Genomic DNA, 57,671 nt, shown 5'->3' with positions numbered 1-57,671 from the left:
CAAACACGACAGTGAACTATGCAATTTCCTGAATCCTGGCTGCGCGAGTTCTGCAACCCGCCGCTTTCAACACAGCAACTGGCCGACACGCTCACCATGGGCGGGCTCGAAGTGGAAGACCTGCGACCTGTCGCGCCGCCTTTCACCAAGGTCTTCGTGGGTGAAATCAAGGAAGCAGTCAAGCATCCCGACGCCGACAAGCTCAGGGTGTGCCAGGTGGATGTGGGGCAGGGCGCGCTGCTGAACATTGTTTGCGGCGCACCCAATGCACGTGTCGGCATCAAAGTGCCGACGGCGCTTGTCGGTGCCGAACTGCCTCCGGGCGACGATGGCAAGCCGTTTCACATCAAGCTTGGCAAACTCCGTGGCGTTGAGAGCCAGGGCATGCTGTGCTCGGCGCGCGAACTGCAGTTGAGCGATGATCATGGCGGCTTGCTTGAGCTGCCCGCCGATGCGGCGGTCGGCGCTGATGTGCGCGAAACGCTGGCACTGGACGACACCTTGTTCACGCTCAAATTGACGCCGAATCTTGCGCATGCGCTCAGCGTTTACGGCGTTGCCCGTGAAATCTCCGCATTGACAGGATCGCCGCTGATGCAGCCCCGGTTTGAAGCAGTCCAACCCGCTCACGATGCGAAACTGAAAGTCACGGTCTCCGCGCCCGACCTGTGCGGGCGTTTCTCGGGCCGCATCGTCCGCAACGTCAATCCAAAGGCGAAATCACCGCAGTGGTTGGTGGACCGGCTGGCCCGTTGCGGTCAGCGCAGCGTGACCGCTCTGGTGGATATTTCGAACTACGTGATGTTCGAATTCGGGCGCCCGTCGCACATCTTCGACTACGACAAGATTCACGGCGCGCTCGACGTGCGCTGGGGCAGGCCGGGGGAATCGTTGAAGCTGCTCAACGGCAATACCGTCACAGTCGATGGCAACGTCGGTGTCATTGCGGATGATGCGCAGGTCGAGTCGCTCGCCGGCATCATGGGTGGCGACGCCACGGCTGTGTCCGACGACACGAAGAACGTCTATGTTGAGGCAGCCTTCTGGTGGCCAAAAGCCATCCAGGGCCGGTCACGCCGCTACAACTTTTCAACGGACGCGGGCCACCGCTTCGAGCGTGGCGTTGATCCGAGCCTGACACTCGAACACATCGAGCACATCACACGCCTGATCATCGACATCTGCGGTGGCGAAGCCGGGCCGATGGACGACCAGGTCACCAGCCTGCCTGAGCGCACGCCAGTCACGCTGCGAGTTTCCCGCGCAGCAAAAGTGATCGGTATGCACGTGACAGAAGCTCAATGCAAAGATGCGCTGGATCGCCTCGACCTGCCTTCGACCAGCAAAGATGGCGTGCTCACCGTGACGCCGCCGCCGTACCGATTTGACATCACGATCGAAGAAGACCTGATCGAGGAAGTGGCGCGAGTCATCGGCTACGAGAAGCTTCCCACGACAGCTCCGTTGGCACCCATCACAGCTCGCATGCAGCCCGAGGCGCGGCGCAGCCGCTTTGCAGTGCGCAGGCTGCTCGCAGCGCTGGGATTCCAGGAGACGATCAACTTCAGCTTCGTCGAAGCGCATTGGGAGAGCGAGCTTGCGGGCAACAGCGACCCGATCAAGTTGCTCAACCCGATCGCAAGCCAGATGAGCGTGATGCGCTCTTCCTTGCTCGGCTCGCTGCTGCAGGTGCTGAAATTCAACCTCGACCGCAAGGCGGATCGCGTGCGCGTGTTTGAAGTCGGCCGCGTCTTTCACCGCGACGCATCTGTCATCACGACCGATATCACCGTCAAAGGTATCCGCCAGCCGATACGCGTAGCGGGTCTGGCCTACGGCGACCCTGATGGACTGCAATGGGCCAGCAGGCGGCCCGGCGTTGATTTCTACGACATCAAGGGCGACGTCGAAGCACTCCTCTCGCCGTTGAAGGCGCAGTTCAAGGCATCGGCGCATCCCGCCATGCATCCGGGCCGCTGCGCGAGTGTGTGGGTCGACGGCACCGAAGTGGGCGTGGTGGGTGAACTCCATCCGCGCTGGCGCCAGAAGTGGGAATTGCCGCACGCGCCGGTACTGTTCGAGCTCGACCTCGACGCCGTCACAGCTCGCCAGGTCGCGTCATTCGAGCCCGTGCCGAAGTTCCAGCCGGCACAGCGCGACATCGCGCTGATCGTCAAGGACCACGTCACGCACGACGCAATCCTGGCCGCCGTGCACCGCGCATCGACGGGCGGCCTGCTGCAGGACGCATTCCTGTTCGACGTGTACAAGCCGAAGCAGGCATCAGCTGGCTTGGGCCTTGACGAAAAAAGCGTGGCGGTCCGCTTGACGCTTTCCAGGGCGGACGCGACACTGACTGATGAGCAGATCGACGCTGCGGTTAAGTCGGTTGTCGACAACGTTGCCGGCCACGTCGGCGCGCGCATGAGGGGATGACGATGGGAGCGTTCAACACATTGCCGCAGGACGACCTCATGGACTTCGCCGTCGAAAGCCTGGAGACGCCCGCACTCACCAAGGCACAACTCGCGGAGTTGCTGTTCGAGCAGATCGGCCTGAACAAGCGCGAGTCGAAGGACATGATCGACGCGTTCTTCGACCTGATCTCCGACAGCCTGGTCGACGGCAAGGACGTCAAGATTTCAGGCTTTGGCAATTTCCAGATCCGCACCAAGGCGCCACGCCCTGGCCGCAATCCGCGCACGGGTGAAGCGATTCCTATTGAGGCGCGGCGCGTCGTGACGTTCCACGCCAGCCACAAGCTCAAAGAGCAGATCCAGGGCTTGGGAGAGGTTGAGCGTTGAGCGTGGAGCGTTGAGCGGGAAAACCAGACTCCACGCCAAACGCCCAACGTTGAACGCTCAACGGCCGTTACCGCTTATCCGTTAAGCAACGCCGTTGCCGCGTGCGCTTTGCGCGCGGGCTTGACTTAGAGTAACCTAGCAGCTTTCTCTCCTACAACATTGATTTCAATGGAGAAAGGCCTCCCCGCCATCCCCGCCAAGCGCTACTTCACCATCGGTGAGGTCAGCGACCTGTGTGGCGTCAAGCCTCACGTGCTACGGTATTGGGAGCAGGAGTTCACACAGCTGCGTCCGATGAAGCGCCGGGGCAACCGGCGCTACTACCAGCACCATGAAGTGCTCATGATCCGGCGCATCCGCGATCTGCTCTACGACCAGGGCTTCACGATCAGCGGCGCACGCAACAAGCTCCAGGAAATCGTTCAGGTCGAGCGCGACAAACGCAAGGCCGGCGAAGTCATGCTCGACGGCGTCGAGGTGATCGAAGTCGATGATTCATCCTTTGAAGACTTCGAGGACAGCGCACCGCCCGACGAGCAGGAACGCGTATCGCAAAAGCTGTTGCTCGTGCGGCGCGAGCTCTTTGAAATCCGCGACTTGCTAAGCGCCACCCACTGATGTCGCACGCTTGAGGCGCAAGTGCCGAAAGCACGTCAGCGGTGGGCTATACTCTTTGGCTTGTCGGCGTGTAGCGCAGCCTGGTAGCGCACTTGCATGGGGTGCAAGGGGTCGCGAGTTCGAATCCCGCCACGCCGACCAATACAGATCGAGGGCCAGCAACCACAAGTTGCTGGCCCTTTTGCTTTTTCCTTTGCACTTGTTTGTCGCTTGTCATGTGCACCGTCGCGCATAAAATCGCGGGCGATGCTGCACGCTCCAAGAACAGAACCAGGGACCACCCACACGTGACTACCGTCGTATTCGCAGACCTGGTTGGCAGCACCGGCATCTTCGAGCGCCTGGGTGACGAAACCGCGGGCCGCTTCGTGACCCAGCTCACCGGCGCGCTCAGCAAGACTTTCGAGCAGCACAGCGGCCGCGTCGTCAAGCTGCTTGGCGACGGCCTCTTCGTTGTCTTTGTGAACGAGGGCGATGCCATCGAGGCATGCGTCTCCATCCAGAAGCGTCTGCAGGAAAAGCCCATTCATCCCGGCGGAACAGGCAACGCAGTGCAGATGCAGATGGGCGTCGAGACCGGAGAGGTCGTGGAGATCGACGGCGACTGTTACGGCGATGCAGTCAACAGCGCAGCGCGCCTTGCCGATCTCGCCGGTGCCGACCAGATATTGACGTCGCAGCGTGTTCGCGATCTCCTGCCCCCCTTGCAGAAAGCGCAGCTGCGCAGCCTGGGCCCGATGTATCTGCGCGGCAAGCAGGAGGTCACCGAGGTCTTTCGCGTCGAATGGGACATTGATCGTGATGCCGATGCCACCGTGATGGGCGTGTCGATGTTGAAGCCCGCGAAAGACGCGTCGCTTGAGATTTCTGCGCTTGGCCAGACGCTGCGCCTGGACACGCGCGGCGACAAGCTCACGCTGGGCCGCGCCACCACTGCATCACTGTCGGTCAACGACTCGCGCGTTTCGCGCGTGCACGCCACCATCGAGTGGCGGGGCGGCCACTTTGTGCTGGGTGATGGCTCGAGCTTTGGCACGTGGGTGTACTTCGGCAACCAGACCGAGCCCGTCGTCTTGCGGCGAACCGAGTGCTACCTGGTGGGTCAGGGACAGATCTCGCTTGGCTGCGAGCGCGAGGCGGAAGAAGCCCCCATGGTGACGTTCTGCGTCAAGGCCTGAGAGCGCAGAACAGGCCGCCATGTCGCTGGAACTGCGCATCGTCGGCCCCAGTCTTGACCTGGTTCGCACGCTCAGTGCAGGCGCTACCTTGCTGCTGGGCCGCGATGCCGAATGCGACGTCTGCCTGCCGGACCCCGAGCGAACCGTCTCACGCAGGCACCTGGCGTTGCGCTGCGAGAGCGGCCAGCTTCACTTTCATGTGGTGTCGGTCGTCAACGGCATCGAGATGTCCTTCGGTGAAGCGCCGCCCGGCGCACGCGGCGTGCTCGCCTTTGGCGATGCGCTGAAGGTGGGCGACTATGTGGTCACGGTGGCGAGCGTGGGGCCCGCCTTCTCGCAGGCGCCGCTTGAATCTGCAGGCGATGCGGCAGACGACTCGGCCGATCCATGGTCCGTGTTCGACCAGCAGGCCGACGGCTCTGGCGCGACCATCCCCCTCAGCGCGGCCCACGCACCGGATGACGACGTGTTCGGCGAATGGGGCTTCGAATCGACCGCTGGGCCGGGGGCCGCTGGCGGCGGCGGCCTGGACGCTTCCAAGCTCGGCGAAGGAAACATCACGTCGTTCTTTCGCGGCCTCGGCATGGACCCGGTCAGCGTCGGCACCCTGACCGAGGGTGAAATCGAAGCGATGGGCCGTCTCGTGCGCACGATGGTCGCCGGCGTACTCGAGCTGCATTCGAGCGCCACGGGCGTCAAGCAGGAGCTGCGTGCAGAAGACCGCACGCGGGTCGCCTCGAAAGACAACAACCCGCTCAAGACCAACTGGTCCACCGAGGTCAAGCTGCGTTACCTGTTTGGCGGGCACGCATCAGCCATCGGTTTTGCGTCTCCCGAGCGGTCGCTGCGCGAACTGCTGGTTGAGCTGATTGCGCACAACGGGGCGAGCGGCGCAGCAGCACGCGCCGCGCTGGAGGCAACGATCAAGGAATTCGATCCCGCTGCGCTCAAGGCAAAGCTGCTGGGCGAGGGCGCCAAGCTCTTCGAAAGCACGCGCGCATGGGAAGCCTATGCACGGCACTTCGAGAAGGAGTCGAAGGACATGGCCAAGTGGACGCAGCGCATGCTCGACAAGTACTTTGCCGACGCTTACCTGCGGGAAAGCCTGCGTATCCGCCGCGAGACACCGCCCCGCGAGCGCTGACGCTGGCGCTGGGGTGCAGGCTAGAATCGCGCCGTGAGTCTCAAGAAGCTTGGCCGCTATGACCTGATTCGAGTGCTCGGCAAGGGCGCGATGGGAATCGTGTACGAGGGAAGGGATCCGAACCTCGACCGCCGCGTGGCCATCAAGACCGTCAAGGTCGAGAACCTCTCCGAAGAAGCAGCAGCGGAATACGAACATCGCTTCCGCACCGAGGCGCGCTCCGCAGCGCGGCTGCAGCACCCCAACATCGTCAGCGTCTACGACTCCGACCGCGACGGCGACATCGCCTTCCTCGTCATGGAGTACATCCAGGGCGACGACCTCAAGCACCACATCGACAAGGGCGTTCGCTACTCGCTCGACCAGTCGCTCAAGATGATCCGCGACCTGCTGTCGGCGCTCGACTACGCGCACAAGCAGGGCATCGTCCACCGCGACATCAAACCCGCAAATTTGCTGATCGAACCCGTGGGCGGGCGGGTCAAGCTCACCGATTTCGGTGTCGCACGCATCCAGGATTCCGGCGAGGCCACGCGCACGCAGGGCAGCATGGTCGGCACGCTGAAGTACATGTCGCCCGAGCAGGTGCAGGGGCAGAAGATCGACTCGCGCGCCGACCTGTTCTCCGTCGGCGTCGTGCTGTATCAGCTGTTGACCGACAAGCGCCCGTTCGACGGCGACAACGACTTTTCGATCATCCACCAGATCATCGGCCACACGCCACCAGCGCCCACGTCGTTCAATCCGCGGCTGCCGGCAGCGATCGATGCGGTGGTCGCCCGCGCACTGGCGAAGAATCGCAACGATCGCTTTGCCACCGCGCGTGATTTCGCTGCGGCGCTGCAATCGGCGATCCGCCGCGCCGAAGACTCAACGGTCGTGCCCCCGGCCGACCCGACGCGGCGCAGCGAAGGCGCGTCCAACATCAATCCGTCCATCGCCAACTCGATGATGACGAGCCCATCGACCGTGACGCAGGAAGTCGAGCTCGTTTACTGGAAAGATATCAAGGACTCGGTTGAACCCGAGGAGTTCGAGAGCTTCCTGGCGAAGTTTCCTGCAGGCATCTACGCTGATCTTGCGCGTCGCCGCCTGCGCAAGCTGACGGGCGCCGCCACGGGCGCAGACAGCACGGTGCTCGGCGGCACACCGGGCGCACTGGCACAGGATCTGGATGCGACACGGCTGCGCACATCGCCCTCGGCGCCGCTCGTGGTGCCAGCCGCGAGCCCGGTCCCGGCAGTTGCCCCGCCCGCCGCTGAGATGCAAGCGGGCCGCGAAGGTCCGCCGTCGGAATCGTCCACTGATTTCACCCGCACGATCGTTGAAGAACGGCAAGAAGCCCCCGCCACCGCGTCCAGCGCCGACTCGACGGGCAGCGTGACGCAGGTGATTGCGCCACCCCCACCGGCTCAGACGCCGCCGCCGGCACCCCCTCCAGTCGCCGTGCCACCGCCACCGCCACCGCCACCGTCCGCTCCGGCGCCTGCGCCTGCGCGCGAGAAGCCGCCCCTTGCCGTGAAGCAGGAGCGCGACAAGCGAATTGCCGAGGTCGCCCCCACGAAGCGGGCGCCCGTCGGCGTGATTGCAGGCGTCGGCGCCGTCGCAGTTGCGGCGGTCGTGGCGTTCATGATGATGGGCAAGGGCGCGCCGCCATCGCCAGAGGTGGCTGCCGCAGCCAGCGCAGCGAGTGCAGCGCCGGCAAGCGCTGCAGCATCGGCCGCCACGCCTGCGGCGTCGACCCCCGCGGTCGCGCTCGTGTCATCGGCTGCGGCATCGGCAGCGACTGCCCAGGCGTCTGGCGCTTCTGCGCCCACAAGCGCCCCTGTTACTGCTGCCTCTGCTGCCAAGGCCGGCGCGTCGGCCGGCAAGGCGAGCGCCGCGCGCAAGGCCGCCAGTGCGCAAAAGGGCGCTTCCGCTGCTTCTGCACCCGACACACAGCGCGCACCCCTTCCGGCGCAGCCGCCCAAAGAGGAAGTAAAGCCGGCACCTGCCCCCGCTCCAGCGACTGTCAGCCCGGTTGACCAATGCGCCGACAAAGTCTTCATGTCGCGCGAGTTCTGCCTGGTCGAGCAATGCGCCAAGCCGGGCACCAGCCGCCATCCGCTGTGCATCAAGCACCGCGAAGACGTGCGCATGCGCGAAGAAAGCAAGATCCGCTAGGGTCTGCGCGAGCCGCTACACCAGGTCGATGTTGTGGACATCGAAGGTGCCGCGCCGGCGGTCCTCGAAGAAGCAGCGCAGTGTTTCAGCCACTGTCTTGAAGGCGATCTCCTCCCACGGGATTTCGCTTTCGGTGTACAGCCGAGTCTCGATGGTTTCCGGCCCCGGGTTGAACTGGTCGCTCAGCAGCCGCGCACGGTAGTACAGGTGGACTTGCCCCACACGCGGCACGCTCAGCACCGACTGCAGGCCTTCCATCTCAAATTGCGCGCCAGCTTCTTCATCAGTTTCGCGCGCTGCGCCTTCGGCGGTGGTTTCGTTCAGCTCCATGAAGCCCGCAGGCAGCGTCCATTTACCCCAGCGCGGCTCGATGTTGCGCTTGCACAGCAACACCTGTTCGCCCCAATACGGAATCGTGCCGACGACGTTCAGCGGATTCTCGTAGTGGATGGTGTCGCAGGCCTGGCAGACCGCGCGCGGATGCGTGTCGCCGTCGTCAGGCACACGGTAGACGACGGCGGCGCCGCAATTGCGGCAATGCTTGATGGGGGCACGGAGCATGCGTCGAGTGTACCGATGCGCCCCGGGCTCAGCGGCGCGTCAGGCCTTTGTTGTCTTCGTGTGCTTTTCGATCAGGCTGCGGGCGGTGTCGAGCAGCTTGCGGCCGTCAAAGCCGCGCTTGTTCATGTCCTCGACCCACTCGACCTCGATCTGGCGCGAGCCGCGGCGGAAGTTCTGCGCCTCTGCTGCGCTCACCGTGAAGATCGTGTTGCCGCGATCAGAAGCAGACTTGCGGCCTGCCGCATCGCCAGCTTGCTGCGTCTTGCCCAGCCAGCCCGATGTCGCCATGCCCGAGTTCGCGTCGATCACCTTCTTCAAGTCCGGCGGCAGCGAGTTGTACTTCGCCTTGTTCATCGCCATCACGAAAGTCGTTGTGTAGAGCGAGCCGCCTGCCGGATCGAATTCGGCGTGGAACTTGGTCAGCTCGTTCACCTTCACCGAAGGCACCACTTCCCACGGAATCACGCAGCCCTGGATCGTGCCCTTGGACAGCGCATCCGGAATCTGCGGCAGCGGCATGCCCACGGGTGTTGCGCCAAGCGCGGCGATCATCTTGTTGACCTGGCGTGTGGGTGCGCGCAGTTTCAGGCCCTTCATGTCTGCCACTGAGCGAACGGCTTTTTCTGCCGTGTGAATCACGCCCGGGCCGTGCACCTGCAGCGCGATGACCTGCGTCTCCTTGAATTCATCGGGTGCCATCGTCTGCACGTATTCCCAATACGCCTTGGACGTTGCCTCGGCATTGGTCATGATGAAAGGCAGCTCGAACACTTCCACGCGCGGGAAGCGGCCGGCGGTGTTGCCGGGCAGCGTCCAGACGATGTCGACGACGCCGTCGCGCGCCTGGTCATACAACTGCACGGGCGTGCCGCCTAGCTGCATGGCGGGATAGCCTTCGAACTTGATGCGGCCGCCCGAGTCTTTCTCGACCTTATCCATCCATGCCTTGTGCATGTTCAGCCAGACGTTGGACGTCGGTGCCATGAACGTGTGGAACTTCAGGGTGACGCTTTGCTGCGCCATGCCCGAGAGCGACGATGCGCCGAGCGCTGCTGCGGCGCCGGACTTCAAAAGGGTTCTGCGTTGGATCATGGTGTAAGCCCTCAGTGGCTGTGTGGAAAGGTGACGATAGCGGCAAATCCGCTGTCCCGGCACCGAGTGAATCCCTTAGGGGCGACAGCCCGTGTGCCTGCCTGCGCAGGCCCGCTATTTGGGCCCGGTCGCCATGAACTGCACCAGCCACAGCGCAATGCCGGGGAAGGCCAGCAGCAGGCCGATGCGGATGAAGTCGCTGACCAGGAACGGCAGCACGCCGCGGAACGTTTCGCCCAGCGGCACGCCGCGTGCCATGCCATTGACGACGTACACGTTCAGCCCCATCGGCGGCACCAGCATGCCGAACGACACGACCATCAGGATCAGGATGCCGAACCACAGCGCCAGCGGCTCCTTGGCCATGCCGAAATCCAGGCTCATCACCAGCGGGAAGAAGATGGGAATGGTGAGCAGGATGATCGACAGCTCTTCCGTCACGCACCCCAGCAGCAGGTGCAGCACGATAATGCCGACCATCACCCAGATGGGCGACACATTCCAGCTGTTCACGAGCTGCACCAGGTGCGTCTGGATCTGCGTGAGCGCCAGTGCTGAATTGAGCACGTCGGCGCCAATGAAGATCAAAAAGATCATGGCCGACGCTTCTGCCGTGGCATAGAAGCAGCTGATGAACTTCTTCCACGTCAGCTCGCGCTTGACCAGTGCTGCCAACAGCGCAGCTCCTGCGCCGACACCTGCGCCTTCAGTCGGCGAGAAGTAGCCGCCATAGATGCCGCCAAAGACCAGCAGGAACACGAACGCGATAGGGAGCAGCCCTATCAGGCTCGACCACTCGAAAGCCGGCGGATTCGGATCGACCTCGGGGGCGTGCCCGGGCACGAGCCGCACATAGACAGCAATCACGATCATGTAACCGACCATCGCGAGGATGCCGGGGATGGTGGCTGCGAGGAACAGCTTGGCGATGTTCTGCTCCGTGAGAATCGCGTAGATCACCAGCGGCACAGAAGGCGGAATCAGGATGCCCAGAGTGCCCGCCGTGGCAAGCGTGCCGGTGGCCAGCCGGCCCGAATAGCCGTGGCGCTTCATCTCGGGCAGCGCGACGCCGGTGATGGTGGCAGCAGTCGCAATCGACGAGCCGCAGATCGCGCCGAACGCGGCACTCGCCATCACCGCCGCCATCGCCAAGCCGCCACGCAGCCGCCCGACGACTGCGGCCGTGAATGCGAACAGCGATTTGCTGATGCCGCCCTGCGTCGCGAACTGCCCCATCAGGATGAACAGCGGAATCACGGACAAGTCGTAACTCGCAAAGCGCGCGAACGCCATGCTGTTCATGAAGCTCGCGTAAGGCGCCCAGCCGGTCTGCACGATGTAGGCCACGGAGCCCGCCAGAAACATCGCGATCGCGATGGGCGTGCGCAAGGCCATGAAGAGGAACATCACGACAATGCTCAGTACCGCCAGCGTGATGCCGCTCATTCGTCGTCTCCAGGGTGGTGCGTGCGACGGCGGAAACCAAACGCCGCCTGCCAGATGGCGATGATGGCAGTAAGCGCAAAGCCCGGCACCATTGGCGCATACGCCAGCCACTCGGGCACACCGAGCAGCATCGTGCTGGAATTGCTGTTGTAAGAACTCAGCCCGCCGAGCGCCGCACGCCAGGCGAGCAGGGCGCAGCACAAGCCGAGCAGCAGCGCGCCGATGCGCTCAAGCACCGCATTCACTGCCTCGGGCGCGCGCGACGTGAACACGTCAACGACGATGTTGCTGCGATGCAGTTGGCACAGCGGCATGAACAGGCCGACAGCTGCGCCCGTGGCGAGGCCAACAAGTTCGAAGTCGCCGGTGATCGTCTTGCCTATCGTCTCGCGACCGATGATGCTGCCGCAGCTGAGGATCACCATGGCCGCCACCAGCGCGCCGGCTGCCAGCGCGCAAGCCTTGGCGAGAATTTCCAACACACGCATGCGGTGCCCTTTGCTGCTTAGCGCGGTTGCGTGATCTTCACGGCAAGCGGTGTGAGCCCCGTCACGCCGCCTTCGAGTGTGTCGCCTGCCACCACAGCGGCCACACCTTCAGGCGTGCCGGTATAGATCAAGTCGCCGGGCGCGAGCTCCCAGGCGGCTGAGATGTGCTCGATGATTTCGCCCAGGTTCCAGATCAGCTTGGTGACGTTGCTGCGCTGGCGGTCCTTGCCGTTCACCTTCAGCCAGATCTCGGCGTTGACGATGTCGCCGGCTTGCGCCACGGGCGTGATCGGGCCGATGGGCGCCGACTGATCGAACCCCTTGCCGATGCACCACGGCCGGCCCAGTTTCTTCATCTCGCCCTGGAGATCGCGGCGCGTCATGTCCAGGCCCACGGCGTAGCCCCAGATGTGCTTCATCGCGTCGGCGGCCTTGATGTTGCGCCCACCCGTGCCAATGCACGCCACCAGCTCGATCTCATGGTGCAGGTCGCTGGTCAGGCTGGGATATTCCATCGTGCCAATCTCTCCCGCACTCACGGGCACCACGGCGTCGGCCGGCTTCATGAAGAAGAAGGGCGGTTCGCGGCCGGTGAAACCCATCTCCTTTGCATGCTCGACATAGTTGCGGCCGACGCAGTAAATGCGGTGGACCGGAAAGCGGTCAGTGCTGCCGACAACGGGAACCGATGCGGCGGGCGCGGGAGTGAAAACAAAGCTCATGACAACCTTTCTTCCTGGTGAATGCCCAGCGCCTGATGCACGGGCCGGTCTGAATAACTGAACAGCACACAACCTTGCTTCGACGAGAAGCGGGCAGTGTGCCATGACGGAACCACGAAATGATCGCGCGGTGCGAAAGCGAAGCGGGTGGCGACACCCTGGCGTTCGATCACCACTTCACCTTCGCCCTCGACAACGCTGTACACCGCGCCATCAGTCTGCCGCCACGGCTTGCCGCTGAACCCTGCGGGCAGCCGCTGCATGAAGGTGGCCATCGTCGGCATCGGCGAGCCGCCCGTCAGCGGGTTGAGGTAGCGCAGCTTCACGCCGTCCCAGTCGTCGACGGGCGCATCGCGCTCGAGCCGCTCCAGTGCTTCGCGGCTGCGCTCGTACGGGTAGCTGAAGATGGGCGACGTGGCACCGAACGGCGCGTCGTGCCGCACCGGCGCCATGTTGTGGCCATAGCGGGCCATGCTCGTGCCTTCGGCGCGCGTGACCTGCTGCGACTTCGACACATCGTTTTGCGCAAAGCCCGCATCGAAGAACCGGATGATCGGGATGTCGAGGCCATCGAGCCACACCACCGGCACATCGGCGTCGTTGCCGTGGTCATGCCACGTCCAGCTCGGGGTGATGATGAAGTCGCCCGGATGCATCGTCGCGCGCTCGCCATCGACAGCCGTGTAGGCGCCCGATCCTTCGACGATGAAGCGCAGCGCGCTTTGCGTGTGGCGATGGCTGGGCGCCACTTCACCCGGCAGGATCAACTGCAAGCCCGCATACAGCGACTGCGTGACGGCGGACTGCCCGCGCAGCGCCGGGTTCTCCAGGATCAACACGCGCCGCACGGCTTCCTCGGCTGTGATCGCTTCGCCGGCGCGCATGAGGAACGGCCGCACCTCGTCGTACTTCCACAGCGCGGGCACGCAGGGCGTGGCGGGTTGCGGCGGCACGAGTGAATGCAGCACCTCCCACAGGGGCGTGAGATTCAGTGGCGACATCTCGTCGTACAGCCTTTGCCTGGCAGCAAGGTGGGGGTGGGGTGCGTTCATGCGTGTCTCCTTGTGTGCGCTACCAGGTGCGGCCGAGGTAAGCGCCTTCGGATTCGAGGCTGGCTTGCAATGCGGGCACATCCACATCCACAGCGGCGCAGTCTGCGCTGAGTGCCAGATGCGCCGCCGTGCCTGCTGCCTGGCCCATCACGAAGCAGGCGCCCGTGACGCGCGCAGCCGATTGCGCTTCATGTGTCATCGATGCGCATCGGCCTGCGATCCACAAGTTGTCGACGGTCTCAGGCACCGTCATGCGATAGGGCAGGTGATTGAAGCCGCGACTCTCCGGAATCTTCGGCCAGCGAAACTCCACGTCGCCCTTCAGGTGCAATTCAAGCGGCCAGCCGTTCACGCCAATCGTGTCGTCGAAGCTCGCGCAATCGAGCACATCGGATTCGGTCAGTGTGTAGCGGCCCCGTACGCGCCGCGTCTCGCGAATGCCCACCTGCGGGGCGATATCGACGATGTACGAATTCTCAAAGCCCGGCACCTCCTTCATGAAGCCCGCCACCTCGGCAATCTGCCTGCGGCCGATCATCTCCGCTTCACTCAACTCGTCGGCATCGGTGCCGTCCATCGCGTTGCCTTCGGCATTGGCGATCTGCGTGAGATTGACTCGCCATTCAATGCCGCTCTTTTGCGGCCGCACGATGGGCGTCTTGCGTGGAAAGACGTAGCGGCCTTCCGCCTGCGCCTTGAGCATCAGCTGCGGGATCACTTCCCAGGCTTTGCCTGCGCGCACCGGGTCAATGCCGTTCAGGCGGAACATGGTGGAGGGGTACAGGAAGCTGTCGCGGCCATCACCTTTGTCGAATCGCACGCCTGCCCAGGCGGCCAGGTCGCCATCGCCGGAGCAGTCGATGAACGCTTCGCCGAGCACCGCGCGGCGGCCCGACTTGGTTTCGATGAACAGCGCGCTGATGCGGTCGGGCTCATCCATCGCAACACCCGCAGCGAGCGCGTGGAACAGCACGCGCACGCCAGCCGCGAGCATCAGGTCGTCGGCCGCGATCTTGTAGGCCGCTGTGTCGTAGGCCTGCGCCACTGTCTTGCCGAAGAGCGCGTGCGGCTCGTTCAGCCCGCCGAGATGCGCGATGCGCGAGAGCAGGTCGTCGGCCACGCCGTGCACCACCTGCCGGATGTCGCCATGCACATTGGCATGCAGGCCGCAGAAATTGGTCACGCCCGCTGCCGTGCCCATGCCGCCCAGAAAGCCGTAGCGCTCGATGAGCAGCGTCGAGCGGCCTGCGCGTGCAGCTGCAACCGCTGCAGCGATGCCCGCTGGCCCACCGCCGAGCACGACCACTTCGTACTCGCCGTACACGGGCGTTTCGCGGCTGGGTTCGTTCATGAACAGGTGCATGGCTGGGTGGCGCGTTCAGCGGAACATCTTCGCAGGATCGATGCCGTCGTACATCCACTTCAGGCCCGCGAAGCCTGCCGACTCTTTGCCGCCCTGGAACATCTGGTTGCGCAGCTCGCGCTGCACGCCGCTCGCATGGTAGATGTCGCCGTAAAAACGCGCCGTGAGTTGCACGCGGCCTGTTCGCAGGTAGCGGGCCTTCTGGTAGTTGTGGAAGGCTTCGCTCACGTTGCCATTGCATGTGGCAATCGCCTCGCCCAGCACGACTGCATCCTCGATCGCCTGGCCGGCGCCTTGCGCCAGGTACTGCAGCATCGGGTGCGCCGCATCCCCCAGTAACGTGACGCGGCCATCGCTCCAGTTCTTCACCGGCTCGCGGTCGCACAGCACCCACATCTTCCACGTCTCGATCTTGCCCAGCAGCTCGCGCACCTGCGGCACGGCGTCGGCAAATCGCTCGGTGAGCTCGGCGGTGTCGCCAAAGGTGTTCCAGCCTTCGTCGTATTTGTTGCTGTGAAAGACGGCGACGAGGTTGAACAGTTCGCCGCGCCGCAGCGGGTAATGCACCAGGTGCGTCTTCTCGCCGCCCCAGAGCAGCACGTCATCACTCCACAGATGCGCGGGCACGTCTTCACGCTTGAGCACGGCGCGATAGGCGATGTGCCCGCTGACGCGCGGCTTGCCATCACCCACCACTTGCTCGCGGATGCGGCTCCACAGGCCGTCAGCGCCAATGAGCGCATCGCCGCGCAAAGTTTGCGCTGCTGTGCCTTCGCTGGCGGCGAGCTTGAGCGTCACGCCCTGCGAATCCTGCGAGAAGGACTCGACCTTGGTGGACGTGCGCAGCGTGACGTTCGGCAGCGCCTTGCATGCATCCAGGAAAACCGTGTGCAGGTCGGCCCGATAGATCACGCCATACGGAAATCCGTAAGCCGCCAGCGCCGTGTCGCCCAGCGGCACACGAATGACTTTCTCGCCCGTGCGCACGTCGTTCATGCCCAGCCCCGGCGGAAAGAACGCGACGTTGCTCACTGCCTGGGTAATGCCCAGGTAGTCGAACATGCGGAAGATGTTTGGCCCGAGCTGGATGCCAGCGCCGATCTCGCCAAAGGCTGCCGACTGCTCCAGCACCGTGACCCGGTGGCCCGCGCGGCCCAGCACGAAAGCTGCGGCCAGCCCGCCAATGCCGCCACCGGCAACAAGAAGGTCAAGAGGGTGTGCTGTGGCCATGGCAGTCTGAGAAAATTGATAAGCATACATATTAAATCGGCCGCATTCAATCGGTGCTTGCCGCTACACTTTGCGCCATGGCGAAGAGCTTCGATTTCCAGCATGCACCGGGGCACCTGATCCGGCGCGCTCACCAGCAGGCGGTGGCGATCTTCATGGAAGAGACACTCGCGTTCGACGTGACGCCAGTGCAGTTCGCCATCCTCAACGCGCTGATTGCCGACCCCGGTGAAGACCAGGTCACGCTCGCTGCGAAGGTCGCGTTTGACGCGGCCACATTCGGCTCAGTGATCGCACGCCTGGAATCCAAGGGCTGGGTCCGACGCAAGGCCGACGCCGCGGACAGGCGCCGCAAACTGTTGTGGATCACGCCCGCAGGGCAGAAGGCGGCACTCGCCATGAAGCGCGCCGTCACACGCGCTCAGTCACGCATCGTCGCGCCGCTGGATGCAGACGAGCGGGCGCAGTTCATCGCGTTGCTCGCCAAGATGGTGAGCGGGCACACCGAAGGCTAAACGCGCCCTGCCTTCCTCCCTCCCCTCCCGGGGGAGGGCCGGGGTGGGGGCAAGCGGCGGCAAAACCTGCCCCGGTCGCGTCAGCCCTTCACCAGCACCTCAAAGTGCTCGACCAGCGGCGGCCCCGCAAAGAACGGCCCGATGATCGCGCGCCACTCTGCGAACAGCGGGCTCTCGCGAAAGCCAATCGTGTGGTCTTCCAGCGTGTCCCACATGATCTGCAGCACATACCGCTCGGGGTTCTCGATGCACTTGTTGACGCTGTAGTCGTGCGCACCTTTCACGCGGCCCATCACGGTGGTCAACGCTCGCTGGATGGCTTCGTCGAAGGCGGCTTGCTGGCCGGGTTTGATGCGGATGTCGGCGATCTCGAGAATCATGGGAGTCCTTGGGTTGTGTGAGTCAGATGCGGCTGAAGTATTCACGCCGCTGGAAGTCGTCTTTGTCTTTGGCGTCGTCCAGGCGCGTGGCTTCCGCCTGCTTGATATGCGTGAAGTAGCGGATGAAGCGCTCGCCGAAAGCGTCGGCCATGACGTCATCGCCGCGCAGCGCGTCGAGCGCTTCGGCCAGGCTCGTCGGCAGCTTGTCGTTCGTCGCGGCGTAGGGCGCCTGTGTAGCCGGCGGCGCTTTCAACTGCCGCCGGATACCGTCCAGCCCTGAATGGATTTGCGACGCCATGTACAGGTACGGATTGGCCGCCGGCTCGCCCACACGGTTTTCGATGCGAGTTGCAGCGTCGGCACATTCACCAATCACCCGCAACATCGCGCCCCGGTTGTCGCGCCCCCACAGCACCGACTGCGGCGCGAGCGCGTTGGGCCGGTAGCGGCCATAGCCGTTGGCCGTCGGCGTGCAGAACACCGCAGCCGCGCGAGCGTGCTGGAGCAACCCGGCCAAATACTGTTCGCCCACCGTTGTGAGCGAGTGCGCTGCATCTTCTCGACCCGCGCCATGCGACGGTGACTCGCGCATGAACGCGTTCACGCCCGTCTTCGCATCCACCAGCGATTGATGCAGGTGCCAGCCGCTCGACATGATGTTCGGAAACGGCGGGCGGCACATGAACGTTGCGTGGTAGCCCGCGCGCCGCAGTGCCTGCTTCACGCCATTGCGAAACAGCACCATGTTGTCGGCCGCAGTGAGTGCGTCGGTCGCGTCGAATACTGCCTCGACCTGGCTCGGCCCAAGTTCGATCTCCAGTGACATGAGCGGCAGGCCCAGCGCCTGCGCCGTGTCCTTCACGATGCGCAGCGCCGCCTCGGCCATGTCGAACCACGATTCAGTCAGCAGGTTGTAGCCGGGGTGAATCATTGCCACGTTCGGCGGCTGGCCGGGCCAGTCTGCCTGCGCGGGGTCAAGCTGCGCGTGCGTGTCGACGATCTTGTAAATGTGGAATTCGATTTCGAGCCCGCACTTCATCGCGAAGCCCGCGTCGCCAAGTTGCCGCAACGCCGCTTGCAGCACACGGCGTGTGTCGTACTCAACCGGTGTGCCGTCCTGAAACCACGGCTGGCACTGCAGCCATGCGGTGGCAGGTGACCATGGCAGCTGCCGGAACGTGGACAGGTCGGGCAACAAGATCAGGTTGCTCGCGAATTCAAACCCCGGCAACTGCGCTGCGCCACCCGGCTCGAATACCTTGTAGGCCGTGCGGTCCGATGTGTCCTTGAGCATGAGCGTGCTCACCATGCCGACGCCTTCGCGTAACGCGCGCAGCGCAGCCGGTGCAGCGAGCGTCTTGCCGCGCGTCACGCCGTGCAGGTCGCACCAGACAAAGCGAACGAGCTCAATGCCCGATTCGCCGATCAAGCGCGAGAGCTGCTGTGCGCGCGCCTCGCGCCGCTCATCGTGGATGCCGCAGCGCGCGGCAAATGAACTCATTGAGTTTCCGCAGCGACCGGTTTCGCCGTCCACGGCGCGTGGTCGCGCTTGGCCCGCGCCTGCTCTTTCCACCAGGTGCCCCACTCACCGGCAGGCGCGATGCCATCCACAGTGTCCGGCCCCGTCATCGCAGCAGCCTGCGACGCGTCGGCGAGATACGGCGCGGGCCGGCCCGCCTTCACATCGTCAATGGCCTTGAGCAGCGCACGCCGGTTGGCAATGATGATGCGGTCGCTCGTGCCCAGGTGCTCACGCGTGCGGTCCGCGATCGCTCCCATGCTCTCGACCGCCCACTGGTCATGCACGTTGATGTCGTCTTCGCCCATGCCGAGATACGTCGTTGTGCGCTGCTCGGCACCGTTGAAGCCCCAGTTGTTGTGGCGCCCCGAGTTCGGCAGGTAGTCGGGCAGCGAGATGTATTTGAGCCGCTGGTTGCGCATCGCCTCTTTGTCCACCGGCCCGGCAAAGCTCGTGAACACCGTGAACCAGTAGGTGTGCTCATCGTCCACAGGCAAATGCATCTGCGTGATGGTCAGCGTTTCCGAGAGCGGAATCACGAACGTGTGCGGGAACACGGATTGCGTGACGCGCACGTGCGTGAGATCTTCAGTCATGGGCCGCAGCGCTGTCACGCGCATGCCCCACGGTGCGGGCTCCCAGCTGATGTCGGGCTGGTGAAACTCACGCATGATCCGCGTCATCGGCCAGTGCTCGCCACCAACCGTGCCGGCGCTGGCGCTGCGGAACTGCTTGCCCGCCGCGTTCTCGCCGATGCCTTCCAGCGGCTCGTCGAAAAGAAAGCGATGCAGGAACGACGGATGCGCCGGGTCGATGCCCACTTCAACGCACTGCAGCCAGTTCGCATTCCACATACCCTTGAAGGCAAACGTGTGCGTCGACGGCGCGGTGAAGCAATCGAACGCAGGGAAGGGCGGTGGCGTCGAGCCTTCTGCGCCCAGCCACGCGAAGACGATGCCGCTTTTTTCAATGACCGGATAGCTTCGTGCACGAACGCGGTCGCACATGCGCAGTGAGTCGGGCTCGGCGGGCGTGTCCAGGCACTTGCCGTTCACGTCGAACTTCCAGCCATGGAAGGGGCAGCGCAGGCCATCGCCTTCATCACGGCCAAAACTCAGGTCCGCACCGCGATGCGGGCAGTCTTTGTCGAGCAGGCCCCACGTGCCAGCCGCATCGCGAAACAGCACGAAGTCTTGCCCCAGTGCACGCACAGCCTTGACGGCGCGCGACTGCATCCGCGGATCGAGCCGTGCGTCGAATTCATCGACCAGCGCGACAGGTTGCCAATAGCTGCGATGCACGGCGCCGCACGGTGTGCCCGGCCCGATGCGGGTGATCAATTCGTTCTGCTCGGCTCTCATGGCTGAAGTATCCTTCGGCGCATGAAGCTGTACAACTACTTCCGCTCCTCGGCCTCGTTTCGCGTGCGCATCGCGCTCGAACTCAAGGGCTTGCCCTACGACTACAAGCCGGTGCACCTCGTCAAAGGCGAGCACAAGCTGCCTGAGTTCGCAGCCGTCTCACCCACCATGCTCGTGCCCGCACTCGTGACTGACGACGGCGATGTGCTCGGCCAGTCGATGGCAATCATTGAGTACCTCGATGAGACGCACCCCGAGCCTGCGCTGCTGCCCAAAGACCCGGTGAGCCGCGCGCGTGTCCGCTCGCTGGCGCAGCTCATCGCCTGCGAGATCCATCCGCTGAACAACCTGCGTGTACTGAAGTACCTCGTGCGTGAACTGAAGGTTTCAGAAGAGACCAAGAACGAGTGGTATCGCCACTGGGTGCGCGAGGGCCTGGAGTCGTTCGAGCGTGAGCTCGCGCAGCTGCCTGCATCGACCTATTGCTTCGGCGAGACGCCCACGCTGGCCGACTGCTGCCTCGTGCCGCAGATCTTCAATGGCCGGCGCGTCAACACCAGCTTCGACGGCCTGCCGCGCACGATGGCTGCGTTCGATGCATGCATGGCACTGCCTGCATTCCAGAAGGCACAGCCGACCAGCTGCCCGGACAACGAGGCCTGATTTGTTGTCAGGCTGGATCACGCCCGAGTGGCCAGCGCCTGCGAACGTTCGCGCTGTCTGCTCGACGCGTGAAGGCGGCGTCTCCACTGCGCCCTACGACTTGCTCAACCTCGGTGACCATGTCGGCGACGCCCCCGCACTGGTCGCCACCAATCGCAAGCGATTCGAAGCCGCACTGGGCGCGCGGCCCGTGTTCATGAAGCAGGTTCATGGCAGCAGCGTGATCGAGCTCGATGCCGGAACGCAAGACGGCATTGAAGCCGATGGCGCCATCACTGCCGCGCGTGCAGTCGCCTGCACGATCATGGTTGCGGACTGCCTGCCCGTGCTCTTCACCACCACCTCAGGGCAAGCAGTCGCCGCCGCACATGCCGGCTGGCGTGGCCTGGCGGGCGGCATTCTTGAAGCAACAGTTGCTGCACTCGTGAAACAAACGCAAGCGCAAGCTGGCGATGTGATCGCCTGGCTGGGGCCGTGCATCGGCCCTGATGCTTTCGAAGTCGGCAGTGAAGTGAAGGCGGCTTTCGAGTCGGTCGATTCACGAGCTGGTGCGATGTTCAAGCCCTACCGTGAAGGCAAGTGGCTCGCCGATTTGCCAGCCCTCGCGCGGCTTCGTCTCGCGAGCCATGGCATCACCAGCATCCACGGCAACGACAGCAGCGCTGCGTGGTGCACGGTCACCAACTCTTCAAGGTTTTTCTCGCACCGGCGCGACCGCGTCAGCGGCCGTTTCGCCAGCGCCATCTGGCTCGCCTGAAGCATCCACTGCCTGCGCTTGCGTTTGCCTGTACGCCGCGAGCTCAGCGGCCTCCCTCGCCTTGATGGCCCGTTTGCGCGCAGGCGTTCCCATCAGGTAAAGCACTAGCGATACAGGAGCCACGCCATAGAGTAAAAAGGTAAACACGGCGCCAAGCACGGTGCCTGTGGTGTTGGTCGCCTCCGCCACTGACATCATCAGTGCAACGTAGATCCATCCGATCAGAACGATGTACATGGGGGTGACTTGAGATTTTTGTTGCGGTGCAACATTGATGATGGGATACTTCGGGTTAACCCGAGACTTATACGGGATTGGAGACAAGCTTGAATTCACAACCTGACTGGGCTGCGGCCGCACAGCAATTCCAGAAGACCGCCACCGAGCAGTGGGCCAACGCTTTCAAGTCCTTCCAGGGCTTTGGCGCAATGCCTCAAATGCCGTCGCTGGATTCCATGCCGATGATGCCTTCATTGCCGCCTCTGAGCTTTGCCCCCGAGAAATTGCAGGAACTGCAGCAGGCCTATATGCGCGAGGCCACCGAGCTGTGGAACCAGGGGCTCACCGCCAACCCGTCTTCCACCGACAAGCGATTCGCCTCCGACGCGTGGTCGCATAACCCGGTGTCCGCTTTCTCCGCCGCTGTTTATCTGCTCAACGCGCGCGCCTTGCTCGGCATGGTCGAAGCCGCTGAGACCGACGAGAAGACGAAGAGCAAACTGCGCTTTGCTGTCGAACAGTGGATGGCGGCGTCGGCACCCAGCAACTTCCTCGCGCTCAATGCAGAAGCGCAGAAAAAAGCCATCGAGACCAAGGGCGAGAGCATTGCCAAGGGCATGCAGAATTTGCTGCACGACCTGCAGCAGGGCCATGTGTCGATGACGGACGAGAGCCAGTTCGAAGTCGGCCGCAACGTGGCCACCACCGAAGGCGCTGTGGTGTTCGAAAACGAGCTGATCCAGCTCATTGAATACAAGCCGCTGACCAAGACCGTTCACGAGAGGCCCTTCCTCGTCGTGCCGCCCTGCATCAACAAGTTCTACATCCTCGACCTGCAGCCTGAAAATTCGCTGGTCCGCTTTTTGGTGGAGCAGGGCCACCGCACCTTCGTCGTGAGCTGGCGCAATCCCGACGACTCGATGAAGAACGTCACGTGGGATGACTACGTGGGCAAAGGCGCTATCGAGGCCATCGAGAAAGTGCGCGAAATCAGCGGCGCCAGGCAGATCAACGCATTGGGCTTTTGCGTGGGCGGCACGATCCTGGGCACGGCACTGTCCGTGCTGGCGGCACGCGGCGAAAAGCCGCTGGCCAGCGCAACCTTCCTCACGTCGCTGCTCGACTTCAGCGAGACGGGCATTCTCGATGTGTTCATCGACGAGCCCTTCGTCAAGTTCCGCGAGCAGCAGATGGGCAAGGGCGGCCTGATGAAGGGGCAGGACCTAGCGTCCACCTTCAGCTTCCTGCGCCCGAACGACCTGGTGTGGAACTACGTCGTCGGCAACTACCTCAAGGGTGAAACGCCGCCGCCATTCGACCTGCTGTACTGGAACAGCGATTCAACGAATCTGCCTGGCCCTATGTACGCCTGGTACCTGCGCAATACCTATCTTGAAAACAACCTCATCAAGCCGGGCAAGTGCACCGTGTGCGGCGAGAAAGTTGATTTCGGCAAGGTCGACCTGCCGGTGTACATCTATGGCTCGCGTGAAGATCACATCGTGCCGATTGGCGGTGCCTACGCATCGACGCAGCACCTGCCCGGCAAGAAGCGCTTCGTGATGGGTGCATCCGGCCACATTGCCGGCGTGATCAACCCGCCCGCGAAAAAGAAGCGCTCTTACTGGACGAACGACAAGCTGCCCAAGACGCACGATGAATGGCTCAAGGGCGCCAAGGAACACCCGGGCAGCTGGTGGACGGACTGGGCCGCATGGCTCAAGCCGCATGCAGGCAAGCAGGTTGCAGCGCCCAAGGCCTATGGCAAGGGCAAGATCAAGGCGATAGAGCCGGCACCCGGCCGCTACGTCAAAGCCAAAGCGTAAAAAAAGACATCAACCGGAGAGACAAATGCAAGACAACGACATCGTCATCGTTTCAGCCGTTCGCACGGCAGTTGGCAAATTCGGCGGCTCGCTCGCCAAAATTCCCGCGACCGAACTCGGCGCGATCGTGATCAAGGAAGCCATCGAGCGTGCCAGGCTCAAGCCCGAGCAAGTCAGCGAAGTAATCATGGGCCAGGTGCTCGCCGCCGGCGCCGGCCAGAACCCCGCGCGCCAGGCCCTGCTCAAGGCAGGCCTGCCCAAGGAAGTGCCGGGCCTGACGATCAATGCCGTGTGCGGCTCCGGCCTGAAGTCGGTGATGCTCGCCGCGCAAGCCATCGCCTATGGCGACGCAGAAATCGTTGTCGCCGGCGGCCAGGAGAACATGAGCGCAGCGCCGCACGTGCTGCAAGGCTCGCGCGATGGCCAGCGCATGGGCGACTGGAAGATGCAGGACACGATGATCGTGGACGGCCTGTGGGACGTGTACAACCAGTACCACATGGGCGTGACGGCAGAGAACGTCGCCAAGGAATTCAGCGTCGACCGCGCGGCGCAAGACGCACTGGCACTTGGCAGCCAGCAAAAAGCTGCAGCCGCACAGGAAGCAGGCAAGTTCAAGGACGAAATCGTCGCGGTGAACATTCCGCAGCGCAAAGGCGATCCTGTTGTTTTCAACACCGACGAATTCATCAACAAGAAGACCAACGCCGAAGCACTCGCCGGCCTGCGCCCCGCGTTCGACAAGGCTGGCAGCGTGACGGCTGGCAATGCTTCGGGCCTGAACGATGGCGCCGCTGCCCTCGTGATGATGACCGCGAAGAAGGCGAAAGAGCTGGGCTTGACGCCGCTGGCGCGCATCGCCTCGTTCGCCACGACCGGCCTGGACCCGAAGACGATGGGCATGGGCCCCGTGTCGGCCACGCGCAAGGCGCTGGATCGTGCCGGCTGGAAGGCCGATGAAGTCAACCTGTTCGAGCTGAACGAGGCCTTTGCCGCGCAAGCCTGCGCCGTGAACAAGGAACTCGGGCTCGACCCGGCCAAGGTCAACGTCAATGGCGGCGCGATTGCCATTGGCCACCCGATCGGCGCGTCAGGTGCGCGCATCCTGGTGACGCTGCTGCACGAGATGCAGCGCCGCGACGCGAAGAAGGGCGTGGCAGCGCTGTGTATCGGCGGCGGCATGGGGGTTTCCCTCGCGGTCGAGCGCGCGTAAACGATTAAAAACAAGAGTGAACAACTGGAGAAAAGAATGAGTCAGAAAGTGGCGTACATCACGGGCGGCATGGGTGGCATCGGCACCGCCATCTGCCAGCGCATGCACAAGGAAGGCTTCAAAGTCATCGCCGGCTGCGGGCCGACGCGCGACTACAGCAAGTGGCTCAATGAGCAAAAGGCACTGGGCTACACCTTCTATGCATCGGTTGGCAACGTCGGTGCCTGGGAGTCCACCGTTGAGGCATTTGGCAAGGCCAAGTCTGAGCACGGCACGATCGACGTGCTGGTGAACAACGCCGGCATCACGCGTGACCGCATGTTCCTGAAGATGACCCGCGAAGACTGGGACGCGGTAATCGAAACCAACCTGAACTCCATGTTCAACGTGACCAAGCAAGTCGTGGGCGACATGGTCGAAAAGGGCTGGGGCCGCATCATCAACATCAGCTCGGTCAACGGTGAAAAGGGCCAGGCCGGCCAGACGAACTACTCGGCTGCCAAGGCTGGCATGCACGGCTTCACGATGGCGCTGGCCCAGGAGCTGGCGAACAAGGGCGTGACGGTCAACACCGTGAGCCCGGGCTACATCGGCACCGACATGGTCAAGGCCATCCGCCCCGACGTGCTCGACAAGATCGTCGCGACTATTCCCGTCAAGCGCCTGGGTCAGCCGGAAGAAATCGCGTCCATCATTGCGTGGCTGGCGTCTGAAGAAGGCGGCTATTCGACGGGTGCGGACTTCTCGGTGAACGGCGGTTTGCACATGGGCTGATGCCGGTTCGCGGCAAGCCAAAAAAAGGGGCCCGTTCGCGGGCCCTTTTTCATGGAGCGGCGAGTGTCAAACCAGGTCTTCGATCACCAGCATGCGGTACTTCTGGCCGTACGAGAGGCCAGAGCCTTGCAGCAGCTTCATCGCCAGATCGGATTGGTCGGCATCAGGCGCGTGGACCAGCAGGGCGTAGTGGCCCTGGCTGGCAAGCTGCGCGAATTGCCGCACGGTGTCGGATTCGGTCCCTGCCGAAGGCAGCGCCCCCGAATCGGCCGCGGTGCGAACGATTTTTTCGAGGACGTCTTCGGGCGTCAGCAGCGTCAGCGAGTCTTCGGTGAAGCCGCCGTCCTGTAACTTCTTGCCAGCATCGCGCGCCTCCTGCTCGCTTGGAAACATGAGGAACATGTGGCCGGTGGGATAGAACGCCCCTGCGAGGCTCAGCATGCTGGAATCCAGCTCGAATGATTTCATGGTCGGCTCCTTTGGTCTTGTTGAGCCATTGCAAAGGAGTCGATGCGTCTGCGCTGTCGGCAGAGCCACGCAGAGGCTGTAGGACGGGAGGATCGATACGAATGTCTCGGTCGATCCGCAACGAATCGCTCGGGGCGCACTGTAAATTCGCGAGCTCATCAATCAGAGGAAACTTATGAAAAAGCTCGCATGCAGCATGTTGGTCTTGGCGCTGTTTACCGGATGTGCTTCGGTCAATATGGAAAGCAAAGAAGCGTCGGCAAAAGCCAAACAGTTCGCGCAGCCGCAGGCTGGCAAGGCCGGGCTATATGTCTATCGAGACAGCTTTGTCGGCAAGGCGCTCAAGAAGGATTTGTGGCTCGACGGGAAGTGCATTGGCGAATCCGCTCCTGATGTTTTCTTCTACACCGAAGCTGCACCTGGCACGCACACCCTGTCGACGGAGTCCGAGTTTTCTCCTAACGACATCTCAATCCTTGTTGAAGCTGGCAAGAATTACTTCTACCGACAATTCATCAAGATGGGCCTGATGGTGGGCGGGGCCGATCTGGAACCGGTCGCCGAAGCGGAAGCCAAGGCGGCCATCGCGAAGCTCGAGCTTGCAAAGGCCGGTACGTGCAGCGGTACCTACACGAAGAAGTAGTGCCATTGATTCTGCGCGCGGGCGCCGTCCGATACGGCAAACCGACCCGCGGCAGCGATCGCCCCAAACTTGGGGACAATGGGGTATTGCCGCAATACCTCCCGTGAAGTGACAGACCAGACCGTATCGAGCAGTCGGCCGAGCCCGTGGCGCATGAGCGTCGCGCCCATGATGGACTGGACCGACCGGCATTGCCGCTACTTCCACCGCCTGCTCAGCCGCCACGCTCTGCTCTATACCGAGATGGTGACCACCGGCGCGTTGATCCATGGCAACGTGCCGCGCCATCTGGACTTCAACAGGCAAGAGCACCCCGTCGCACTGCAGCTCGGCGGCAGCGACACATCCGAACTCGCGCAAAGCGCCAGGCTCGGCGAGCAGTGGGGTTACGACGAGATCAACCTCAACTGCGGCTGCCCGAGCGAGCGGGTGCAGCGCGGCTCTTTCGGTGCCTGCCTGATGGCCGAGCCGGCGCTCGTCGCCGACTGCGTGAAGGCGATGGTCGATGCAGTGAGCGTGCCCGTCACCGTCAAGCACCGCATCGGCATCGACCGTATCGAAAGCTACGAGTTCGTGCGCGACTTTGTGGGCGCCGTGAGTGAGGCGGGCTGCAATGTGTTCCTGATTCACGCGCGCAACGCATGGCTCAAGGGCATTTCGCCCAAGGAGAACCGCGAGCTGCCGCCACTGCGCTATGAGTTTGCGCACCAGCTCAAGCGCGAGTTTCCGCATCTGGTGATTGCCGTGAACGGCGGCATCAAGACGACCGCGCAGGTGCATGAGCAACTGGCGCAGGTCGATGGCGTGATGGTCGGCCGTGAGGCGTATCACAACCCATGGTGGCTCTCGCAATGGGACGAGGCGTTTTATGGCGATGCGCATTCGCAGGAAACGCGTGAGACCATCGAAGAAAAGATGGCCGATTACATGGTGCGCGTCGCTGCGGAGCACGGCACGCCCTGGGCGTCGGTCGCGCGACACATGCTGGGCTTGCGCAACGGCTTGCCGGGCGCGCGCCGCTGGCGGCAGGTCTGGAGCGACCACAAGCTCAAAGACCTGCATCCGCGCGAGGTGATGGCGCTCGCACACCGGGAAGTGGCCCACGCCGATCCCGCATGACACTGGCTGGAAATTGCTTTAGACTTAAATAATCAAAGCTTGCAGCAAGTCACGGCTCCATCCCGCTGCATCCTTGGCTCCAGTGAGGCATCCATGAAGATCGTGTGTATGGGCGGTGGCCCGGCGGGCTTGTACTTCGCGCTGCTGATGAAAAAGCAGAACCCTCTGCACGACATCACCGTGGTCGAGCGCAACAAGCCTTACGACACCTTCGGCTGGGGCGTCGTCTTCTCTGACCAGACGCTCGGCAACCTGCAAGCGGCTGACCCGCAGACGGCCAGCGACATCCTCGGCGCCTTCAATCACTGGGACGACATCGAGGTCAACATCCGCGGCCACAAGATGGTGTCGGGCGGTCACGGTTTTTGCGGCATTGGCCGCAAGCGCCTGCTCAACATCCTGCAAAAGCGCTGCGAAGAGCTGGGCGTGAAGCTCGTTTTCGAAACGGTGGTGGAAGGCGATGAGCAGTACCCCGATGCTGACTTGATCATCGCCAGCGACGGCCTCAACAGCCGCGTGCGCGCCAAGTACGCCGCCACGTATCAGCCCGATATCGACTTGCGCCAATGCCGCTTCGTCTGGCTGGGCACCCACAAGAAATTCGACGCCTTCACCTTCGCCTTCGAGGAAACGCCGCACGGCTGGTTCCAGGCGCATGCGTACCAGTACGACGGCGAGACATCGACCTTCATCGTCGAAGCGCCGGAGAAGGTGTGGCTCAAGGCCGGCATCGACAAGATGGAAAAAGAGGAGTCGATTGCCTACTGCGAGAAGCTCTTCGCCAAGTACCTCGACGGCAACCCGCTGATGTCGAACGCTGCGCACCTGCGCGGCTCTGCGCAGTGGATCCGCTTCCCCCGCGTGGTGTGCAAGACCTGGGTGCATCACAACGGCCGCGCGCCTGTGGTGCTGATGGGCGACGCCGCGCACACCGCGCACTTCTCCGTCGGCTCGGGGACCAAGCTGGCGCTTGAAGATGCAATTGAGCTGGAGCGATGCATCCGCCGCTCGCCCGATGACCTGAAGCAGGCGCTGCAAGACTACGAAGCGGTGCGCAGCATCGAGGTGCTGAAGATTCAGAACTCGGCGCGCAACTCCACCGAGTGGTTTGAGAACGTCGATCGCTACGTGAGCCTGCCGCCCGAGCAGTTTGCGTATTCGCTGCTCACGCGCAGCCAGCGCATCAGCCATGAGAACCTGCGCCTGCGCGACAAGGACTACGTCGATCAGTACGAAAGCTGGCTCGGCGAGCGATCAGGCTTTGTGCGCGCACCGGCGCAGCGCCCCGCACCGCCGATGTTCACGCCGTTCACGCTGCGCGGCGTGACGCTGAAAAACCGCGTGGTCGTGTCACCGATGGCGCAGTACTCGGCAGTCGATGGCCTTGTGGGCGACTACCACCTCGTACACCTCGGCTCCCGCGCGATGGGCGGCGCGAGCATGGTGTTCGCAGAGATGACGTGCCCCTCACCCGATGCGCGCATCACACCCGGCTGCCCCGGCTTGTGGAGCGAAGCGCAGCGCGACGCGTGGAAGCGCATCGTGCAGTTCGTGCACTCAACCACCGACGCAAAAATTGCGATGCAGCTCGGCCACGCCGGCGCCAAGGGCTCGACGCGCGCGCCGTGGGACGGTGAAGACCAGCCGCTGGCATCCGGCAACTGGCCGCTCTTGTCCGCATCGCCGCAGCAATACATCGACGGTGTGAGCGATATCTCGCGCGCAATGACGCGCAGCGACATGGACCGCGTGCGCGATGAATTCGTGGCCAGCACCAGGCTCGCCGCCGAGGCGGGCTTCGACTGGCTGGAGCTGCATTGCGCGCACGGCTACCTGTTCAGCAGCTTCATCTCGCCATTGACGAACCAGCGCACCGATGAATACGGCGGCTCGCTTGAGAACCGGCTGCGCTACCCCATCGAAGTGTTCAAGGCGATGCGCGCAGCGTGGCCTGCAGACTTGCCGATGTCCGTGCGAATCTCCGCGCATGACTGGGTCGAAGGCGGCATCACGCCCGACGACGCGGTCGAAATCGCACGCGCCTTCAAGGCAGCAGGCGCCGACATGATCGACTGCTCATCCGGCCAGGTCAGCCCCAAGCAAAAACCCGTGTATGGCCGCATGTACCAGACGCCCTTTGCCGATCGCGTGCGCAATGAAGCGCGCATTCCGACGATGGCGGTGGGCGCGATCTCTGAGGCCGATCACGTCAACAGCATCATCGCGGCGGGCCGTGCAGACCTGTGCGCGATCGCGCGCCCGCACCTGGCCAATCCGTCGTGGGCGTTGAACGAGGCCGCGAAGATTGCCTACCCCGATGTGCACTGGCCGAAGCAATACCTGTCGGGCAAGAACCAGCTGGAGCGCAACCTGGAGCGCGAGCGGTCGATGGCCGCAGCCGCGCCTTCCAAGGGCGAGAACTGAGAGGAACAAGACATGAGCGAGACATCACGCATCGACCCGGCACTGCTGGACGGCAACCGCAAGCAGCTGGCGGGCTACGTCGCCACGCACTTCAAATGGGAAGTCACCAACGCCGTCGCAACCATCACGCTGAACCGGCCCGAGCGCAAGAACCCGCTCACGTTCGAGTCGTACGCTGAGCTGCGCGATCTGTTCGGCCAGCTGAAGTACGCCACCGACGTGCACGCCATCGTGATCGTGGGCGCCGGCGACAACTTTTGCTCCGGCGGTGATGTGCATGAAATCATCGGCCCGCTCGTGAAGCTGAAAGCCCCCGAGTTGCTGATGTTCACGCGCATGACCGGCGACCTGGTCAAAGCGATGCGCGCCTGCCCGCAACCCATCGTCGCGGCGATTAACGGCGTTTGTGCAGGCGCCGGCGCGATCATCGCGATGGCTTCGGACATGCGGCTGGGCACCGCGCGTAGCAAGACGGCCTTCCTGTTCAACCGCGTCGGCCTTGCAGGCTGCGACATGGGCGCCTGCGCCATGCTGCCGCGCATCGTGGGGCAGGGCAGGGCGAGCGAGTTGCTCTACACCGGCCGCTCGCTCGGCGGTGAAGAGGGTGAGCGCTGGGGCTTCTTCAATCGCCTCTGCGCGCCAGAGGCTGTGCTGGCCGACGCACAAAAACTCGCTGCCGACCTTGCAGCCGGCCCGACATTCGCCAATGGCATCACCAAGACGATGCTCCATCAGGAGTGGGCGATGACGATCGAGCAGGCCATCGAATCAGAAGCGCAGGCGCAGGCGATCTGCATGCTGACCGAAGACTTCACGCGCGCGTACAACGCGTTCGTTGCCAAGTCGAAGCCGCAGTTCGAAGGCAACTGAGCCTGTCCGCAAAAGGAACTTCATGAGCGACAAGCACTACCTGGACTGGCCGTTCTTCGAAGCGCGGCACGGCGAGCTCGCGCGCAGCCTTGATGCATGGGCGGCTGCCAACATCCCCCACGATCACGGCCCCAATGTGGACGATGAATGCCGCGCGCTCGTGAAGTCATTGGGCGCTGCCGGTTGGCTCAAGCACGCTGTGGGTGGTGAGTACGGCGCGGGAGACGCCATCGATACACGCGCCATTTGCCTCATCCGCGAAACGCTCGCGCGCCACAGCGGCCTTGCCGATTTCGCATTTGCGATGCAGGGGTTGGGCTCTGGCGCCATCAGCCTGCAAGGTACAGCCGCGCAGAAGGACCGCTACCTGTCAAAGGTTGCCAGGGGCGAGGCGATTGCGGCCTTCGCGTTGTCCGAACCCGCGGCCGGCTCCGACGTGGCGGCGATGCAATGCAACGCGCATATCGATGGCGACCATGCCGTGATCAACGGTGAAAAAACGTGGATCTCCAATGGCGGCATCGCCGACTTCTACGTCGTGTTCTGCCGCACGGGTGAAGCGCCCGGCGCGCGCGGCATCTCTGCCTTCATCGTCGATGCGAACACGCCCGGCTTCGAGATTGCCGAGCGTATCGACGTGATCGCGCCGCACCCCCTCGCGCGCCTGCGCTTCACCGATTGCCGCGTGCCGCTCACGCAGCGCGTGGGCGAGGCAGGCGAGGGCTTCAAGGTTGCGATGCGCACGCTCGATGTGTTTCGCACGTCAGTCGCCGCAGCAGCATTGGGCTTCGCCCGCCGCGCGATGGATGAGGCATTGCAGCGCGCCACCAGCCGCAAGATGTTCAACCAGCGGCTGGCGGACTTCCAGCTCACGCAGGCCAAGCTCGCGCAGATGGCGACCACCATCGACAGCTCGGCATTGCTCGTCTATCGCGCCGCGTGGCAACGCGACCAGGGCCGCAACGTCACGCGTGAAGCGGCGATGGCCAAGCTCACCGCGACTGAGGGCGCGCAGCAAGTGATTGACGCGGCCGTGCAGATTTTCGGCGGGCAGGGCGTGGTCAGCGGCCAGATGGTCGAGCGGCTCTACCGCGAGATTCGATCGCTGCGCATTTATGAAGGCGCTACTGAAGTGCAGCAACTCATCATCGCGCGCGAACTTTTGAAGGATGTGACATGACCCACCAAGCAATCCTGCCCGCCGGCTGGCCGCGCCCCAAGGGCTACGCCAATGGCGTTGTGGCACAGGGCCGCACGCTCTACATCGCCGGCATGATCGGCTGGGACGGGAAGGGCGTCTTCCACACCGACGACTTCGCCGGCCAGGTGAGGCAAGCCTTGCGCAATGTCGCCGATGTGCTGCGCGAGGCGGGCGGCAAGCCCGAGAATGTGGTTCGCATGACGTGGTACGTCACCGACAAGCGCGAATACCTCGCGGCGGGCGCCGAGATCGGCCAGGCTTTCCGCGAGATCATCGGCAACTACAACGTGGCCATGACGGCCGTGCAGGTGACAGCCCTGATCGAAGACCGGGCAAAGGTCGAGATTGAAGCGACTGCCGTGCTGCCCGATTAGCATCGAACCATTCGAGTCAAGACATTGGAGATAAGCCGCATGGCCACCACGAAAGCATCGTTCCACTGGGAAGACCCGCTGCTGCTGGATCAGCAACTCACCAGCGAAGAGCGCATGGTGCGCGAGTCCGCAGCCGCCTACGCGCAAGACAAGCTGATGCCGCGCGTGCTCAACGCCTTCCGCAACCAGACGACAGACACAGCGATCTTTCGCGAGATGGGCGAGCTGGGCCTGCTCGGCGCGACCATCCCTGAAGCGTATGGCGGCGCAGGCCTGAACTACGTTTGCTACGGCCTCGTCGCGCGTGAAGTGGAGCGGGTTGATTCGGGCTACCGCTCGATGATGAGCGTGCAGTCGTCCCTCGTGATGGTGCCCATCCATGAATTCGGCAATGAGGCGACCAAGCAGAAGTACCTGCCCAAGCTCGCCAGCGGCGAGTGGATTGGCTGCTTTGGCCTCACGGAGCCTGACCACGGCTCCGACCCCGGCAGCATGGTCACGCGTGCGCGCAAAGTGCCGGGCGGCTATTCGCTGACCGGTGCCAAGATGTGGATCACCAACAGCCCCATCGCCGATGTGTTCGTGGTGTGGGCCAAGGATGATGAGGGCGCGATTCGCGGCTTCGTGCTCGACAAGGGCACCAAGGGCCTGTCCGCCCCTGAAGTGCACGGCAAGGTCGGCCTGCGCGCGTCGATCACTGGCGAAATCGTGATGGACAACGTTTTCTGCCCGGAAGAAAACGCCTTCCCTGATGTGCGTGGACTCAAAGGCCCGTTCACCTGCCTGAACTCGGCGCGCTACGGCATTGCGTGGGGTGCATTGGGTGCGGCGGAAGACTGCTGGTTTCGTGCACGCCAATATGTGCTCGACCGCAAGCAGTTCGGCAAGCCGCTCGCAGCGAACCAGCTCATTCAAAAGAAGCTGGCCGACATGCAAACCGAGATCACGCTCGGCTTGCAAGGCTGCCTGCGCCTGGGCCGCATGAAGGACGAGGGCACCGCGTCAGTCGAGATCACCTCGATCATGAAGCGCAATTCATGCGGCAAGGCGCTCGACATTGCGCGCCTGGCCCGCGACATGCTCGGCGGCAACGGCATCAGCGACGAGTACGGCGTTGCGCGCCACCTCGTGAACCTCGAAGTGGTGAACACGTATGAGGGCACGCATGACGTGCATGCGTTGATCCTGGGGCGCGCGCAGACGGGGATCAGCGCGTTCTAGATTCGAGCGACCCGGACATATTCGCACAAGTCCGCCGCCCCTTGCGTGAGTGCGAAAAACACTATTTGCTGGTCGTCTGACTGACGTAATTGGCCGAGTAAATGAGTCCGAGCCTGCGCAAATTGACGAGCCCGGTGCGTATCGCGATGGAGTTGCGATCTCGGCCTGTTTGCCTCATCAGCGATCGTCGCCCAAAGCTTAAGCTGGTTCAGCATGTGCATGACCAGCTCCAGCCTTTGTTCGGCGGGCCTGCGTCCGATCACGCCCAATACGGAGTCGCATGCCCCCAGAATGGCGTTGTCCTGAGGTTCGCCAGACTCGTTCGAAACAAGCCCAATGGCGTCGATCTGGTTTTTGACTTGTTCAATCGAGATGTCGCGCGGCGTGGCATTGGGCGCAACCGCTGAGCGCGGTGCCTCGGCCGCACCGCCTGCGCGGGGGATCGCGGCGTAGCCGCCGCCCATTGTGCGGGACAGCTGCCGCAGCTGCTCGGGGTTAAGCATGCTGCTGGCCCGGTCCGGGCCAATGGGTGCTTCATCATCACCGGCGGGCTTGTGTTCCTGCGGGTCTGGCCTTTCCAGTTTCGCTCTCTGTCTCGGGCTAACGCTAGACCAGGGGCCGCGTACTTCGCTGCTGGTGGGGCTCATGCTGGCGGGAATCATGATGGTCCTTAACGTTTGAAGTTCATCGGGAATTGCATGGATTGCGCGGAAAACTAATTATTTAGTTCCAGCACTAGTGCCTGCCAATGAGTGGGAACCCTTGGTATCCCATTGCGCCGCGCAGCGCTGCGATTAGGTCGGGATTTGTTGCGCGTGCTGCTGCCCGGCCTCAGACGGCCGCGCAGGCATCCTCTCCTCAATTGTCCGAACCAGCTTGTCTATCAAGACTGTGCCCGTCCACCGTGACGTTTGCAGTGCTTGAATCAGGTCGCCAGGGCTTACGCCAAAAGCACCAATGAGTCGCGACTTCAATGCGCCATTGATCGGCAACTCAAGAATCCCCACCATCGCATAGCCTACGGCCACCGGATGACCGTTTTGCATCGCGACTTGTGCCCACGTCATTTGGCCCAGTGCAGTCAGGTGCTCGGATGCTATGAAGCGCTTGATGGTGTCCTCGTTCAATTGCGCCCAGGCGACTTCTTTGAACAGGCCGCAAATGCAGGCGTATGTTTGCAGCAAACTCATGGACAGGTTGCCCGGCCCGGGGGGATCGGCGAAGAGTGTTTGAAGCAACGGCAGGCGCAGCGGCTGCGCGGGGCGGCCCGTCATGTCGAATTCGTCTGTCTCGTCGTCTTCCTCGAACTCCTCCTCGACAAACGCGCCGAGCGCAGGCACGAACTTCTTCACCTGCGGGGCCCTGAGCGATCGTTCGTTCGGGCGTTTGCGGTTGTATGCTGACCGATACGTGGATGGTGTGGCCGAAGCATTGGCCCGGCCGCCAGCCAGTTGCAAGCGGCTGCGTTGCGCAAGCGAATGGGCGCTCACAATTGCCAGCTTGCGTTCGTCGGTCAGCATCTCAGCCTGAGACGACACCACGGCGCGCGCAATGCCACGTGTCACCTGCACATTGCCCGTTCTGGCCGCGTGGGCCAACGCGCTCTGCAAGCCTTGTTCAAAAGCGCTCCACGGGATGTCGGCACAGTGCCTGATCAGATGTGCGACGGCGGCCCTTGTGTCGTCTGTCTGACCTGGCGTGCGGTTCACCTCGAAGTCGAGCGCAGCCCAGCGGTCTCGATTGCGTCTGCGCAAGTTCTCGCTGGGAGCCTGGATAGCGCGTTCAAACGGTGCCGCGCACAGGCCCTGGTCGGCGGCGAAGCGTTCCCGGCCCTTCGCCTGCGTCGCATCGGTGTGCTGCGCAGGCGTGGGTCTGTCAGGCTGAGGAGGCGAACACTTTGGCAGCGAACTCTTGGTAGCTTGCATGAGTAACCCCTGGCGATACCCGCTGTTTTAGCACGAAGGTATTCAATCGGGGTGCAGCTTCGCGCGGCTCACTTGCAGAACGTTGTGCGGGCGGCAGCGTTGGCGCCGGCATTGCCGACGAACCGCCAAGGCGTAGGTCTCGCGTGCTGTCTGGAACAAGCGCTCTTGCCGTGTGACCAACACAGGAACCAACTGCAATAGAGGCAACTTATGAATCGCACCGGGTCATCAATTTCCCGAGCTTTCCCAACCGCACTGCAATCGGGGCCGACACCCACTAGCGAGCCGTCGGACACGGCGGCCTCTCCTGCATTGGACAAGCAGCGCTACGAGCTCCAGATCGATGAGATCGTCGATGCAGCCAAGACGCATGCGCAAGGCGCTGAAGGCACAAGCCTCGCGCAGAAGTGCCAGGAAGCGATCGACAGTTGGGCCAATGACATGGGAGGCGAGCAGCTGAAGTCGCTCGAACACCTGATGACCAGAACTGCCATGTTTCTGGACCCTGAGGCGCCTGACTATTCAGCTGAGACAGCCGCGATTGTTCGCCACGTTCTCGACACCCGTATCCGCCCCGCTGTAGTAAAGCTGCAATTCGCGCTCGCCGATGCAGGCTATGGGCGTTGGCAGGCAGACGTTGTGAAGTCGCTCAATGGCCTGCTGTTGGTGGGAAGTGAACCGCAGGCGCAAACGCAAACGCATGTGCAGAAGCAAGAAAGCAGTGTTGCAACACCGACGATCGCGCAGGCCGCAGCCCCCCAAGATCGATTCAGCAATCTGCCGAAGGTATTGCGGGGTGAAATTTTCAAGGCTGTTGAGTATCCGAGCCATGCCGCGCTTGCCGCTACTTCGCGCCAGTTGAACAGGGCGATCACGGAGTTGCCGGCCTACAGCGAAGTGCACGCCGGATTCAGTGCCGCCATGGCCCGTGACAGGGACCTTGGCCTTAGGATCAGTCAAAAGAAAGTCGAAGTACAAAGGCTGAGCAAGGCTTTGAACTACTCAGAGCTCTACGAGGACGATTCGGAACTCGATTTCTATACTGCAGACAAGCGGAAGTTGAACGAGCTCGTGGCTGAATTCAGGGACTTGGCCGCGCAGCGGCAATCGATTGTGGGTGAATTGGCGGAGCAATTGAGTGTGCATGCAGATGCGTATATCCGCGCCAACATGCCGCAGCCCGCTGCGCACGGCCCTGAGTCGCCAGGCGATCTTGCTGCGCGGCGCGAGGTGGCGGCGCAGCTGATCACGCGCTGGAGGCAGGAGCTGATTCAGGTTTTTGGCACATCAGCTGCACAGCAAGCCTGACTCACTTTGCGGCACGCGCCTCGCGTGCCCGCGCACCACCGCGCCGCTCAAGCAGCCGCCTGCAGCCCGTTGGCAAAGTGCTCCTGCACGCGCTTGACGGCGGCCTTCGCATCGCGCCGCGCAATCGCTTCCATGATCGCGCGGTGCTCCAGCATCGACTCTTTCACCCGGCCCGCCTTGAGCAGCGAGTTGTGGCGGTTGAGCTTCATCACCTTGCGCAGGTCGGCCACCATCTGGTCGCGCCAGCGGTTGCCGGCGATGTCGAGCACGCGCATGTGAAAGCGCTCGTTGATCGCAAAGAACTTGTCGCGCTGGGTGACGGCAGCTTCAAGCTCTTTGTGGATCGCCTGCAGTTCCTTGATCTGCGCGTCCGTCGCCTTTTGCGCGACCACGCCTGCCGCATCGCTCTCGAGCAGCGAGAGCAGGTGATACACATCGCGCAAGTCGGTGTCTGACACCTCGGTCACATACGCGCCGCGGCGCATCTTCATCGTGACCAGGCCCTCAGTGGCCAGCACCTTGATCGCCTCGCGCAGGGGCGTGCGGCTGATGCCGTATTCCTCTGCGAGCTTGAGCTCGTCGATCCACGTGCCGGGCTCGAGCTCGCGGTTGAAGATGCGCTGGCGCAAAAGCTCCGCCACCTCTTCATAGAGTGCGCGGGGTTTGAGCGAAACAGCAGAAGCCATATGTACGTGCATTCTAGGCAAAAACGCATTTTGCATCAATAATTATGAATGATGTAAACTCCCGCCAGCCATCCTGAAACCCGGCGCACACTGCCGGGAACGCATTGCGCGAGTCGCCGAAAGAGCCCTATGAGCACGCCCGAGAGCAAGTCTTCCAGCCCGGCCAGCAACTGGCCCGAGCCCGCACCCACCAGCACCGACCAATGGGCGCGTGCCGCTGCCAAGTCGGCCCCCGATGGCGCTGTGGACAAGCTGAACTGGAACACGCCCGATGGCATCGCCGTCAAGCCGCTGTACACGGCGAGCGACGTAGAGGGCCTCGCATTCACCAACACGCTGCCAGGCTTCGAGCCGTACTTGCGCGGCCCGCAGGCCACGATGTATGCATCGCGCCCGTGGACCATCCGGCAATACGCGGGCTTTTCCACTGCAGAAGAGTCGAACGCGTTCTATCGCAAGGGCCTCGCAGGCGGCGGGCAGGGCGTGTCAGTCGCATTCGACCTGGCCACCCATCGCGGCTACGACAGCGACCATCCGCGCGTGACGGGCGATGTGGGCAAGGCCGGCGTTGCGATCGATTCGGTCGAAGACATGAAGATCCTGTTCGACGGCATTCCGCTCGACAAGGTGAGCGTGTCCATGACGATGAATGGTGCGGTGTTGCCGGTGCTCGCGGGCTACATCGTGGCGGCAGAAGAGCAGGGTGTATCGAGGGACAAACTCTCGGGGACGATACAGAACGACATCCTCAAGGAGTTCATGGTTCGCAACACGTACATCTACCCGCCCAAGCCGAGCATGCGCATCATCGGCGACATCATCGAGTACACGGCGAAGAACATGCCGAAGTTCAACTCGATCTCGATCAGCGGCTATCACATGCAGGAGGCGGGCGCGAACCAGGCGCTGGAGTTGGCCTTCACGCTGGCCGACGGCAAGGAATACGTGAAGACAGCGCTGGGCAAGGGCCTGGATGTGGACGAGTTTGCAGGCCGGCTGAGCTTCTTCTGGGCCATTGGCATGAACTTCTATCTGGAAGTGGCCAAGATGCGTGCGGCGCGCCTTTTGTGGTGGCGCATCATGAAAGACTTCAACGCCAAAAGCCCGAAGAGCCTGATGCTGCGCACGCACTGCCAGACGTCGGGCTGGTCGCTCACCGAGCAAGACCCGTACAACAACATCGTGCGCACCACGATCGAAGCAATGGCCGCCGTGTTCGGTGGCACGCAGTCGCTGCACACCAATTCATTCGACGAAGCGATTGCACTGCCGACCGAGTTCTCTGCACGCATCGCGCGCAACACGCAGCTCATCTTGCAGGAAGAAACCCACATCACGAACGTGATCGACCCGTGGGCCGGCAGCTACATGATGGAAAAGCTCACGCAAGACATGGCTGATGCGGCGTGGGCCATCATTGAAGAAGTCGAGGCAATGGGCGGCATGACGCGCGCTGTGGATTCAGGCTGGGCCAAGCTGAAGATCGAGGCGGCTGCGGCGGAAAAGCAGGCGCGCATCGACTCGGGGCAAGACGTGATCGTTGGCGTGAACAAGTACAAGCTCGACAAGGCGGACCCGATGGAGATCCGCGATATCGACAACGACAAGGTGCGTGAGCAGCAAGTTGCGCGGCTCGCGAAGATTCGCGCGGCGCGTGATTCGCGAGCCGTGCAGGCGGCGCTCGATGCGCTGACGCAAGCCGCGCATGACAACACCGGCAACCTGCTCGACCTGACGGTGCAGGCCGTGCGCCTTCGCGCGACGGTGGGCGAGATTTCCGATGCGCTTGAAAAGGTTTATGGGCGCCACCGCGCCGACACGCAAAAGGTGACCGGTGTGTATGCAGCCGCTTATGACTCGGCCGAAGGCTGGGAGAAACTCAAGACTGAAATCGCCGCGTTCGCGCAGGAGCAAGGTCGCAGGCCGCGCGTGATGATCGCCAAGCTCGGGCAAGACGGGCATGACCGTGGCGCGAAAGTCGTCGCCACGGCGTTCGCCGATCTCGGCTTTGATGTGGACATCGGCCCGCTGTTCCAGACGCCTGAAGAATGCGCACGCCAGGCCATCGAAAACGATGTGCATGCAGTCGGCGTCTCCACACTCGCGGCAGGCCACAAGACGCTGGTGCCCGCGATCATCGCCGAGCTGAAGAAGCAGGGCGCTGACGACATCATCGTGTTCGTCGGTGGTGTGATCCCGCAGCAGGACTACGACTTTTTGTACGAGGCGGGCGTCAAGGGCATTTACGGGCCGGGCACGCCGATACCGGCGAGCGCAAAGGATGTGCTGGAGCAGATTCGCAAGGCGCTTGCGTGAAACCGTATACTGTATGACAGTATGACGGTCTTGCAATTACGCACTATGTCCACTTTATCCATACGCCTTGATGCTGAACTCGAAGACAGGCTCGACCGCGAGGTTGAGCGGCTGGGCACGACTCGTTCGCGATTCGTTCAGGACTTGCTCCTGCAGCGCCTGGAGTCGCCGAGTCCGTTCGCGCTCCTGCAAGAGGCACGCACTGAATACAAACTTCCCAATCCGGCGCGCGCCAAGGTAAAGACGAACAAGGCCGCCAACGTCAAGGCTCTTGTGCGCGCCGTTGTGGCCGGCAAGGGTCGGGCGAAGTGATGAAGGCTGGCACATGGTGACAGTTCTCCTCGACGCCAGCGTGATGGTGGCGCTCTTCGACGATGCCGAGGAAAGCCACAGTCGGTATGCCGACAAGCTGGTCCGCCATGGCAGCACGATGCGTCTCGTGACGACGTGGCCATGCGTGACGGAGGCGAGTTACCTGTTGTCGCCGCGCAATCACCTGGCCCTGTTGCACTGGCTGCATCGCGGCGGCGCAGCAGTCAAGACGATGGAGGTGGGCGAACTCGGTGAACTCATCGCTTGGATGAAGCGATACACCGAGCGCGGCAAGTCGCTGATGGATTTGGCCGATGCTTCGCTGGTATGGCTGGCTGTGAAGTTGAAGACGCAACTCGTTTTGACTGAAGACCGGCGCGACTTCATGCGATACCGACTGCCGGATGGCTCGGGGTTCGAGGTCGTTGCCTGATGTTGCCATCAATGGTCGAAGCTTTGCTACGCGGTGAAGGCGCAGTGCAGCGCCGCGCGCTGGCCAAGGCCATCACTTTGCTTGAATCGACGCTGCCCGACCATCGTGCGCAGGCCGATGAATTGCTCACGGCACTGCTGCCGCACAGCGGCAAGTCACTGCGCATTGGCATCAGCGGTGTGCCGGGCGTAGGCAAGAGCACGTTCATTGAAACGCTGGGCCTGCATCTCATTGGCCTGGGCCATCGCGTGGCCGTGCTGGCAGTGGACCCGTCGAGCAGTGTGTCAGGCGGCTCGATCCTGGGCGACAAGACGCGGATGGAGAAGCTCTCGGTCAACGAGCGCGCGTTCATCCGGCCGTCACCTTCCAGCGGCACGCTAGGCGGCGTGGCCGAGAAAACCCGCGAGACGATGCTGATCTGCGAAGCCGCCGGTTACGACATCGTGATCGTGGAAACCGTCGGCGTGGGCCAGAGCGAGACGGCTGTTGCCGGCATGACTGACATGTTCGTGCTGATGCAGCTGCCCAATGCTGGCGACGACTTGCAGGCCATCAAGAAGGGCGTGATGGAGCTGGCCGACCTGGTGGTGATCAACAAGGCCGACATCGATGAAGACGCGGCCACGCGAGCGCGCGCGCAGATCACGAGTGCGCTGCGCATCTTTTCGCAGCAGGGGCGCGCGCTGGTGTGGGCGCCGAAAGTGATTCAGTTGAGCGCCTTGCAAGGCGACGGCGTGCAGCGCTTTTGGGATGAGGTGCTGGCCTTCAGGAACTCGCAGCAAGCCGCAGGCGAGCTGGCCGCGCGTCGCCAGCACCAGGCGCTGGCGTGGATGTGGGAGCGCATCGAGACGGGCCTCAAGCAGGCCTTCCGCGAAGACGCGCAGGTCAAGGCGCTGCTGCCGGGCCTGGTGAAAGACGTGGAACAGGGGCGCATCGCCGCATCCACCGCCGCGCGCCGCCTGCTTGACGCACAAGGCAACACACTGAACAACGCAACGAACAACGTACCGAACATCGTATAGAGCGACACGGAGAAAACCATGCACGACATCATTGAACAACTCGAGAAAAAGCGCGAAGCCGCGCGGCAGGGCGGTGGCCCCAAGCGCATCGACGCGCAGCACAAAAAGGGCAAGCTCACGGCGCGCGAGCGGCTGGAGCTGCTGCTCGACGAAGGCACGTTCGAAGAGTGGGACATGTTTGTCGAGCACCGCTGCAGCGACTTCGGCATGGAAGCCAACAAGATCCCGGGCGATGGCGTGGTCACCGGTTACGGAATGATCAATGGCCGCCTCGTGTTCGTCTTCAGCCAGGACTTCACGGTGTTTGGCGGTGCGCTCTCCGAAGCGCATGCCGAGAAAATCTGCAAGGTGATGGACCAGGCCATGAAGATCGGCGCGCCGGTGATCGGCCTGAACGATTCAGGCGGAGCACGCATCCAGGAAGGCGTTGCGTCGCTGGGCGGTTATGCCGATGTGTTCCAGAAGAACGTGCTCGCCTCGGGCGTTGTGCCGCAGATCAGCATGGTGATGGGGCCGTGCGCGGGTGGCGCCGTCTATTCGCCCGCAATGACGGACTTCATCTTCATGGTGAAAGACAGCTCGTACATGTTCGTCACCGGCCCGGATGTGGTGAAGACCGTGACGCATGAAGAAGTAACTGCCGAAGAGCTGGGCGGTGCCATCACCCACACCACACGCAGCGGTGTTGCCGATCTTGCTTTCGAGAACGATGTCGAAGCCTTGATGATGCTGCGCCGCCTGTACAACTACCTGCCGCTCAACAACCGCGAGAAGGCGCCCGTGCGCCCGAGCAACGATCCGGCAGACCGCATGGACATGTCGCTCGACACGCTCGTACCCGACAACCCGAACAAGCCCTACGACATGAAGGAGCTCATCACCAAGTGTGTGGACGATGGCGACTTCTTCGAGCTGCAACCCGAATATGCGAAGAACATCCTCATCGGCTTCGGCCGCATGGAAGGGCAGACGGTCGGCATCGTCGCGAACCAGCCACTGGTGCTGGCAGGTTGCCTCGACATCAAGAGCTCGATCAAGGCTGCACGCTTTGTACGGTTCTGCGATGCGTTCAATATTCCTGTCGTGACGTTTGTCGATGTGCCCGGCTTCATGCCCGGCACGAGCCAGGAATACGGCGGCATCATCAAGCACGGCGCGAAGCTACTCTACGCCTACGCCGAATGCACAGTGCCGAAGATCACCGTGATCACGCGCAAAGCCTATGGCGGCGCTTACGACGTGATGAGCTCCAAGCACCTGCGCGGTGACGTGAATTTTGCGTGGCCGCAAGCTGAGATCGCGGTGATGGGCGCCAAGGGCGCGGTGGAAATCATCTTCCGCGAAGACAAGGGTGACCCGGCCAAGCTGGCAGCGCGCGAGGCGGAATACAAAGCACGATTCGCGAACCCGTTCATAGCAGGCGCACGCGGCTTTATCGACGACGTGATTCTTCCGCACGAAACCCGCAAGCGCATCTGCCGCTCGCTGGTCATGCTGCGAGAAAAGAAGCTTGAAAACCCGTGGCGCAAGCACGGCAACATTCCCCTTTGAGGCGCACCCCCATGTTTGAAAAAATCCTCATTGCCAACCGCGGCGAAATCGCCTGCCGCGTCATCGTCTCGGCCCGCAAGATGGGCATCAAGACGGTGGCTGTTTACTCTGATGCCGACAAGGACGCACGCCACGTCGAGCTCGCTGACGAAGCCGTGAACATCGGCCCGGCGGCCAGCCGCGAAAGCTATTTGCGCGCCGACAAGATCATCGCGGCTTGCAAGCAGACGGGCGCGCAAGCCGTGCACCCCGGCTACGGCTTCCTGTCGGAGAACGAGGCGTTTGCCAAGCAGGTCGAGGAAGAGGGCATTACCTTCATCGGCCCCAAGCACTATTCGATCGCGGCCATGGGCGACAAGATCGCCTCGAAGAAGCTCGCGAATGAAGCCAAGGTCAACACCATCCCCGGCTGGAACGCCGCGATCGACACGCCCGAGCAAGCGGTGAAGATCGCCGCTGACATCGGCTACCCCGTGATGATCAAGGCGTCGGCCGGCGGCGGTGGCAAAGGCCTGCGCGTGGCGTTCAACGACAAGGAAGCGTTCGAAGGTTTCACCGCCTGCCAGAACGAGGCACGCAACAGCTTTGGTGATGACCGCGTGTTCATCGAGAAGTTTGTCGAAGAGCCGCGCCACATCGAAATCCAGGTGCTGGGCGATTCGCACGGCAATGTGATTTACCTCAACGAGCGTGAATGCTCCATCCAGCGCCGTCACCAGAAGGTGATCGAAGAAGCGCCGTCGCCCTTCATCAGCGACGCGACGCGCAAGGCGATGGGCGAGCAGGCGGTGGCGCTGGCGAAGGCGGTGAAGTATCAGAGTGCGGGCACGGTGGAGTTCGTGGTTGGCAAAGACCAGAGCTTTTACTTCCTGGAGATGAACACGCGGCTGCAGGTGGAGCATCCGGTGACGGAATGCATCACCGGGCTGGACCTGGTGGAGCTGATGATTCGTGTGGCGGCGGGGGAGGAGCTGCCGCTGACGCAGGCGGACGTGAAGCGCGACGGGTGGGCGATTGAGTGCCGGATTAATGCGGAGGATCCGTTCAGGAATTTCCTGCCGAGTACGGGGAGGCTGGTGCGTTTCCAGCCGCCCAAGCAGACGCTTTTCGCCGGCAAGGAGGGCACAGTTGACGGCGTGCGAGTCGACACCGGCGTCATCGATGGCGGCGAGATCCCGATGTTCTACGACTCGATGATCGCCAAGCTCATCGTGCATGGCCGCGACCGCAATGAGGCGATCGCGATGATGCGCGAGGCGCTGAACGGCTTCGTCATCCGCGGCATCTCCAGCAACATCCCGTTCCAGGCCGCACTGCTCGCGCATCCGAAATTCGTCGCGGGTGACTTCAACACCGGCTTCATCGCGCAGAACTACGCGCACGGCTTCCACGCGCAGGACGTGCCGCACGATGACCCCAACTTCCTCATCGCGCTGGCCGCGTATGTGAACCGCCGCAATCTGCAGCGCGCAACCGGCATCACCGGCCAGCTGCGCGGGCATGAATTCAAGGTGGGCGAAGAGTTCGTTGTCGTGCAGCTCGACGCGCAGGGCAATCACCAGCGCCATGCGGCAACAGTGCGCGACTTCCAGGCGCAGTCGGGCTCCAGCGTGGTGGAGACGAACGGCAAGAAGTACGAGATATGCAGCAGCTGGCACCTAGGCGGCGCGCGCATTCGCGGCGCCGTGAATGGCAATGCCTTCACGGCGCAAGTCGAGCGCGGTTCGCTGCGCAATCCGCTGTCGATTGGCATCTCGCACAACGGCACGCGCATCGATGCCATGGTGCTCACGCCACGAGCTGCCGAACTGCACGCGCTGATGCCTTTCAAGGCACCGCCGGACATGAGCCGCTTTGTGCTGTCGCCCATGCCGGGCCTGCTTGTCGATGTGTCCGTGCAGCCGGGCCAGAAAGTGCAGGCGGGCGAGCGCGTCGCCGTGATCGAGGCGATGAAAATGGAGAACGTTTTGTTCGCCGCGGCCGATGGCGTGGTGGGCAAGGTGTTAGCCGCGAAGGGCGAGAGCCTCTCGGTGGACCAGCCCATCGTCGAATTCGTTTGACTCTTTTTTTGAAAGCGGCAAGCCATGCAGCGACGTGAGTTACTCGGTCTGGCGGCGCTGAGCCTGGGCGGTTGTGCTGCGCCGACCTTGCAACCGCCTTCGCCGCCCGACGCGCCGCCGCCCTTGCCAGCATCGGCCAGCCGCATCTCGTTCGCATCGTGCGCACACCAGACGCTTGCACAACCCATCTGGGACACGATCGCCGCCGACAAGCCTGACCTGCACATCTTCGGCGGCGACAACATTTACTACTCGCCGCCACAATGGTCGCTTGAAGAACTGCAGCGCGCCTACGCGCTCGAAGCCGCCGAGCCGCACTTCGCGCGGTTTCGCCGTGCGGTGCCGCACGTGGCACTGTGGGACGACAACGATTACGGCGCGAACGACGGCGGCGCGGAGTTCAAGTTCAAGAACGAATCAAAGGCCGCATTCCTCGAATTCTTCAAGGCGCCCGCCAACGACGCGCGGCGCACGCGAGGCGGCATTTACGACGCACGTGTGTTTGGCGAGGCAGGTCGGCGCGTGCAGGTGATCATTCTCGACACACGCTGGAGCCGCTCGTCATGGACAGTGACAGACCAGCGTGGTGCACCGGGCAAAGAGCGCTATGTGCCCGACGCCGATCCTGCCAAGACGATGCTGGGCGCCGAGCAATGGTCCTGGCTGGAAGCGCAGTTGCGCGAGCAGGCCGATGTGCGCCTCGTCGTCTCTGGCATACAGGTCATTGTTGAAGGCCATGGCTGGGAGCGCTGGGGCAACCTTCCGCTGGAGCGCCAGCGCCTGTATGACCTGATTGCGAAGACGCGCGCCAGCGGCGTGGTGCTGCTCTCGGGTGACCGGCATTTCGGCGCGATCTACCGCCAGACGCAAGGCGTGCCGTATCCGCTCGTTGAAGTGACGGCTAGCGGCCTCACGCATCCCTGGAAAGAAGCGAAGGAAGCAGGGCCGAACCGCATCAGCGAACTCTTCACCGAGGTGCACTACGGCATGGTCGAGGTGGACTGGCCCGCGCGCACCGTGAACCTTTCGCTGCGCGACATCAAGGGCGTTGCACAACGCCAGCACCGCATTGCATTTGACGACATGAAAGCCAGCACATGACAAGGCCGTTCAAGGTATTGGGTATCCAGCAGATTGCCATTGGCGGGCCGGACAAACTGCGCCTGCAAAAACTGTGGGTCGATATGTTCGGCCTTGAAATGACGGGCACGTTCAAGAGCGAGCGTGAGAACGTCGATGAAGACATCTGCGCCATTGGCGTGGGGCCGTTCAAGGTCGAAGTCGATTTGATGCAGCCCATCGACCCCGAGAAGAAGCCTGCCGTGCACCAGACGCCGCTCAACCACGTCGGCCTGTGGATCGACGACTTGCCCACGGCTGTCGAATGGCTCGCAGCGAATGGCGTGCGATTTGCGCCGGGCGGCATCCGCAAAGGCGCAGCGGGTTTCGACATCTGCTTCGTGCATCCTAAGGGCAATGACGAGAGCCCGATCGGCGGTGAGGGCGTGTTGATCGAACTCGTGCAGGCGCCGCCGGAAGTGGTGCAGGCGTTTGCAAAGCTGGCTGCGTCGGCGTTGTAGACAAAGGGCTTGCGGCGGAACGCTTTGGGCTGGAGCGTCACTTACGGCGTCACGCAATTTTGCGTACGCCCAAAGTACTCTCCATGTTGTCACGCACAAATCGAACACAGCAAGCGAGCTCGCCCGCGAACGTTACTCAAGGCAGCGGTTCGCACGTTGATTCAAGCCAGCGCCACGCCGGCGGTCATTGGCTGAAGCTGGATGTAGCGGAGCAAACAGAGCCACCGCAGCAATTGCCACCATTGCCGCTCAGCGCCGCTGATCCGCATGAGCGACTTGAAGATGCGGGCGTCACAGTCGGAATTCACGCCACGCACGCGCATGGGCCGCTGACAGACGTGTGGACGCATTTGGACCCGCACCTGCAAAGATATTGCACTCAGTTTTTGTCAATCGGCGATCTGGGACGCCTGGCTCAATCAATGCGGGCAAATCGCGCACTGGTGCAGTCCATTCCTGGCTTTGTGGAATTGGCGGATACTGCACAGATTCCAGGCTTCGACCTGCAAGATCGGCTCGTGCTTTGCTGTGATCGAGCGCGGTTGGGGCAGCGCATGTTCGTGACCGGGTTCACGTTCCTCCTGGCAGGTTGCGCAACCATGTTTGTCGCGCTGGTCACGACAATTGACTCCAAGGCAGACCAGCCACCGCCCGTCGGACTCTTTCTCGGCGCGGGCGGGGGAATCTTGTTGGGACTTGCCTGCATTCCCCTCGGTCATCGAATGACGTATGCGCTAAACGAAGCCGGGCAGCGCATCAATGATCGGCTGCGCGTTGCGAGACGACAGGCGCGAGAGCAGCATCGGATTTTGCGAGCGGCGTTCGAACAAAGAGGGGCGCAGACTGCCACATCCAATCGCACACATGACGATCCTTTTGAGTCTTCGGTACACATGCATGTCCCCGGTGCTGTGACTCGTTGACCACCACCGCAGCCAGGCGCCATTGGCGGCTGGCTGCGCCTGGCAACGCAAGTTGGGCGAGAATGCCTGCGTGCCCGCTTCGGTCACGAGCAGTTCTCCTCCATGGACAAAGCGCCTGCCTTCCTGATCTCATCCGTGCCCGGCGCAGGCTCTGCGCAACTGGGCGTGCTGCGCACGCAGGCGGCGCTGCTCGCGCACGACACGCTGGCCGAATCAGCCGCCGCATTCGCAGTTGAAATCGCCGCGCTGGCAGGCGGCTCGCGTTGCGCCGTGGCCCTGCGTGGTGGCGATGACGATCTGCAGCTCGTCGCCGCCTCCACCGCCGTCGAACTCGACCCACGCCACGCCGCGGCCGCCACGCTGCTCGCGGCCATGCACGAGGCGTGCGACCAGAGCCGCAGCTGCGCCTGGCCACCTGTGTCTGACAGTGGTGATCCGATCTTGCAGGCGCAACGCCAGTTGGCGGCAGCGGGGAGCGCGTGCACCGTGCCGCTGGTCGACCGGCAACGGATCGTCGGCGCAATGGCCGTGCAGCGCGACGGCCAGGTTGCCTTCACGCGCGATGAGCTTGCCGTGCTCGAAGACATTGCGTCGTTCGCTGGCCCGGTGCTTCAGATCAAGCGGCGCGAGTCGCTGCCGTGGCAAAAAAAGCTGCGCGAAGCGGCAATGAAGCACTTCGAAGCGGCGCGCGACAAGCGCGGCATGTGGATCGCAATCGGTGTTGTCGCGCTGGCACTGATCGTGCCGGTGCCCTGGCGTGTGAGTGCGCCCGCCCGGCTGGAAGGCGCTGTGCAGCGCGCTGTGGTGGCTGCCAGCGACGGTTACCTGCAACAGGCCAACGTGCGCCCTGGCGACCGCGTCAAGGAAGGCCAGGTGCTCGCCGAGCTCGCCTCGCAAGAGCTCGAGCTTGAAAAGCGCCGCCGCGAGAGCGAGCTGAGCCAGCACGAAACCGCTTACCGCGCGGCGCAGGCGCGCTACGACCGCACGCAGATGGTGTCGAGCCAGTCGCGCGCCGCTGAGGCGCAGGCGATGCTGTCGCTTGCGCAAGCGCAGCTTGAACGCACGAAGGTCGTCGCGCCTTTCGACGGCATCGTGATCAAGGGTGATCTCTCGCAAACCGTAGGCGCACCCGTGCAGCGCGGCGAGACGCTGATGGTGCTCGCGCCGGATGATCGCTTCCGCCTGGTCGTGGAGATTGACGAGGCCGACATCGCCGCCGTGCAGGTCGGCCAGCGTGGCCAGCTCGCGTTGTCGTCGCAGCCGGATGCCACGCTTGCCTTCACCGTCGCGCGCATCGTGCCGGTGGCCACCACGGGCGAAGGGCGCAACTATTTCGAGGTGGAAGGCACGCTCGACGAAGCCTCGAGCACGCTGCGCCCCGGCCTGAGCGGTGTTGCGAAGATTCGGGCCGGCTACCTGCCGCTCATCGCGCAGTTCACCTATCGTGCACGCGCCTGGCTGCGCATGGCGCTGTGGACGATCCTGCCCTGACGCCCCCATGAGCGAGCAGCTGGTCAGCGCATCCTGGCATCGTGTGGCGGGCCTCAAGCCCAGCCTCGTGTCGGGCCTGCGCATCGTGCGCCAGCAGGTGCGCGACCAGGTGTGGCAGCAGCTCGTGGAGCCAGTCGCTGGCAAGCAGATGCGGCTGAACCCCGCTGCCTACGATCTGGTGGGCCGGTTCGACGGCCGCGCCACCGTGTCGCAGCTGTGGTCACGCCTGCTGGAACTGCGGCGCGACGAAGCGCCGACGCAAGACGAAGTGGTGCAGCTGCTCGCGCAGCTCTTTCGCGCGGGCATGGTGCAGTTCGACGCTGCGCCGCACCTGTCGATGATCTTTGCGCAGCGCGGGCAAGAGGCGCGGCAGCAACGCGGCGCATTCGTCAATCCCCTGTTCATACGCACGAAGCTCGCCGATCCGGGGCCGCTGCTCACTCGCCTCGCGCCATTGGCGCAGGTCTTGTTCAGCCGCACGGCATTCGTGCTGTGGGTGGTGGCCATGCTGTGGGCGTTGCTGGCTGCGGGGTCCAACCTGGGCGAGATCAAGGCGCATGCCTTGCATTTGCTCGATGCACCGCGCGGCTTCATCGTCGCGTGGGTCTGCTATCCGCTCATCAAGCTGCTGCATGAAATGGGGCACGGCCTGGCGGTGCGGCGTTTTGGCGGCGAGGTGCGCGAGGTGGGGCTGTCGCTGATGTTTCTTGTGCCTGCTCCGTATGTCGATGCGAGCGCGGCGAACACGTTGGCGTCGTCACGGCAACGCATGATCGTGAGCGCGGCGGGTATTCTGGTCGAGACGTCGCTCGCGGCGTTTGCGCTCGCGGTGTGGATGCTGGTCAGCCCCGGGCCGGTTCGCGATGCGGCGATGGTGGTCATGTTGATCGGCTTGATCTCCACGATCGTGTTCAACGCCAATCCGCTGCTGCGGCTGGATGGCTATCACATCCTCACCGATGCGTTGCAGCTGCCCAATCTTGCTTCCCGTAGCCAGGCTTGGTGGCTGCGCAAATGGCTGGAGTGGGTTCGCCGTGAAGAGCCAGTGGGCGAGACAGCGCTGTCTGCCGGCGAGCGCAAATGGCTGGTGGCCTACGCGCCGCTGTCGTGGGCCTATCGCATTGCGTTGCTGCTCACGCTGATCACCTGGGTGGGCAGCCACAGCTGGTTGCTCGGCTGGGCGGCTGCGATCTTTGCGCTGGTGTGGGTGGGCCGCCGCGCTTGGTTGTGGCTGGCAGCCGCAGGGCCGAAGGCGCAGCGCGTGGGGCTGGCCGCCGCAGCCGCAGTGGTGGTGTTGCTGGTGGCCGTGCCCGCGCCGCAATCGGTCGTGACGCGCGGCGTGGTGTGGCCGCCACCCAGCGGGCAGCTGCGCGCGCAGACAGCCGGCTTCGTGGAGCAAGTCATTGCCACTGACGGTGCCCCTGTGCAGGCTGGTGACGCCGTGCTAAACCTGCGCGACCCGGTGCTGCTCGCGCAGCGCGAGCGCATTGCCGCCGAGCAGATCGGCCTGCGTACGCAGCAGTATTCGTCGATGCTGAGCGACCCGGCTGCGTTCCAGCGGCTTGAAGCAGACGTGAGGCGAGCGGAAGCTGAACTCGCCCGAGCCGATGAGCAGATATCGCAGCTGCAAGTGCGCAGTGGCGTGGCCGGCCAGGTGTCGTGGGCGCGTCCGCAGGACTTGCCCGGCAGCTATGCCAAGCGCGGCACGCTGCTCGGGCATGTGGTCGTGCCCGGCACGGCGTACGTGCGGCTTGCGTTGCCTGAGGATGAATTCCTGCGCGTGCGTGGCCGTGTGCGCGATGTGCAAGTGGTGCTGGCTGAAGCGCCCTTCACGGTGCGCGATGCAACGCTGCTGCCGCAGCTGCCGGGTGCGACGCAGGAGCTGCCTTCGCCAGCGTTGGGCGACCGCTTCGGCGGGCCTATCCCGGTCGAGTCGAACGACAAAGAAGGCGTTCGCGCCCGCGTGCCGGTGTTTGTGCTTGACGTGGCGGTGCAAGACGCGGGGCAGGGCAGGGAATCAGGGCTCGATACGGGCCGCATTGGCGGGCGCGCGTGGGTCAAGCTCGACTTGCCTGCCGAACCGGTGGGCTGGCAGGTGTGGCATCGCCTGCGCCAGCTGTTCGTGCGGCAGTTCAGCCCGAGCGGGCAGCTGTGAGCGCAGCCTGGCCCTTTCCCGGGCTGGTGTGGGGCGACTATCCGCAGCGCCAGCTGCCCCTGCGCCGGCAAGCGCGCAGGAGCGACTGGGGCACGCCGCAGCTGGAGGGATTTGCGCGTGAGGCTGTGACGCGAGTTGCTTCGACGCAGGATGCTTCAACGCAAGATGCTTCGATGCCTGAGTCGGCAAGCAGCACCGTGACACCCAGCGCCGATGCCGCCTGCGATGCCGTCTGCGCCGCATTGCTCAAAGCCTGCGCCGCGCTCGCGCGAACGCACGGCGTTACGCCGCGCTGGCAGCAGGTGATGGCCGCACGCGCCTTGCTTGAACAGCGCCTGGTGGAACTGGACACGGGCGAGGGCAAAACCTTTGCCGTGGCGCTGGCCGCTGCGGCTGCGGCAAAGATGGGCACACCGGTGCATGTGGTCACGGCCAACGACTACCTCGCGCAGCGCGACGCGCAGACACTCGCCCCGTTTTATGCGTCCATGGGTCTGCGCTGCGGCTTCGTCACGCAGCCCATGCAGCCCGCACAACGCCGCGAGGCTTACGCCTGCCACGTGACGTACGTGACGGGCAAGGAGCTTTGCTTCGACTACCTGCGCGACGCCATGCTGGCCCCCGCAACCGGCAGCGCGCTGGAGCAGCGCATCGCGCGCATGACGCAGCCAGCAGGGCCGGCGACACCAGCCGCGCAACGCGTGCTGCGCGGCCTGTGCTTTGCCATCCTCGACGAGGCCGACACGATGCTGATCGACGAGGCGCGTGTGCCGCTGGTGCTCGCGCAGGCGCAGGCAGCCGCGGGCGAGCGGGAGTTCCTGCAAACCGCGTGGCTGCTGGCGCAGGACCTGCGCGAGGGCGAGCATTTCCGCCTGAGTGCCGACGGTCTTCAGGCGCGGCTGCTGCCTGCCGGCCGGTCGCTCGTGGCGCTATGGCCGCAAGAGCAGCATGCGCTGCACGGCCATCCATCGCATCGCGAGAGCACCGTCGAGCTGGCGCTGGTGGCGCGGCACGTGCTGCAGCAGGGGCGCGACTACGTTATTCGCAATGGCAAGATCGCGCTGGTCGATGAGCAGTCGGGCCGCCTGTCGCATGGGCGTGCGTGGTCGCGCGGGCTGCACCAGCTGGTCGAGATGAAGGAGTCAGTCGCGCTCACCAGCCGCAACGAAACCGTCTCGCAGATCACGTACCAGCGGTTCTTCGCGCGCTACCTGCGGCTCGCGGGCATCAGCGGCACGCTGCGCGAGGCGCGGGCGGAGCTGTCGCGCGTCTATGGCTTGTCGATGATCCGCATCGAGCCGCACAAGCCGCGGCAGGTGCACGACTTCGGCAAGCGGCTGTTTGCAGACAGCCCCGCACTCTGGGCCGCCGTGGCTGAACGGGCGCAGGCACTGGCCGCAGCGGGCCGGCCGGTGCTGATCGGCGTCAATACCGTGTCACAGTCGCAGGCGCTCTCGGCTGAGATGGCAGCACGCGGCATCGCTTACCAGGTGCTCGACGCGCATCACGATGAGGCCGAGCAGGACGTGCTGGCGCTGGCCGGCCGGGCGGGCACCATCACCGTGGCCACCAGCATGGCCGGGCGTGGCAGCGACATCCTGCTGGATGAGCAGGCGCTGGCCGCGGGCGGCCTGCATGTGCTGCTGTGCCAGCTCAATGCCTCGGGCAGGGTGGACAGGCAGTTCCTCGGCCGGGCAGGGCGGCAGGGCCAGCCGGCCAGTGTTGAGCACTGGCTGGCGGCGGACTTTGCCGCGATGGCGTCGGTGCCGCTCGCCGTGCGGCGGCTGTGGCTGCGTGGCACTCGTGAAACCCCCCGGTCTTTCGCTGCGTATTTGCGGTTGTTCCAGGCCTTGCGCACCTATACTGAGATGAAACAACGTGTAAGCCTGTTGCGCAGCGCCGAGAGTGCGGAGCGCGACCTAGCATTTACCGGGAATTCGTAGTGAAGCTCGTCTCCAAGTTGACGGTCTGTTGTGGATGGTTATCTATTGCCGCGGCACATGCAGCGGGGCCATCGCCACTTGGTTGCCTGATCGAGCCCTTTCGCAGTTCTGAAGTCGGCAGCCCCGTGGTCGGCGTGATCGAAGCGATCTACGTCGAGCGCGGTGACCGCGTCGTGCGCGGCCAGCCGCTGGCCGCATTGCGCTCCGATGTCGAACGCCAGTCGGTCGCCGTGGCGCAAAGCCGCGCCGCTGCCATCGGCGACCTCGAAGCCGCCAAGGCCAACGCCGAACTCGCCCGCCAGAAACTCGTGCGCGCGCAAGACCTCGCGCGGCAGCAATTCATCTCGGGCCAGGCGCTGGAGCAGGCGCGCGCTGAAGCCGTGGTGGCCGACAACCGGCTCGCGCAGGCGAAAGAGCAGCGCGATGTTTATTCGCATGAGCACGAGCTTGCCAAGGCGCAGCTGGGCCTGCGCACCATCCGCAGCCCGAGCGATGGCGTGATTGCCGACCGCTATTTGTCCGTGGGCGAGCGAGTGGAAGAAAAGCCGATGTTCCGCGTGGCGGTGGTCGATCCGCTGCGGGTTGAAGTGGTGCTGCCGGTGGCCATGTATTCGCAGGTCAAGCGCGGCATGAGCATGGCGATCGTGCCGGAGTTTCCTGGTGCGAAGGCACGGCTCGCGCAAGTCGTGCTTGTCGATTCGCTGATCGAAGGCGCGAGCAATACGTTCCGCGCGCGGCTGGAGCTGCCCAATCGCGATCACGCCTTGCCCGCAGGTTTGCGCTGCAAGGCGGAGCTGGCCGATGGGAGCGCTGCGCAGGCGCGCGGTGGTGTTGAACCACGCAAAGGTGCCGAACCACCAGTTGGGGCACGGCCAGCGCCCACCGCACAGGCCAGCGCGCCGGCGCTGCGCCTGTCGCCCACCATGACGCTGTCGCCCACGCGGCCCTGAGTCATGCTGGCGCGGCTGTTCCGACAACGACCGTCCGCGCGGCGGCGTTCGCTGCCGCAGGCTGAATGGGTCGAGCCACGGGTGCTGTATTCGGCTGACGCAGCTGCTGGCCTGCTGCTGGCCACCGACGCCTTCGGCGCTGACGCGCAGCAAGCCGAAGTGCGCGTGCTGCCCGCAGCGGCAACGGCGCTTTCCACACAAGCCGCGGCGCAGACCTATGCCACCGCGCCCATGACGTTCGAGGCCAATCGCGGCCAGTTTGCTGCGAGTGCGGATTACGCGGCGTATGGCAGCGGCTATTCGGTGCAGGTGAATGATTCGGGCGTGGAAATACGGCTTGCCGGCGCGTCATCTCCCATTCGCCTGACGCTCATCGGCGCGAATGCGAGCGAGGCAACGGGTGAAGGCCTGCTGCAGGCGCGCAGCAACTACCTGCTCGGTGGTGACGCAGCCGCATGGCGCACCGACGTGGAGAACTACAGAGCCGTCCTGTACAGCGATGTGTACGACAGCGTGGACCTGCGCTACTACGGCACGCAGCGCCAGCTTGAATACGACTTCGTGCTGCGCCCGGGCGCTGATGCGCAGTTGATTCAATTGCGGGTGGACGGCGCGCAGGCCAGCATCGCACCCAATGGTGATCTCGTGCTCACCGTGGCGGGCGCCGCCGGGCAAGCACCGCAGGAAATCCGCTTCCATGCCCCCGTGAGTTACCAGATCGGCGAGGCTGGCCGCGAGGCGGTGGCAAGCGCCTATGTGCTTGGTGCCGATGGCACCGTGGGCTTTGCAGTCGGCGCCTACGACGCACAGCGCGAGCTGGTGATTGACCCGGTGCTGACTTACGCCAGCTACTTCGGCGGCGTTGCCAACGACACCGGCGTGGACGTTGCCGTCGCCGCCGATGGCACTGTGTACGTGACGGGCCGCACGACGGCGACGACGGGCGATTTGGTCAACCTCATCGGTAGCAGCGCGGGCGCAGGCGATGTGTACGTCGCCCACTTCAGCGCCGACTTGTCCACGCTGCTGTGGTCCACGCGAGTGGGCGGCAGCCTTGACGACCAGCCCACGTCGATTGCCGTTGACAGTGCGGGCAACGTCGCCGTGGCGGGCTCGACAAAGTCCAGCGCCTTTCCCATGGTCAACGCGGCCGACAGCAGCCGCGCGGGCAACCAGGATGCCTTTGTCTTCAAGCTGAACACCAGTGGCACGGCGCTTGTGTTCAGCACGTACTTCGGCTCGGGTGGCAACAACGATGTGGCCAATGATGTTGCCTTTGATTCGTCGGGCGCTGTGTATGTCACGGGCGTGCTCGACGACAACAACATCCTCAACCTGAGCAAGCAAGCCGCATTCATCAACAAGTACTCCGCGACGGGCGCCGTGGTGTACCAGAAGACGATAGACGGCAACGACGACGACGCGGGCAAAGCCATCGCAGTCGATGCAGCCGGGCAGGTGTACGTCGCCGGCGACACGCAGTCGGACAACCTTCCCATCGTGGGAGGCATTCTGGGCCTCTCGCTGGGCAACCAGGACGCCTTCATGGCGAAGCTGAACGCCGCGGGCAGCATCACGTATTCCAGCTACATCGCCGGCAACCGCGACGACTTTGCGACAGGTATTGCCATTGATGGCACCGGCCTCGCGTATGTCGTGGGCACGACGCAGGAGCCCGATCACTCCGACTTTGCCACCACGCCAGGCGCAGCCGAGACGACGCGCGTGCGGCACACCACCGGCTACCTGCGTGTGTACGACACCAACGTCACGGGCAATGCTTCACTGGTGTATTCGAGCTTCGTTGGCGGCTCGCGCAACGCCGATGGTGACAATCCACGCAGCATGAACGACCGCCCGACGGGCGTGGCGCTCTCGGGCGGTGACGTGGTGGTGTTTGGCTATGCCGATTCGGCCAACCTCTACACCACGCCTGATGCCTACAGCAGCACCAATTCAAACACCAGTGGCTTCTTCTGGGTGATCGACCCGCAAGGCAGCGGCCGCTCCGACATCGTGTACGGCACCTACTACGGCGCGGGGCTCACCGCGGGCGGCGTGGCGGCCACGCCCAACGCGATTTATCTCGTGGGCAGCACCAGCAACGACAACCTGTCGATGCCCGGCGCGTACAAAGGTTCAGCCAGTGCGCAGGATGCGCTTGTCGCCATTTTCACGACCGGCAATCACGCGCCGGTGCTTGCAGGCGCCAACAACCTGCAGCCGATCCTGGAAGACAGCGGCGCAGGCGTGGGCGCGCTCGTCAGCGACCTGATCGCCGGGCAAGTCACGGACAGTGATGCGGGCGCGCTCCGCGGCATTGCCATCACGGCCGCCGGCGGCGCCAACGGCGTGTGGCAATACACGACCGACGGATCAACCTGGAACAACCTCGGCACGGTATCGGCCGGCAGCGCACGCTTGCTCGCTGCCGACGCAGTGACGCGTGTGCGCTTTGTGCCGGCTGCTGACTACGCTGGCTCCAGCAGCATCACGTTCCGCGCATGGGACCGCACGACGGGCGCGGCAGGCGGCGTTGGCAATGCATCCAACGGCGGCTGGGACAGGGCGTTCAGCACGGCTGCGGCCACTTCGTCGATCACTGTCACGCCAGTCAACGACGCACCTGTCCTGGTGGCGGGCACACTCGCCGACCTCACCGTGCTGGAGAACTCGGGCATCACGACGCTCGGCTTCTCAGGCCTGGGCTTTGCAGCAGGCGGCGGCGCAGATGAAGCCGCGCAGACATTCAGCGTGAACATCGTCACCGTGCCGTCGCCAGGATTTGGCGACATCGTGCTGGCCGATGGCAGCACCGTCGTCACGGCCGGGGCGCAGTTCACCATCAGCCAGCTGCAGGGCATGCAGTTTCGTGCGGCGCCTGGCGGCACGGGCGGGCCGGCCACGTTCAGGTTCAATGTGCGCGACAGTGGCGGCACGGCGGACGGTGGACACGACTCGCTGGCTGAGCAGATCAGCATTTCGATCAGTGCGGCCAACCAGGCGCCTGTCCTGTCGGGTGCCAATGCGCTGCCCACGCAACTCGAAGATGCGGTGGCCAGCAACGGCATTTTGGTGAGCGGCGTGATCGCCGGTTTCGTCAGCGACGCGAACGTGAATCCGCTGACGGGTATCGCCGTGACGTCTGTCGATTCGACGCACGGGCAGTGGCAATACTCGCTGGACGGCGGCGCGAACTGGAATTCGCTGGCGGGTGCCACGGCCACGGCGGCACGCCTGCTGCCGTCCGACTTGCAGACGCGCGTGCGCTTCATTGCCGATGCCGACTGGAACGGCGCCGTCAGCGCCGGCCTCACGTTCCGTGCGTGGGACCAGACAGCCGGTGTAGCGGGCGGCACGGAAAGCACGGCCATCAATGGTGGCGGCAGCGCCTTCAGTGCGGCGCTGGCTTCGACTGGCGTGACGGTGCTGCCCGTCAACGATGCGCCGGTGCTCACGACGGCTGCGGCCAGCAACCTGTCGGTGGTCGAAGCGTCGCCAGCCGTGAACCTCGGCTTTGCCGGTGTGGGCTACGGCCCAGGCGGCGGTGCGCTGGAGTCAGGGCAGAGCCTCGGCGTCGTTGTCACGGCGTTGCCATCTTCAGTGGG

General features: G+C 63.7%; 50 protein-coding genes and 1 tRNA gene (1 of these 51 running past the window's edge). 35 read left to right on the top strand and 16 right to left on the bottom strand.

Annotated features, from left to right (window positions below):
* Positions 1-18: 18 nt before the first annotated feature.
* The 7 genes from pheT (at position 19) to GHT07_RS01240 (ending at position 7,907) form a co-directional block, all read left to right on the top strand.
* Positions 19-2,436, top strand: a complete 2,418-nt coding sequence (gene pheT, locus GHT07_RS01270) for a phenylalanine--tRNA ligase subunit beta (protein WP_153583234.1) — start codon at positions 19-21, stop codon at positions 2,434-2,436.
* 38 nt (positions 2,437-2,474) lie between these two features.
* A complete protein-coding gene (locus tag GHT07_RS01265) occupies positions 2,475-2,804 on the top strand; it encodes an integration host factor subunit alpha (protein ID WP_153583373.1) in 330 nt (109 codons plus the stop codon).
* 168 nt (positions 2,805-2,972) lie between these two features.
* Positions 2,973-3,422, top strand: coding sequence for a MerR family transcriptional regulator (locus GHT07_RS01260; protein ID WP_153583233.1), 450 nt, complete (start codon positions 2,973-2,975; stop codon positions 3,420-3,422).
* Between the two features lie 64 nt (positions 3,423-3,486).
* Positions 3,487-3,563, top strand: a tRNA-Pro gene (locus tag GHT07_RS01255).
* A gap of 146 nt (positions 3,564-3,709) precedes the next feature.
* Positions 3,710-4,600, top strand: a complete 891-nt coding sequence (locus tag GHT07_RS01250) for an adenylate/guanylate cyclase domain-containing protein (protein ID WP_323740727.1) — start codon at positions 3,710-3,712, stop codon at positions 4,598-4,600.
* 19 nt (positions 4,601-4,619) lie between these two features.
* Positions 4,620-5,744 (top strand): type VI secretion system-associated FHA domain protein, encoded by a 1,125-nt coding sequence (locus tag GHT07_RS01245; RefSeq protein ID WP_153583231.1) that lies wholly within the window; start codon positions 4,620-4,622, stop codon positions 5,742-5,744.
* Between the two features lie 33 nt (positions 5,745-5,777).
* Positions 5,778-7,907 (top strand): serine/threonine-protein kinase, encoded by a 2,130-nt coding sequence (locus tag GHT07_RS01240; RefSeq protein WP_323740726.1) that lies wholly within the window; start codon positions 5,778-5,780, stop codon positions 7,905-7,907.
* Positions 7,908-7,922: 15 nt separating this feature from the next.
* Here GHT07_RS01240 and GHT07_RS01235 read toward each other — a convergent pair whose 3' ends face one another.
* The 8 genes from GHT07_RS01235 to GHT07_RS01200 all read right to left on the bottom strand — a co-directional run bounded on the left by GHT07_RS01235 (position 7,923) and on the right by GHT07_RS01200 (position 15,861).
* Positions 7,923-8,468: an NUDIX hydrolase gene (locus GHT07_RS01235; protein ID WP_153583230.1), complete on the bottom strand. Its 546-nt coding sequence runs from the start codon at positions 8,466-8,468 to the stop codon at positions 7,923-7,925.
* A 39-nt stretch (positions 8,469-8,507) separates the two neighbouring features.
* On the bottom strand, positions 8,508-9,560 hold the full coding sequence (locus GHT07_RS01230; RefSeq protein ID WP_153583229.1) for a TRAP transporter substrate-binding protein: 1,053 nt from the start codon (positions 9,558-9,560) through the stop codon (positions 8,508-8,510).
* A gap of 114 nt (positions 9,561-9,674) precedes the next feature.
* Entirely contained in the window at positions 9,675-11,006 is a 1,332-nt protein-coding gene (locus tag GHT07_RS01225) for a TRAP transporter large permease (RefSeq protein ID WP_153583228.1), read from the bottom strand.
* Positions 11,003-11,494: a TRAP transporter small permease gene (locus tag GHT07_RS01220; protein WP_153583227.1), complete on the bottom strand. Its 492-nt coding sequence runs from the start codon at positions 11,492-11,494 to the stop codon at positions 11,003-11,005. Before GHT07_RS01220 ends, GHT07_RS01225 begins: the two co-directional genes overlap by 4 nt.
* Before the next feature lie 17 nt (positions 11,495-11,511).
* Complete coding sequence (locus GHT07_RS01215; protein WP_153583226.1) at positions 11,512-12,216, bottom strand: fumarylacetoacetate hydrolase family protein; 705 nt, start codon at positions 12,214-12,216, stop codon at positions 11,512-11,514.
* Positions 12,213-13,268 carry a gentisate 1,2-dioxygenase gene (gene gtdA, locus GHT07_RS01210; RefSeq protein ID WP_153583225.1) on the bottom strand — a complete coding sequence of 352 codons (1,056 nt, stop codon included), beginning with the start codon at positions 13,266-13,268 and terminating at the stop codon, positions 12,213-12,215. Before gtdA ends, GHT07_RS01215 begins: the two co-directional genes overlap by 4 nt.
* A 19-nt stretch (positions 13,269-13,287) precedes the next feature.
* Positions 13,288-14,625, bottom strand: coding sequence for an FAD-dependent oxidoreductase (locus GHT07_RS01205; RefSeq protein WP_228488132.1), 1,338 nt, complete (start codon positions 14,623-14,625; stop codon positions 13,288-13,290).
* Between the two features lie 21 nt (positions 14,626-14,646).
* A complete protein-coding gene (locus GHT07_RS01200) occupies positions 14,647-15,861 on the bottom strand; it encodes a 3-hydroxybenzoate 6-monooxygenase (protein ID WP_153583223.1) in 1,215 nt (404 codons plus the stop codon).
* Positions 15,862-15,938: 77 nt separating this feature from the next.
* On the opposite strand from GHT07_RS01200, the gene GHT07_RS01195 reads away from it, so the two are divergent.
* Positions 15,939-16,376, top strand: coding sequence for a MarR family winged helix-turn-helix transcriptional regulator (locus GHT07_RS01195; RefSeq protein WP_153583222.1), 438 nt, complete (start codon positions 15,939-15,941; stop codon positions 16,374-16,376).
* An 80-nt stretch (positions 16,377-16,456) separates the two neighbouring features.
* On the opposite strand, the gene GHT07_RS01190 is transcribed toward GHT07_RS01195, so the two are convergent.
* Genes GHT07_RS01190 through GHT07_RS01180 form a run of 3 tightly spaced genes read right to left on the bottom strand, consistent with a single transcriptional unit; the run spans position 16,457 to position 19,636 of the window.
* Entirely contained in the window at positions 16,457-16,756 is a 300-nt protein-coding gene (locus GHT07_RS01190; RefSeq protein ID WP_153583221.1) for an antibiotic biosynthesis monooxygenase family protein, read from the bottom strand.
* Between the two features lie 22 nt (positions 16,757-16,778).
* Positions 16,779-18,257 carry a glutamine synthetase family protein gene (locus GHT07_RS01185; RefSeq protein ID WP_153583220.1) on the bottom strand — a complete coding sequence of 493 codons (1,479 nt, stop codon included), beginning with the start codon at positions 18,255-18,257 and terminating at the stop codon, positions 16,779-16,781.
* Positions 18,254-19,636 carry a Rieske 2Fe-2S domain-containing protein gene (locus GHT07_RS01180; RefSeq protein WP_153583219.1) on the bottom strand — a complete coding sequence of 461 codons (1,383 nt, stop codon included), beginning with the start codon at positions 19,634-19,636 and terminating at the stop codon, positions 18,254-18,256. The genes GHT07_RS01185 and GHT07_RS01180 overlap by 4 nt, the downstream gene beginning before the upstream one ends.
* 21 nt (positions 19,637-19,657) lie before the next feature.
* Between GHT07_RS01180 and maiA the strand changes: the two genes are divergently transcribed.
* Both maiA and pgeF read left to right on the top strand, forming a co-directional pair.
* The gene (maiA, locus tag GHT07_RS01175; RefSeq protein WP_153583218.1) at positions 19,658-20,299 is read left to right on the top strand and encodes a maleylacetoacetate isomerase; all 642 of its coding nucleotides are present in this window, start codon (positions 19,658-19,660) and stop codon (positions 20,297-20,299) included.
* Position 20,300: 1 nt separating this feature from the next.
* The gene (gene pgeF / locus GHT07_RS01170) at positions 20,301-21,056 is read left to right on the top strand and encodes a peptidoglycan editing factor PgeF (protein WP_228488111.1); all 756 of its coding nucleotides are present in this window, start codon (positions 20,301-20,303) and stop codon (positions 21,054-21,056) included.
* On the opposite strand, the gene GHT07_RS01165 is transcribed toward pgeF, so the two are convergent.
* The gene (locus GHT07_RS01165) at positions 20,988-21,380 is read right to left on the bottom strand and encodes a hypothetical protein (RefSeq protein ID WP_407646582.1); all 393 of its coding nucleotides are present in this window, start codon (positions 21,378-21,380) and stop codon (positions 20,988-20,990) included. The two genes, pgeF and GHT07_RS01165, sit on opposite strands and share 69 nt — an antisense overlap.
* A 2-nt stretch (positions 21,381-21,382) precedes the next feature.
* Between GHT07_RS01165 and GHT07_RS01160 the strand changes: the two genes are divergently transcribed.
* Genes GHT07_RS01160 through phbB form a run of 3 tightly spaced genes read left to right on the top strand, consistent with a single transcriptional unit; the run spans position 21,383 to position 25,088 of the window.
* A complete protein-coding gene (locus tag GHT07_RS01160) occupies positions 21,383-23,101 on the top strand; it encodes a PHA/PHB synthase family protein (RefSeq protein WP_153583216.1) in 1,719 nt (572 codons plus the stop codon).
* A gap of 25 nt (positions 23,102-23,126) precedes the next feature.
* Positions 23,127-24,314, top strand: a complete 1,188-nt coding sequence (locus GHT07_RS01155) for an acetyl-CoA C-acetyltransferase (protein WP_153583215.1) — start codon at positions 23,127-23,129, stop codon at positions 24,312-24,314.
* A 36-nt stretch (positions 24,315-24,350) separates the two neighbouring features.
* Positions 24,351-25,088: an acetoacetyl-CoA reductase gene (phbB, locus tag GHT07_RS01150; RefSeq protein WP_153583214.1), complete on the top strand. Its 738-nt coding sequence runs from the start codon at positions 24,351-24,353 to the stop codon at positions 25,086-25,088.
* 66 nt (positions 25,089-25,154) lie between these two features.
* On the opposite strand, the gene GHT07_RS01145 is transcribed toward phbB, so the two are convergent.
* Positions 25,155-25,556 (bottom strand): RNA-binding protein, encoded by a 402-nt coding sequence (locus GHT07_RS01145; RefSeq protein ID WP_153583213.1) that lies wholly within the window; start codon positions 25,554-25,556, stop codon positions 25,155-25,157.
* Positions 25,557-25,731: 175 nt separating this feature from the next.
* Between GHT07_RS01145 and GHT07_RS01140 the strand changes: the two genes are divergently transcribed.
* The 7 genes from GHT07_RS01140 (at position 25,732) to GHT07_RS01110 (ending at position 33,408) form a co-directional block, all read left to right on the top strand.
* Positions 25,732-26,199 (top strand): DUF2846 domain-containing protein, encoded by a 468-nt coding sequence (locus GHT07_RS01140; protein WP_153583212.1) that lies wholly within the window; start codon positions 25,732-25,734, stop codon positions 26,197-26,199.
* A 78-nt stretch (positions 26,200-26,277) separates the two neighbouring features.
* A complete protein-coding gene (gene dusA / locus GHT07_RS01135) occupies positions 26,278-27,318 on the top strand; it encodes a tRNA dihydrouridine(20/20a) synthase DusA (protein WP_153583211.1) in 1,041 nt (346 codons plus the stop codon).
* A 93-nt stretch (positions 27,319-27,411) separates the two neighbouring features.
* Positions 27,412-29,742 carry a bifunctional salicylyl-CoA 5-hydroxylase/oxidoreductase gene (locus GHT07_RS01130; protein WP_153583210.1) on the top strand — a complete coding sequence of 777 codons (2,331 nt, stop codon included), beginning with the start codon at positions 27,412-27,414 and terminating at the stop codon, positions 29,740-29,742.
* A 12-nt stretch (positions 29,743-29,754) separates the two neighbouring features.
* Positions 29,755-30,612, top strand: coding sequence for an enoyl-CoA hydratase family protein (locus tag GHT07_RS01125; RefSeq protein ID WP_153583209.1), 858 nt, complete (start codon positions 29,755-29,757; stop codon positions 30,610-30,612).
* Positions 30,613-30,634: 22 nt separating this feature from the next.
* Positions 30,635-31,792, top strand: coding sequence for an acyl-CoA dehydrogenase family protein (locus tag GHT07_RS01120; RefSeq protein ID WP_153583208.1), 1,158 nt, complete (start codon positions 30,635-30,637; stop codon positions 31,790-31,792).
* The gene (locus GHT07_RS01115; RefSeq protein WP_153583207.1) at positions 31,789-32,187 is read left to right on the top strand and encodes a RidA family protein; all 399 of its coding nucleotides are present in this window, start codon (positions 31,789-31,791) and stop codon (positions 32,185-32,187) included. Before GHT07_RS01120 ends, GHT07_RS01115 begins: the two co-directional genes overlap by 4 nt.
* Positions 32,188-32,226: 39 nt before the next feature.
* Positions 32,227-33,408 carry an acyl-CoA dehydrogenase gene (locus GHT07_RS01110; RefSeq protein WP_153583206.1) on the top strand — a complete coding sequence of 394 codons (1,182 nt, stop codon included), beginning with the start codon at positions 32,227-32,229 and terminating at the stop codon, positions 33,406-33,408.
* On the opposite strand, the gene GHT07_RS01105 is transcribed toward GHT07_RS01110, so the two are convergent.
* The gene (locus GHT07_RS01105; RefSeq protein ID WP_153583205.1) at positions 33,405-34,070 is read right to left on the bottom strand and encodes a hypothetical protein; all 666 of its coding nucleotides are present in this window, start codon (positions 34,068-34,070) and stop codon (positions 33,405-33,407) included. The two genes, GHT07_RS01110 and GHT07_RS01105, sit on opposite strands and share 4 nt — an antisense overlap.
* A 132-nt stretch (positions 34,071-34,202) precedes the next feature.
* On the bottom strand, positions 34,203-35,117 hold the full coding sequence (locus tag GHT07_RS01100) for a hypothetical protein (RefSeq protein ID WP_153583204.1): 915 nt from the start codon (positions 35,115-35,117) through the stop codon (positions 34,203-34,205).
* A gap of 855 nt (positions 35,118-35,972) precedes the next feature.
* On the opposite strand from GHT07_RS01100, the gene GHT07_RS01095 reads away from it, so the two are divergent.
* A complete protein-coding gene (locus GHT07_RS01095) occupies positions 35,973-36,641 on the top strand; it encodes a hypothetical protein (protein ID WP_153583203.1) in 669 nt (222 codons plus the stop codon).
* Between the two features lie 47 nt (positions 36,642-36,688).
* Here GHT07_RS01095 and GHT07_RS01090 read toward each other — a convergent pair whose 3' ends face one another.
* Positions 36,689-37,327, bottom strand: coding sequence for a GntR family transcriptional regulator (locus tag GHT07_RS01090; protein ID WP_153583202.1), 639 nt, complete (start codon positions 37,325-37,327; stop codon positions 36,689-36,691).
* A 129-nt stretch (positions 37,328-37,456) separates the two neighbouring features.
* Here GHT07_RS01090 and scpA point away from each other — a divergent pair, with 129 nt between their 5' ends.
* The 14 genes from scpA to GHT07_RS21600 all read left to right on the top strand — a co-directional run.
* Positions 37,457-39,643 (top strand): methylmalonyl-CoA mutase, encoded by a 2,187-nt coding sequence (scpA, locus tag GHT07_RS01085; protein WP_153583201.1) that lies wholly within the window; start codon positions 37,457-37,459, stop codon positions 39,641-39,643.
* A gap of 45 nt (positions 39,644-39,688) precedes the next feature.
* A complete protein-coding gene (locus GHT07_RS01080) occupies positions 39,689-39,955 on the top strand; it encodes a ribbon-helix-helix protein, CopG family (protein ID WP_194792784.1) in 267 nt (88 codons plus the stop codon).
* A 13-nt stretch (positions 39,956-39,968) separates the two neighbouring features.
* Positions 39,969-40,388, top strand: coding sequence for a type II toxin-antitoxin system VapC family toxin (locus GHT07_RS01075; RefSeq protein ID WP_153583199.1), 420 nt, complete (start codon positions 39,969-39,971; stop codon positions 40,386-40,388).
* Positions 40,389-40,399: 11 nt separating this feature from the next.
* Positions 40,400-41,410 (top strand): methylmalonyl Co-A mutase-associated GTPase MeaB, encoded by a 1,011-nt coding sequence (meaB, locus tag GHT07_RS01070; RefSeq protein WP_407646581.1) that lies wholly within the window; start codon positions 40,400-40,402, stop codon positions 41,408-41,410.
* A gap of 18 nt (positions 41,411-41,428) precedes the next feature.
* Positions 41,429-42,961, top strand: a complete 1,533-nt coding sequence (locus GHT07_RS01065) for an acyl-CoA carboxylase subunit beta (RefSeq protein WP_153583197.1) — start codon at positions 41,429-41,431, stop codon at positions 42,959-42,961.
* An 11-nt stretch (positions 42,962-42,972) separates the two neighbouring features.
* Complete coding sequence (locus GHT07_RS01060; RefSeq protein WP_153583196.1) at positions 42,973-45,021, top strand: acetyl-CoA carboxylase biotin carboxylase subunit; 2,049 nt, start codon at positions 42,973-42,975, stop codon at positions 45,019-45,021.
* A 24-nt stretch (positions 45,022-45,045) separates the two neighbouring features.
* Positions 45,046-46,122, top strand: coding sequence for an alkaline phosphatase D family protein (locus GHT07_RS01055; RefSeq protein WP_153583195.1), 1,077 nt, complete (start codon positions 45,046-45,048; stop codon positions 46,120-46,122).
* Positions 46,119-46,601 (top strand): VOC family protein, encoded by a 483-nt coding sequence (locus GHT07_RS01050; protein WP_153583194.1) that lies wholly within the window; start codon positions 46,119-46,121, stop codon positions 46,599-46,601. The genes GHT07_RS01055 and GHT07_RS01050 overlap by 4 nt, the downstream gene beginning before the upstream one ends.
* Before the next feature lie 83 nt (positions 46,602-46,684).
* A complete protein-coding gene (locus GHT07_RS01045; protein WP_153583193.1) occupies positions 46,685-47,524 on the top strand; it encodes a hypothetical protein in 840 nt (279 codons plus the stop codon).
* Positions 47,525-47,626: 102 nt separating this feature from the next.
* Positions 47,627-49,015 carry an HlyD family efflux transporter periplasmic adaptor subunit gene (locus GHT07_RS01040; RefSeq protein WP_153583192.1) on the top strand — a complete coding sequence of 463 codons (1,389 nt, stop codon included), beginning with the start codon at positions 47,627-47,629 and terminating at the stop codon, positions 49,013-49,015.
* A 7-nt stretch (positions 49,016-49,022) separates the two neighbouring features.
* Positions 49,023-51,170 (top strand): hypothetical protein, encoded by a 2,148-nt coding sequence (locus GHT07_RS01035; protein ID WP_153583191.1) that lies wholly within the window; start codon positions 49,023-49,025, stop codon positions 51,168-51,170.
* Positions 51,167-53,113: a preprotein translocase subunit SecA gene (locus GHT07_RS01030; RefSeq protein ID WP_153583190.1), complete on the top strand. Its 1,947-nt coding sequence runs from the start codon at positions 51,167-51,169 to the stop codon at positions 53,111-53,113. Before GHT07_RS01035 ends, GHT07_RS01030 begins: the two co-directional genes overlap by 4 nt.
* The gene (locus tag GHT07_RS01025) at positions 53,113-54,063 is read left to right on the top strand and encodes an efflux RND transporter periplasmic adaptor subunit (protein ID WP_153583189.1); all 951 of its coding nucleotides are present in this window, start codon (positions 53,113-53,115) and stop codon (positions 54,061-54,063) included. The genes GHT07_RS01030 and GHT07_RS01025 overlap by 1 nt, the downstream gene beginning before the upstream one ends.
* Positions 54,064-54,066: 3 nt before the next feature.
* Positions 54,067-57,671 carry the 5' portion of a beta strand repeat-containing protein gene (locus GHT07_RS21600; RefSeq protein WP_153583188.1) on the top strand. Its footprint extends 4,153 nt past the window's final position, so only the first 3,605 of its 7,758 coding nucleotides appear in the window; its start codon is at positions 54,067-54,069; the stop codon falls past the right edge of the window.

Origin of the sequence: Caenimonas koreensis DSM 17982, assembly GCF_009646335.1 — a bacterium.
GTDB classification, from domain to species: domain Bacteria; phylum Pseudomonadota; class Gammaproteobacteria; order Burkholderiales; family Burkholderiaceae_C; genus Ramlibacter; species Ramlibacter koreensis.
This window is presented reverse-complemented; position numbering and strand designations above follow the sequence as displayed.

What these genes read in the sequence shown, in the direction of transcription:
- pheT (WP_153583234.1), top strand. Translation starts at nt 19, where the DNA reads ATGCAATTTCCTGAATCCTGGCTGCGCGAGTTCTGCAACCCGCCGCTT.
- GHT07_RS01265 (WP_153583373.1), top strand. Translation starts at nt 2,475, where the DNA reads ATGGACTTCGCCGTCGAAAGCCTGGAGACGCCCGCACTCACCAAGGCA.
- GHT07_RS01260 (WP_153583233.1), top strand. Translation starts at nt 2,973, where the DNA reads ATGGAGAAAGGCCTCCCCGCCATCCCCGCCAAGCGCTACTTCACCATC.
- GHT07_RS01245 (WP_153583231.1), top strand. Translation starts at nt 4,620, where the DNA reads ATGTCGCTGGAACTGCGCATCGTCGGCCCCAGTCTTGACCTGGTTCGC.
- GHT07_RS01235 (WP_153583230.1), bottom strand. Translation starts at nt 8,468, where the DNA reads ATGCTCCGTGCCCCCATCAAGCATTGCCGCAATTGCGGCGCCGCCGTC.
- GHT07_RS01230 (WP_153583229.1), bottom strand. Translation starts at nt 9,560, where the DNA reads ATGATCCAACGCAGAACCCTTTTGAAGTCCGGCGCCGCAGCAGCGCTC.
- GHT07_RS01225 (WP_153583228.1), bottom strand. Translation starts at nt 11,006, where the DNA reads ATGAGCGGCATCACGCTGGCGGTACTGAGCATTGTCGTGATGTTCCTC.
- GHT07_RS01220 (WP_153583227.1), bottom strand. Translation starts at nt 11,494, where the DNA reads ATGCGTGTGTTGGAAATTCTCGCCAAGGCTTGCGCGCTGGCAGCCGGC.
- GHT07_RS01215 (WP_153583226.1), bottom strand. Translation starts at nt 12,216, where the DNA reads ATGAGCTTTGTTTTCACTCCCGCGCCCGCCGCATCGGTTCCCGTTGTC.
- gtdA (WP_153583225.1), bottom strand. Translation starts at nt 13,268, where the DNA reads ATGAACGCACCCCACCCCCACCTTGCTGCCAGGCAAAGGCTGTACGAC.
- GHT07_RS01200 (WP_153583223.1), bottom strand. Translation starts at nt 15,861, where the DNA reads ATGGCCACAGCACACCCTCTTGACCTTCTTGTTGCCGGTGGCGGCATT.
- GHT07_RS01195 (WP_153583222.1), top strand. Translation starts at nt 15,939, where the DNA reads ATGGCGAAGAGCTTCGATTTCCAGCATGCACCGGGGCACCTGATCCGG.
- GHT07_RS01190 (WP_153583221.1), bottom strand. Translation starts at nt 16,756, where the DNA reads ATGATTCTCGAGATCGCCGACATCCGCATCAAACCCGGCCAGCAAGCC.
- GHT07_RS01185 (WP_153583220.1), bottom strand. Translation starts at nt 18,257, where the DNA reads ATGAGTTCATTTGCCGCGCGCTGCGGCATCCACGATGAGCGGCGCGAG.
- GHT07_RS01180 (WP_153583219.1), bottom strand. Translation starts at nt 19,636, where the DNA reads ATGAGAGCCGAGCAGAACGAATTGATCACCCGCATCGGGCCGGGCACA.
- maiA (WP_153583218.1), top strand. Translation starts at nt 19,658, where the DNA reads ATGAAGCTGTACAACTACTTCCGCTCCTCGGCCTCGTTTCGCGTGCGC.
- GHT07_RS01155 (WP_153583215.1), top strand. Translation starts at nt 23,127, where the DNA reads ATGCAAGACAACGACATCGTCATCGTTTCAGCCGTTCGCACGGCAGTT.
- phbB (WP_153583214.1), top strand. Translation starts at nt 24,351, where the DNA reads ATGAGTCAGAAAGTGGCGTACATCACGGGCGGCATGGGTGGCATCGGC.
- GHT07_RS01145 (WP_153583213.1), bottom strand. Translation starts at nt 25,556, where the DNA reads ATGAAATCATTCGAGCTGGATTCCAGCATGCTGAGCCTCGCAGGGGCG.
- GHT07_RS01140 (WP_153583212.1), top strand. Translation starts at nt 25,732, where the DNA reads ATGAAAAAGCTCGCATGCAGCATGTTGGTCTTGGCGCTGTTTACCGGA.
- dusA (WP_153583211.1), top strand. Translation starts at nt 26,278, where the DNA reads ATGGGGTATTGCCGCAATACCTCCCGTGAAGTGACAGACCAGACCGTA.
- GHT07_RS01130 (WP_153583210.1), top strand. Translation starts at nt 27,412, where the DNA reads ATGAAGATCGTGTGTATGGGCGGTGGCCCGGCGGGCTTGTACTTCGCG.
- GHT07_RS01125 (WP_153583209.1), top strand. Translation starts at nt 29,755, where the DNA reads ATGAGCGAGACATCACGCATCGACCCGGCACTGCTGGACGGCAACCGC.
- GHT07_RS01120 (WP_153583208.1), top strand. Translation starts at nt 30,635, where the DNA reads ATGAGCGACAAGCACTACCTGGACTGGCCGTTCTTCGAAGCGCGGCAC.
- GHT07_RS01115 (WP_153583207.1), top strand. Translation starts at nt 31,789, where the DNA reads ATGACCCACCAAGCAATCCTGCCCGCCGGCTGGCCGCGCCCCAAGGGC.
- GHT07_RS01110 (WP_153583206.1), top strand. Translation starts at nt 32,227, where the DNA reads ATGGCCACCACGAAAGCATCGTTCCACTGGGAAGACCCGCTGCTGCTG.
- GHT07_RS01105 (WP_153583205.1), bottom strand. Translation starts at nt 34,070, where the DNA reads ATGATTCCCGCCAGCATGAGCCCCACCAGCAGCGAAGTACGCGGCCCC.
- GHT07_RS01090 (WP_153583202.1), bottom strand. Translation starts at nt 37,327, where the DNA reads ATGGCTTCTGCTGTTTCGCTCAAACCCCGCGCACTCTATGAAGAGGTG.
- scpA (WP_153583201.1), top strand. Translation starts at nt 37,457, where the DNA reads ATGAGCACGCCCGAGAGCAAGTCTTCCAGCCCGGCCAGCAACTGGCCC.
- GHT07_RS01080 (WP_194792784.1), top strand. Translation starts at nt 39,689, where the DNA reads ATGTCCACTTTATCCATACGCCTTGATGCTGAACTCGAAGACAGGCTC.
- GHT07_RS01075 (WP_153583199.1), top strand. Translation starts at nt 39,969, where the DNA reads ATGGTGACAGTTCTCCTCGACGCCAGCGTGATGGTGGCGCTCTTCGAC.
- meaB (WP_407646581.1), top strand. Translation starts at nt 40,400, where the DNA reads ATGGTCGAAGCTTTGCTACGCGGTGAAGGCGCAGTGCAGCGCCGCGCG.
- GHT07_RS01065 (WP_153583197.1), top strand. Translation starts at nt 41,429, where the DNA reads ATGCACGACATCATTGAACAACTCGAGAAAAAGCGCGAAGCCGCGCGG.
- GHT07_RS01060 (WP_153583196.1), top strand. Translation starts at nt 42,973, where the DNA reads ATGTTTGAAAAAATCCTCATTGCCAACCGCGGCGAAATCGCCTGCCGC.
- GHT07_RS01055 (WP_153583195.1), top strand. Translation starts at nt 45,046, where the DNA reads ATGCAGCGACGTGAGTTACTCGGTCTGGCGGCGCTGAGCCTGGGCGGT.
- GHT07_RS01050 (WP_153583194.1), top strand. Translation starts at nt 46,119, where the DNA reads ATGACAAGGCCGTTCAAGGTATTGGGTATCCAGCAGATTGCCATTGGC.
- GHT07_RS01045 (WP_153583193.1), top strand. Translation starts at nt 46,685, where the DNA reads ATGTTGTCACGCACAAATCGAACACAGCAAGCGAGCTCGCCCGCGAAC.
- GHT07_RS01040 (WP_153583192.1), top strand. Translation starts at nt 47,627, where the DNA reads ATGGACAAAGCGCCTGCCTTCCTGATCTCATCCGTGCCCGGCGCAGGC.
- GHT07_RS01035 (WP_153583191.1), top strand. Translation starts at nt 49,023, where the DNA reads ATGAGCGAGCAGCTGGTCAGCGCATCCTGGCATCGTGTGGCGGGCCTC.